This is a genomic window from Kitasatospora sp. NPDC001683 (assembly GCF_053596495.1).
In genome coordinates this window covers 1-57,010 of sequence record NZ_JBSFGK010000028.1, presented here as the reverse complement: position 1 = coordinate 57,010, position 57,010 = coordinate 1, and the positions used below count along the sequence as shown (strand labels likewise).

General features: G+C 73.0%; 48 protein-coding genes, 3 pseudogenes and 1 riboswitch (1 of these 52 cut by a window edge). Of the genes and pseudogenes, 25 read left to right on the top strand and 26 right to left on the bottom strand.

Annotated features, from left to right (window positions below; all coding sequences use genetic code 11):
* On the top strand, positions 1–828 hold the 3' portion of the coding sequence (locus tag ACWCYO_RS17465) for a substrate-binding domain-containing protein (protein WP_270151372.1). Its footprint begins 288 nt before the window's first position; the window shows 828 of its 1,116 coding nt (coding positions 289–1,116); its start codon lies beyond the left edge, outside the window; it ends in the stop codon at positions 826–828.
* Here ACWCYO_RS17465 and ACWCYO_RS17460 read toward each other — a convergent pair.
* Entirely contained in the window at positions 792–2,024 is a 1,233-nt protein-coding gene (locus ACWCYO_RS17460) for a PP2C family protein-serine/threonine phosphatase (protein WP_449784672.1), read from the bottom strand. The genes ACWCYO_RS17465 and ACWCYO_RS17460 overlap by 37 nt on opposite strands.
* Positions 2,025–2,255: 231 nt before the next feature.
* Positions 2,256–2,874 (bottom strand): annotated as a pseudogene (locus ACWCYO_RS17455) (L-threonylcarbamoyladenylate synthase).
* A 157-nt stretch (positions 2,875–3,031) separates the two neighbouring features.
* On the opposite strand from ACWCYO_RS17455, the gene ACWCYO_RS17450 reads away from it, so the two are divergent.
* Positions 3,032–3,625 carry a DUF4291 domain-containing protein gene (locus tag ACWCYO_RS17450; protein ID WP_270148673.1) on the top strand — a complete coding sequence of 198 codons (594 nt, stop codon included), beginning with the start codon at positions 3,032–3,034 and terminating at the stop codon, positions 3,623–3,625.
* A gap of 140 nt (positions 3,626–3,765) precedes the next feature.
* Here the strand turns inward: ACWCYO_RS17450 and ACWCYO_RS17445 are convergent, their stop codons facing one another.
* A complete protein-coding gene (locus ACWCYO_RS17445) occupies positions 3,766–4,179 on the bottom strand; it encodes a Fur family transcriptional regulator (RefSeq protein ID WP_270148674.1) in 414 nt (137 codons plus the stop codon).
* A 214-nt stretch (positions 4,180–4,393) separates the two neighbouring features.
* Between ACWCYO_RS17445 and katG the strand changes: the two genes are divergently transcribed.
* Positions 4,394–6,610: a catalase/peroxidase HPI gene (katG, locus tag ACWCYO_RS17440; protein WP_270148676.1), complete on the top strand. Its 2,217-nt coding sequence runs from the start codon at positions 4,394–4,396 to the stop codon at positions 6,608–6,610.
* A 124-nt stretch (positions 6,611–6,734) separates the two neighbouring features.
* On the opposite strand, the gene ACWCYO_RS17435 is transcribed toward katG, so the two are convergent.
* Entirely contained in the window at positions 6,735–7,424 is a 690-nt protein-coding gene (locus tag ACWCYO_RS17435; protein WP_449784671.1) for a response regulator, read from the bottom strand.
* On the bottom strand, positions 7,421–8,659 hold the full coding sequence (locus tag ACWCYO_RS17430; RefSeq protein WP_449784670.1) for a sensor histidine kinase: 1,239 nt from the start codon (positions 8,657–8,659) through the stop codon (positions 7,421–7,423). Before ACWCYO_RS17430 ends, ACWCYO_RS17435 begins: the two co-directional genes overlap by 4 nt.
* Before the next feature lie 208 nt (positions 8,660–8,867).
* Between ACWCYO_RS17430 and ACWCYO_RS17425 the strand changes: the two genes are divergently transcribed.
* The 6 genes from ACWCYO_RS17425 (at position 8,868) to ACWCYO_RS17400 (ending at position 19,010) form a co-directional block, all read left to right on the top strand.
* Positions 8,868–9,614, top strand: coding sequence for an ABC transporter ATP-binding protein (locus ACWCYO_RS17425; RefSeq protein ID WP_449784669.1), 747 nt, complete (start codon positions 8,868–8,870; stop codon positions 9,612–9,614).
* On the top strand, positions 9,611–12,001 hold the full coding sequence (locus ACWCYO_RS17420) for an FtsX-like permease family protein (protein ID WP_449784668.1): 2,391 nt from the start codon (positions 9,611–9,613) through the stop codon (positions 11,999–12,001). The genes ACWCYO_RS17425 and ACWCYO_RS17420 overlap by 4 nt, the downstream gene beginning before the upstream one ends.
* Before the next feature lie 464 nt (positions 12,002–12,465).
* A complete protein-coding gene (locus ACWCYO_RS17415; RefSeq protein ID WP_270148682.1) occupies positions 12,466–12,645 on the top strand; it encodes a hypothetical protein in 180 nt (59 codons plus the stop codon).
* 128 nt (positions 12,646–12,773) lie between these two features.
* Positions 12,774–15,992: a type 2 lanthipeptide synthetase LanM gene (gene lanM, locus ACWCYO_RS17410; protein ID WP_449784667.1), complete on the top strand. Its 3,219-nt coding sequence runs from the start codon at positions 12,774–12,776 to the stop codon at positions 15,990–15,992.
* Positions 15,993–16,384: 392 nt separating this feature from the next.
* Positions 16,385–18,328, top strand: coding sequence for an ATP-binding cassette domain-containing protein (locus ACWCYO_RS17405; RefSeq protein ID WP_449784666.1), 1,944 nt, complete (start codon positions 16,385–16,387; stop codon positions 18,326–18,328).
* A gap of 82 nt (positions 18,329–18,410) precedes the next feature.
* Complete coding sequence (locus tag ACWCYO_RS17400; RefSeq protein ID WP_449784665.1) at positions 18,411–19,010, top strand: DUF5990 family protein; 600 nt, start codon at positions 18,411–18,413, stop codon at positions 19,008–19,010.
* Here ACWCYO_RS17400 and ACWCYO_RS17395 read toward each other — a convergent pair.
* A pseudogene (locus ACWCYO_RS17395) lies at positions 18,999–19,330 on the bottom strand (tRNA (adenosine(37)-N6)-threonylcarbamoyltransferase complex transferase subunit TsaD); the annotation flags it as partial. The gene ACWCYO_RS17400 and the pseudogene ACWCYO_RS17395 overlap by 12 nt on opposite strands.
* Before the next feature lie 161 nt (positions 19,331–19,491).
* Between ACWCYO_RS17395 and ACWCYO_RS17390 the strand changes: the two are divergent.
* Together ACWCYO_RS17390 and ACWCYO_RS17385 are read left to right on the top strand one after the other, a co-directional pair.
* Complete coding sequence (locus ACWCYO_RS17390; protein ID WP_449784664.1) at positions 19,492–20,094, top strand: superoxide dismutase; 603 nt, start codon at positions 19,492–19,494, stop codon at positions 20,092–20,094.
* A 268-nt stretch (positions 20,095–20,362) separates the two neighbouring features.
* Complete coding sequence (locus ACWCYO_RS17385; RefSeq protein WP_449784663.1) at positions 20,363–21,412, top strand: glycosyltransferase family 2 protein; 1,050 nt, start codon at positions 20,363–20,365, stop codon at positions 21,410–21,412.
* A 33-nt stretch (positions 21,413–21,445) separates the two neighbouring features.
* On the opposite strand, the gene ACWCYO_RS17380 is transcribed toward ACWCYO_RS17385, so the two are convergent.
* The 4 genes from ACWCYO_RS17380 to ACWCYO_RS17365 form a co-directional block, all read right to left on the bottom strand.
* On the bottom strand, positions 21,446–22,306 hold the full coding sequence (locus ACWCYO_RS17380) for a 5-oxoprolinase subunit C family protein (protein ID WP_449784662.1): 861 nt from the start codon (positions 22,304–22,306) through the stop codon (positions 21,446–21,448).
* A gap of 39 nt (positions 22,307–22,345) precedes the next feature.
* Positions 22,346–22,963, bottom strand: a complete 618-nt coding sequence (locus ACWCYO_RS17375) for a 5-oxoprolinase subunit B family protein (protein ID WP_270151373.1) — start codon at positions 22,961–22,963, stop codon at positions 22,346–22,348.
* A gap of 80 nt (positions 22,964–23,043) precedes the next feature.
* Positions 23,044–23,826: a LamB/YcsF family protein gene (locus ACWCYO_RS17370; protein ID WP_270148689.1), complete on the bottom strand. Its 783-nt coding sequence runs from the start codon at positions 23,824–23,826 to the stop codon at positions 23,044–23,046.
* On the bottom strand, positions 23,823–24,587 hold the full coding sequence (locus tag ACWCYO_RS17365; RefSeq protein WP_449784661.1) for a GntR family transcriptional regulator: 765 nt from the start codon (positions 24,585–24,587) through the stop codon (positions 23,823–23,825). The genes ACWCYO_RS17370 and ACWCYO_RS17365 overlap by 4 nt, the downstream gene beginning before the upstream one ends.
* A 172-nt stretch (positions 24,588–24,759) precedes the next feature.
* Here ACWCYO_RS17365 and ACWCYO_RS17360 point away from each other — a divergent pair, with 172 nt between their 5' ends.
* The 3 genes from ACWCYO_RS17360 to pcp are packed head-to-tail and all read left to right on the top strand — an operon-like array spanning position 24,760 to position 27,144.
* On the top strand, positions 24,760–25,500 hold the full coding sequence (locus ACWCYO_RS17360; protein WP_270148692.1) for a DUF969 domain-containing protein: 741 nt from the start codon (positions 24,760–24,762) through the stop codon (positions 25,498–25,500).
* Positions 25,497–26,471 (top strand): DUF979 domain-containing protein, encoded by a 975-nt coding sequence (locus tag ACWCYO_RS17355; protein WP_449784660.1) that lies wholly within the window; start codon positions 25,497–25,499, stop codon positions 26,469–26,471. The genes ACWCYO_RS17360 and ACWCYO_RS17355 overlap by 4 nt, the downstream gene beginning before the upstream one ends.
* Positions 26,472–26,499: 28 nt before the next feature.
* A complete protein-coding gene (gene pcp / locus ACWCYO_RS17350; protein WP_449784659.1) occupies positions 26,500–27,144 on the top strand; it encodes a pyroglutamyl-peptidase I in 645 nt (214 codons plus the stop codon).
* Positions 27,145–27,505: 361 nt separating this feature from the next.
* Here pcp and ACWCYO_RS17345 read toward each other — a convergent pair whose 3' ends face one another.
* A complete protein-coding gene (locus tag ACWCYO_RS17345) occupies positions 27,506–28,171 on the bottom strand; it encodes a nitroreductase (RefSeq protein ID WP_449784658.1) in 666 nt (221 codons plus the stop codon).
* A gap of 186 nt (positions 28,172–28,357) precedes the next feature.
* Here ACWCYO_RS17345 and ACWCYO_RS17340 point away from each other — a divergent pair, with 186 nt between their 5' ends.
* A complete protein-coding gene (locus ACWCYO_RS17340; RefSeq protein ID WP_449784657.1) occupies positions 28,358–28,852 on the top strand; it encodes a class IV adenylate cyclase in 495 nt (164 codons plus the stop codon).
* Positions 28,853–28,887: 35 nt separating this feature from the next.
* Here ACWCYO_RS17340 and meaB read toward each other — a convergent pair whose 3' ends face one another.
* The 5 genes from meaB to ACWCYO_RS17315 form a co-directional block, all read right to left on the bottom strand.
* Positions 28,888–29,880, bottom strand: coding sequence for a methylmalonyl Co-A mutase-associated GTPase MeaB (gene meaB / locus ACWCYO_RS17335; RefSeq protein ID WP_270148710.1), 993 nt, complete (start codon positions 29,878–29,880; stop codon positions 28,888–28,890).
* A 12-nt stretch (positions 29,881–29,892) separates the two neighbouring features.
* Complete coding sequence (scpA, locus tag ACWCYO_RS17330; RefSeq protein ID WP_449784656.1) at positions 29,893–32,106, bottom strand: methylmalonyl-CoA mutase; 2,214 nt, start codon at positions 32,104–32,106, stop codon at positions 29,893–29,895.
* Positions 32,103–33,971 (bottom strand): methylmalonyl-CoA mutase subunit beta, encoded by a 1,869-nt coding sequence (locus tag ACWCYO_RS17325; RefSeq protein ID WP_449784655.1) that lies wholly within the window; start codon positions 33,969–33,971, stop codon positions 32,103–32,105. Before ACWCYO_RS17325 ends, scpA begins: the two co-directional genes overlap by 4 nt.
* Positions 33,972–34,314: 343 nt before the next feature.
* Complete coding sequence (locus ACWCYO_RS17320; protein ID WP_270148715.1) at positions 34,315–34,644, bottom strand: DHCW motif cupin fold protein; 330 nt, start codon at positions 34,642–34,644, stop codon at positions 34,315–34,317.
* 71 nt (positions 34,645–34,715) lie between these two features.
* Positions 34,716–35,672: an NADP-dependent oxidoreductase gene (locus ACWCYO_RS17315; RefSeq protein WP_270148716.1), complete on the bottom strand. Its 957-nt coding sequence runs from the start codon at positions 35,670–35,672 to the stop codon at positions 34,716–34,718.
* Positions 35,673–35,786: 114 nt separating this feature from the next.
* On the opposite strand from ACWCYO_RS17315, the gene ACWCYO_RS17310 reads away from it, so the two are divergent.
* A complete protein-coding gene (locus tag ACWCYO_RS17310) occupies positions 35,787–36,746 on the top strand; it encodes a GlxA family transcriptional regulator (RefSeq protein WP_449784654.1) in 960 nt (319 codons plus the stop codon).
* Between the two features lie 29 nt (positions 36,747–36,775).
* Here ACWCYO_RS17310 and ACWCYO_RS17305 read toward each other — a convergent pair whose 3' ends face one another.
* Genes ACWCYO_RS17305 through ACWCYO_RS17295 form a run of 3 tightly spaced genes read right to left on the bottom strand, consistent with a single transcriptional unit; the run spans position 36,776 to position 37,631 of the window.
* On the bottom strand, positions 36,776–37,141 hold the full coding sequence (locus ACWCYO_RS17305; protein WP_449784653.1) for a hypothetical protein: 366 nt from the start codon (positions 37,139–37,141) through the stop codon (positions 36,776–36,778).
* Positions 37,141–37,263 (bottom strand): hypothetical protein, encoded by a 123-nt coding sequence (locus ACWCYO_RS17300; protein ID WP_270148720.1) that lies wholly within the window; start codon positions 37,261–37,263, stop codon positions 37,141–37,143. Before ACWCYO_RS17300 ends, ACWCYO_RS17305 begins: the two co-directional genes overlap by 1 nt.
* Positions 37,260–37,631, bottom strand: a complete 372-nt coding sequence (locus ACWCYO_RS17295) for a BlaI/MecI/CopY family transcriptional regulator (RefSeq protein WP_449784652.1) — start codon at positions 37,629–37,631, stop codon at positions 37,260–37,262. The genes ACWCYO_RS17300 and ACWCYO_RS17295 overlap by 4 nt, the downstream gene beginning before the upstream one ends.
* Positions 37,632–37,933: 302 nt before the next feature.
* Positions 37,934–38,110: riboswitch (M-box (ykoK) riboswitch) on the top strand.
* A gap of 357 nt (positions 38,111–38,467) precedes the next feature.
* Between ACWCYO_RS17295 and ACWCYO_RS17290 the strand changes: the two genes are divergently transcribed.
* From ACWCYO_RS17290 to ACWCYO_RS17280, 3 genes are all read left to right on the top strand, one after another.
* Positions 38,468–40,123, top strand: a complete 1,656-nt coding sequence (locus ACWCYO_RS17290; RefSeq protein WP_449784651.1) for an NRAMP family divalent metal transporter — start codon at positions 38,468–38,470, stop codon at positions 40,121–40,123.
* A 126-nt stretch (positions 40,124–40,249) separates the two neighbouring features.
* Positions 40,250–40,984: an MgtC/SapB family protein gene (locus ACWCYO_RS17285; protein ID WP_449784650.1), complete on the top strand. Its 735-nt coding sequence runs from the start codon at positions 40,250–40,252 to the stop codon at positions 40,982–40,984.
* A 53-nt stretch (positions 40,985–41,037) separates the two neighbouring features.
* Positions 41,038–41,715 (top strand): DUF1275 family protein, encoded by a 678-nt coding sequence (locus ACWCYO_RS17280; protein WP_449784649.1) that lies wholly within the window; start codon positions 41,038–41,040, stop codon positions 41,713–41,715.
* A gap of 3 nt (positions 41,716–41,718) precedes the next feature.
* Here the strand turns inward: ACWCYO_RS17280 and ACWCYO_RS17275 are convergent, their stop codons facing one another.
* Entirely contained in the window at positions 41,719–42,378 is a 660-nt protein-coding gene (locus ACWCYO_RS17275) for an Rv1733c family protein (protein ID WP_270148728.1), read from the bottom strand.
* 364 nt (positions 42,379–42,742) lie between these two features.
* On the opposite strand from ACWCYO_RS17275, the gene ACWCYO_RS17270 reads away from it, so the two are divergent.
* Genes ACWCYO_RS17270 through ACWCYO_RS17260 form a run of 3 tightly spaced genes read left to right on the top strand, consistent with a single transcriptional unit; the run spans position 42,743 to position 46,181 of the window.
* Positions 42,743–43,267: a PadR family transcriptional regulator gene (locus ACWCYO_RS17270; protein ID WP_270148731.1), complete on the top strand. Its 525-nt coding sequence runs from the start codon at positions 42,743–42,745 to the stop codon at positions 43,265–43,267.
* The gene (locus tag ACWCYO_RS17265; protein ID WP_270148732.1) at positions 43,264–43,950 is read left to right on the top strand and encodes an ABC transporter ATP-binding protein; all 687 of its coding nucleotides are present in this window, start codon (positions 43,264–43,266) and stop codon (positions 43,948–43,950) included. The genes ACWCYO_RS17270 and ACWCYO_RS17265 overlap by 4 nt, the downstream gene beginning before the upstream one ends.
* On the top strand, positions 43,947–46,181 hold the full coding sequence (locus ACWCYO_RS17260) for an FtsX-like permease family protein (RefSeq protein ID WP_449784648.1): 2,235 nt from the start codon (positions 43,947–43,949) through the stop codon (positions 46,179–46,181). The genes ACWCYO_RS17265 and ACWCYO_RS17260 overlap by 4 nt, the downstream gene beginning before the upstream one ends.
* 37 nt (positions 46,182–46,218) lie before the next feature.
* Here the strand turns inward: ACWCYO_RS17260 and ACWCYO_RS17255 are convergent, their stop codons facing one another.
* Both ACWCYO_RS17255 and ACWCYO_RS17250 read right to left on the bottom strand, forming a co-directional pair.
* Entirely contained in the window at positions 46,219–46,683 is a 465-nt protein-coding gene (locus ACWCYO_RS17255; RefSeq protein ID WP_270148735.1) for a nucleotide triphosphate diphosphatase NUDT15, read from the bottom strand.
* Positions 46,684–46,704: 21 nt separating this feature from the next.
* Complete coding sequence (locus tag ACWCYO_RS17250) at positions 46,705–48,198, bottom strand: SDR family NAD(P)-dependent oxidoreductase (protein ID WP_449784696.1); 1,494 nt, start codon at positions 48,196–48,198, stop codon at positions 46,705–46,707.
* Positions 48,199–48,494: 296 nt separating this feature from the next.
* Here ACWCYO_RS17250 and ACWCYO_RS17245 point away from each other — a divergent pair, with 296 nt between their 5' ends.
* Complete coding sequence (locus ACWCYO_RS17245; protein ID WP_449784647.1) at positions 48,495–49,934, top strand: GuaB1 family IMP dehydrogenase-related protein; 1,440 nt, start codon at positions 48,495–48,497, stop codon at positions 49,932–49,934.
* On the opposite strand, the gene ACWCYO_RS17240 is transcribed toward ACWCYO_RS17245, so the two are convergent.
* Together ACWCYO_RS17240 and ACWCYO_RS17235 are read right to left on the bottom strand one after the other, a co-directional pair.
* Positions 49,895–50,758, bottom strand: coding sequence for a DUF5995 family protein (locus ACWCYO_RS17240; protein WP_333493517.1), 864 nt, complete (start codon positions 50,756–50,758; stop codon positions 49,895–49,897). The two genes, ACWCYO_RS17245 and ACWCYO_RS17240, sit on opposite strands and share 40 nt — an antisense overlap.
* 220 nt (positions 50,759–50,978) lie before the next feature.
* Positions 50,979–51,896, bottom strand: a pseudogene (locus tag ACWCYO_RS17235) (IS200/IS605 family accessory protein TnpB-related protein); the annotation flags it as partial.
* Between the two features lie 42 nt (positions 51,897–51,938).
* On the opposite strand from ACWCYO_RS17235, the gene ACWCYO_RS17230 reads away from it, so the two are divergent.
* A complete protein-coding gene (locus ACWCYO_RS17230; protein WP_449784646.1) occupies positions 51,939–52,769 on the top strand; it encodes a poly-gamma-glutamate hydrolase family protein in 831 nt (276 codons plus the stop codon).
* A gap of 93 nt (positions 52,770–52,862) precedes the next feature.
* Here the strand turns inward: ACWCYO_RS17230 and ACWCYO_RS17225 are convergent, their stop codons facing one another.
* Complete coding sequence (locus ACWCYO_RS17225) at positions 52,863–53,954, bottom strand: PP2C family protein-serine/threonine phosphatase (RefSeq protein WP_449784645.1); 1,092 nt, start codon at positions 53,952–53,954, stop codon at positions 52,863–52,865.
* 108 nt (positions 53,955–54,062) lie between these two features.
* Between ACWCYO_RS17225 and ACWCYO_RS17220 the strand changes: the two genes are divergently transcribed.
* Positions 54,063–55,013 carry a pseudouridine synthase gene (locus tag ACWCYO_RS17220; RefSeq protein ID WP_449784644.1) on the top strand — a complete coding sequence of 317 codons (951 nt, stop codon included), beginning with the start codon at positions 54,063–54,065 and terminating at the stop codon, positions 55,011–55,013.
* 36 nt (positions 55,014–55,049) lie between these two features.
* On the opposite strand, the gene ACWCYO_RS17215 is transcribed toward ACWCYO_RS17220, so the two are convergent.
* The gene (locus ACWCYO_RS17215) at positions 55,050–56,648 is read right to left on the bottom strand and encodes a multicopper oxidase family protein (protein WP_270148744.1); all 1,599 of its coding nucleotides are present in this window, start codon (positions 56,646–56,648) and stop codon (positions 55,050–55,052) included.
* Between the last annotated feature and the right edge of the window lie 362 nt (positions 56,649–57,010).

The following is a 57,010-nucleotide window of genomic DNA, read 5'->3' as shown; positions in this document are numbered from 1 at the left end:
TGGAGCGTCCGGGTGATCGACGGGCAGGGCACGCCCGCCGGCATCCAGGCGGCGCTCGGCCAGGCGGTCAACCTCGAAGCCTCGGGCATCGTCATCGGCGGCTTCGACCCGGGGCTGACCGCGCAGCAGGTCGCGCAGGCCGCCGCGGCACACATCCCGCTCATCGGCTGGCACGCGGTCGCGGCCCCCGGACCGAGCACGAACCCCCCGCTGTTCAGCAACATCACCACCAGCGTCGGGGACGTCGCACGGCTCAGCGCGGACTGGGTCATCGCGGAGTCCAACGGCAACGCCGGAGTCGTCGTCTTCACCGACGACTCCGTCCCGTTCGCCAGGAACAAGTCCCAACTGATCAAGGACGAACTCGCCACCTGCCCCGGCGTGAGGCTGCTGGCCTCCGAGAACATCCCCATCCCGGACGCGACCAGCCGCACCCCCCAGGCGGTCTCCGCCCTCCTCGCCCGCTTCCAGGGCCGGTGGACGCACTCCGTCGCCATCAACGACCTGTACTTCGCCGACGCCGCGCCCGCCCTGCGCGCGGCCGGAAGGCCGGGCGACGCCGCCCCGTACAACATCGCCGCGGGCGACGGCGACCCCTCGGCCTTCCAGCGCATCGACAGCAGGCAGTTCCAGGCCGCCACCGTCCCCGAGCCCCTCACCGAGCAGGGCTGGCAGATCGTGGACGAGTTCAACCGGGCCTTCTCCCACCAGCCCGCCAGCGGCTACGTCGCCCCGGTCCACATCACCACGGCCGCCAACAGCGGCGGAGCGACCTCCTGGGATCCGGCGGGCTACCGCCAGGCGTACCGGACGATCTGGGGCAGGTAGCGAGGGCGGCGCCGACGGTGGCGGCCGAGCGCCGCCGTCCCGCCGCGGTCGCTGCCGCCGCTCCCGCCCTTCGACCCGTCCCGGGCGCGATCGGTGTGCGGGCCCGGCTCCTCCCCGTCCGGGAGCCGCTGCGCGACGAGCACGGCGATGTCGTCGTCGAGGGCGGCACCGCTGTACGCGATCAGGTCCCGGTGCAGGTGGTTCAGAAGCTCGCGCGGCGCAAGGGCGGTCCAGTCGCGGACACGCTGGGTGAGCGGGTAGAAGGCTCCGGTACGGTCGCGGGTCTCGGTCACGCCGTCGGTGTACAGCAGCAGTCGGTCGCCCGGACGGAAGGGCTCCACGTCGACGTGGTAGTCGCCGCCGAGCAGCACACCGAGGTTGATCGGCGGTGACGGATCACCCGGGGCGAGTTCGCTGACCCGGCCCTGGTCGATGAGCAGCGGCGGGGGGTGACCGCAGTTGACGATGCGGACCACGGGCTCGTCGCCGGGAATCTCGGCGAGCACGGTGGTGATGAAACGTTCGTCGCTGCTGGGGAGCTGGGCGGCTCGGCGGCTCATGCTCCGCTCCAACCTACGCGCTATCGCGGGCAGATCGGGCTCGTCGTAGGCGGCCTCGCGGAAGGCGGCCAGCGTCGCCGCGGCCGTCTCCACCGCGAGCAGGCCCTTGCCCCGGACGTCGCCGATCAGCAGGCGCACACCGTGCGCGGTGCTCATCGCCTCGAAGAGGTCGCCGCCGATCCGGGCCTCCGCGGCTGCCGACAGGTACAGGGTTTCGATGCTGATGCGGCCCAGGAGGTGGGGGACCGGACGCAGCAGCACGCGCTGCGCCGTCTCGGCCACCGAGCGTACGGTCGCCAGGGTGCGTTCCCGGCGCGTCCGGTGGGCGGCCAGCACGGCGCCCAGCATCCCGACCAGTGCCGTGGAGAAGTAGGTGGCCACGTAGTGGCGCTCCCACAGATAACCCACGTCGCGGCCCGCACAGCACGGAGTGCCCGCCAGGACGCCTTCGAAGACCACGGCGAGGACCGTGACGGTGGCGACGAAGGCGGGACCGTGGGCGTAGGCGGCGACGACGGGCAGGGCGATGAGCAGGAAGCTCACCGGCCACTGCACGGGAGTGATCGGCTCCAGCGCCAGGATGGTCGCGACGTAGATGGCCGGCAGCCAGCGTATCCAGACCGGCTGGGCGGGCACCCGCGGCTCCGTGCCGACCGGCTCCGTCCGACGCTGCCGGTCGGCCCCGCCGCGGCGCGGGATCCTCACCGCGCGCTCCGGTGGCGGTGTGCCCTGTGATCCGCCTGTACACACATACATCAATCATCACGGCATACCAGCCGCTGCCGCCCGCCGACGGAGTCGAGCACGCGGCAGAGCTCCTCATCGCGGTCGGCCCTCCACGGGGTGTGCCCCGGCCCGCCCCGTCCGTCACTCGAAGCGTGTGGGGTCGCCGGCCCCTCGCCGGACGACCTCCGGCCCGCCGCCCGAGAAGTCGACGACCGTCGTCATTTCCGTGCCGCAGTCGCCCGAATCCACCACGGCGTCCAGCGCGTGGTCGAGCCGCTCCTTGATCTCCCACCCCTGGGTCATCGGTTCGTCCTCACCGGGGAGAACCAGGGTGCTGGAGACCAGGGGCTCACCGAGTTCGGCGAGCAGGGCCCTGGTGACGGTGTGGTCGGGGATCCTGACGCCCACCGTCTTCTTCTTCGGGTGCATCAGGCGGCGGGGAACCTCCTTGGTGGCAGGGAGGATGAAGGTGTAGCTGCGGCGTCGCCGCCTTGACCGCGCGGAAGACGTTGTTGTCGAGCTGGACGAACTGGCCCAGCTGCGCGAAGTCCTCGCACATCAGGGTGAAGTGGTGGCGCTCGTCGAGACGCCGGATCGACCGGATCCGTTCGAGGCCGTCGCGGTTGTCCAGCCGACAGCCCAGGGCGAAACAGGAGTCGGTCGGGTACGCGATGAGGGCCCCGGACCGGAGACTGTCGGCCACGGTGCTGATGGTGCGCGGCTGAGGGGACTCTGGGTGCACGTCGAAGTACTTCGCCATTGGCCGACCCTACGGGATCCCGGCCACCGACGGGCGCAGCCGCGACATCCAGCCCTCCGCAGGGCGGCCGGGGCGCCGGGGCGCGCGGCGTCCCCGCCCCGTCGGGCCCGCGAAAATCCGCTGGCGCGATGCGTGCCGAGCCTCGACCCTGGTCACCGTGGCAGAACCCAAGCATCAGATCCGCGCCCTCCATACGGCCTCCACGGTGACCGTCTACCAGGCGTACGCCCCGGAGATCGGCCTGCCCGCCGCACGGGACGGTCGCTTTCCGGCGGCGTGGAAGCGGGACCGGATGACGTGGATCAAACCGTCGTTCCTCTGGATGATGTACCGCTGCGGATGGGCCGGGAAGGAGGGACAGGAGACCGTCCTCGCGATCGAGATCACCCGCGAGGGCTTCGAATGGGCCCTTGCGAACAGCTGCCTGTCCCACTACGAACACGGCCTGCACCCCGACCGGGCGGCCTGGAAGCACCAGTTGAAGCGGTCCCCGGCCCGGGTGCAGTGGGATCCCGAACGCGATCTGCACCTACGGCCGCTTCCCCACCGCTCGCTTCAGCTCGGCCTCGCCGGCGAGGCCGCCAGGCGCTACGCGGAGGAGTGGATCGTCTCGATCGCCGACGTCACGACGCTCGCGCACACGATCCACGAGCATGTGCGGGACCGGGCTCTGGACGCCGCCCGGCAACTCCTTCCCGCCGAACGCCCCTACCCGGCAGGCGACACGCTGCTGACCCACCTGGGCGGCTGAGCCGCTCCCGCGTCGCTCCTCGGCGAACTTCTCGCCGGCGCCGTCCGGCAATCCGACGCCCCCGACGACCGCCCCGTCGAGATCCGCTCCGCCCTCGCCGGATCCGTCTCCGACCCGCGGCCAGCCTGCGCAGCCCGCGGTCAGCCCGCGCAGGTCGGGCAGAGCCCCCGGTACGTGACCTCGGCCCCCGAGACGGCGAAGCCGAAGCGCTGTTCGGCCGGGAGGTCGGCGAGCGGGTTGCCGAGGGGGTGGACGTCGCGGATCGCGCCGCAGCCGGTGCAGACCAGGTGCTGGTGCGGGTGGTGGGCGTTGGGGTCGTAGCGCTTGGCGCGCCCGTCGGTGGACACCTCGAGGACCTCGCCGAGGGTGACCAGCTCGCCGAGGGTGTTGTAGACCGTCGCGCGGGAGATCTCCGGGAGGCGCTCGGCCGCGCGGGCGTGCACCTCGTCGGCGGTCAGGTGCACGTGCTCGCCGTCCAGGACCTCGGCCACGACACGCCGCTGGGAGGTGAGGCGCCAGCCGCGCTCGCGCAGCCGCTCCAGCAGGTCACTCATAACGGTTCACCTATTCAGGTCACGGGGAAGACCGGAGTTTACCAATCGACGTCCGCTGCGGTCCGTTTCCCGATCGGATACGGGTTTGGTGTCTTTCTTGACTTGGATTCCGTCCATCGTAGGATCGGCTCCGGCGCTAGCCTTGGCAATAGCAGAGATAGGTGCCGTAGGTAGCAGCAAGACACCGTGATCCGCCTTGTAGGGAAGGATTCCCATGTCTGAGAACCACGATGCGACCGGCGTAGAGGCGAGCGCGGGCGGCTGCCCGGTCAACCACGGGCGCGCGCTCCACCCCACCCAGGGCGGCGGGAACCGCCAGTGGTGGCCGGAACGGCTGAACCTGAAGATCCTCGCCAAGAACCCCGCCGTGGCCAACCCGCTCGGCGCGGACTTCGACTACGCCGAGGCGTTCAACGCCCTCGACCTCCCGGCCGTCAAGCGGGACATCCAGGAGGTGCTCACCACCTCGCGGGACTGGTGGCCGGCCGATTACGGCAACTACGGTCCGTTCATGATCCGCATGGCCTGGCACAGCGCCGGCACCTACCGGATCAGCGACGGCCGCGGCGGCGCAGGCGGCGGCCAGCAGCGCTTCGCCCCGCTGAACAGCTGGCCGGACAACGCCAGCCTGGACAAGGCCCGCCGCCTGCTCTGGCCGGTGAAGAAGAAGTACGGCCGCAGCCTGTCCTGGGCCGACCTGATCGTCCTGGCCGGCAACGTCGCGCTGGAGGGGATGGGCTTCGAGACCTTCGGCTTCGGCGGAGGCCGGGTCGACGAGTGGGAGCCGGACGAGGACGTCTACTGGGGCCCGGAGACCACCTGGCTGGGCGACGAGCGCTACACCGGCGACCGCGAGCTGGAGAGCCCGCTGGCCGCCGTCCAGATGGGTCTGATCTACGTCAACCCCGAGGGCCCCAACGGCAACCCCGACCCGATCGCCGCCGCCCGCGACATCCGCGAGACCTTCTACCGGATGGCGATGAACGACGAGGAGACCGTCGCGCTGATCGCCGGCGGCCACACCTTCGGCAAGACCCACGGCGCCGGCCCGGCGGACAACGTCGGCCCGGACCCGGAGGACGCGCCGATGGAGCAGATGGGCCTCGGCTGGAAGAGCAGCCACGGCACCGGTGTCGGCGGCGACGCGATCACCAGCGGCCTGGAAGGCGCCTGGACGCCGACCCCGATCACCTGGGACAACAGCTTCTTCGAGACGCTGTTCGGCTACGAGTGGGAGCTCACCAAGAGCCCGGCCGGCGCCCACCAGTGGAAGCCGAAGGACGGCGCCGGCGAGGGCACCGTGCCGGACGCCCACGACCCGAGCAAGCGGCACGTGCCGATCATGCTCACCACCGACCTGTCGCTGCGCTTCGACCCGGTGTACGGACCGATCTCCCGGCGCTTCCTGGAGAACCCGGCGGAGTTCGCCGACGCCTTCGCCCGCGCCTGGTTCAAGCTGACCCACCGCGACATGGGCCCGGTGGTGCGCTACCTCGGCCCCGAGGTCCCGAGCGAGCAGCTGCTCTGGCAGGACCCGCTGCCGGCCGTCACGTACCAGCAGATCGGTGCGGCGGACGTCGCCGACCTCAAGCGGCGGATCGCCGCCACCGGCCTGTCGGTCTCCGAGCTGGTCTCCACCGCCTGGGCCGCCGCCTCCTCGTACCGCAACAGCGACAAGCGCGGCGGCGCCAACGGCGGCCGGATCCGGCTGCAGCCGCAGGCCGGCTGGGAGGTCAACGAGCCGGACCGGCTGGCCCGCGTGCTGCGCGCGCTCGAGGGCGTGCAGACGGAGTTCAACGCCCAGGCCGGCGACAGGCAGGTCTCGCTGGCCGACCTGGTGGTGCTGGCCGGTGGCGTCGGCATCGAGCAGGCGGCCAAGGCGGCCGGCCTGGCCGTCGAGGTGCCGTTCGCGCCCGGCCGGGTGGACGCCCCGCAGGAGCTGACCGACACCGAGTCCTTCGCCGCACTGGAGCCCAAGGCGGACGGCTTCCGCAACTGGGTGGGCAAGGGCAACCGGCTGCCGGCCGAGTTCCTGCTGCTCGACAAGGCGAACCTGCTGGGCCTCAGCGCGCCCGAACTGACCGTGCTGGTCGGCGGCCTGCGCGTGCTGGGCGCCAACCACCAGCAGTCCGCGCACGGGGTGTTCACCGAGACCCCGGGTGTGCTGACGAACGACTTCTTCGTCAACCTGCTGGACCTGGACACCAGTTGGAAGTCCACCTCGGAGGACGCCCACACCTTCGAGGGCCGGGACGCCTCCGGCAAGGTCAAGTGGACCGGCACCCGGGCCGACCTGGTCTTCGGCTCCAACTCCGAACTGCGCGCCGTCGCCGAGGTGTACGCGGCCGACGACGCCAAGGAGAAGTTCGTCGAGGACTTCGTCGCGGCCTGGGTCAAGGTCATGAACGCGGACCGCTTCGACCTGGTGTGACAGCTGTGAGGTAGGCGGGAGCCCGGGGGCGTCAACCCCCGGGCTCCTGTTCGTCGTTACGGCCTACCGGGTCTTACGGCGTACCGGGTCTTACGGTGTACCGGGCGTTACGGCGTTCCCGTCCTCACGGCGTCCCGGGCGTTCCCACGCTGACCAGCCCGGTCTCGTACGCCGCGACCACCACCTGGGCCCGGTCCCGCAGCCCCAACTTGCCCAGGATCCGGGCCACATGGGTCTTCACCGTCGCCTCGGACAGCTGCAGCCGGGCGGCCAGCTCGGCGTTGCTGAGGCCGCGGGCGAGCAGCGACATCACCTCCAGCTCGCGCGGGGTGAGGGTGGCCAGTTCCCGGTGCGGGGCGGCCGCGTCCGGGGCGGCCGGGCGGGCGAAGCGCTCGACCAGGCGTCGGGTGATCGCGGGGGCGAGCAGTGCGTCGCCGGTGCGGACCAGCCGGACGGCGGCGGCCAGGTGCTCCGGGGTGACGTCCTTGAGCAGGAAGCCGCTGGCCCCGGCGGCCATCGCGGCGTAGACGTAGTGATCCAGGTCGAAGGTGGTCAGCATGATGATCCGGGGCGCGTCCTCCGCACCGCCGGCGAGGATCCGCCGGGTGGCCTCCAGTCCGTCCAGGCCGGGCATCCGGATGTCCATCAGAACGACGTCCGGTCTGCTCCGCCGGACCGCGGCGACGGCCTGCTCGCCGTCCTCGGCCTCGGCGACCACCTCGATCCCCTCGGACTCCAGGATCAGCCGGAACCCGATCCGGACCAGTGCCTGGTCATCGGCGACCACCACGCGCAAGGGCCGCTGCTCGTTCAACGACTCTCCAGCGGTATCGAGGCCGTGACGCGGTAGCCGCCGCGCGGCCGGGGGCCGGTGTGCAGGGTGCCGCCGTAGACGGCGAGGCGTTCGCGCAGCCCGAGCAGGCCGCGACCGTTGCCGGTGGCGGCGGCGCCGGTGGGGCGGCCGCCGGTGTCGGTGACCTCCACCCGTAGGTGGTCGGAGGCGTAGTCGACGGTCACCGTGGCGTCGGCGCCGCCCGCGTGCTTGACGGTGTTGGTGAGCGCCTCCTGGACGACCCGGTAGGCGGCGAGTTCGACCCCGGGCGGGACGGCCCGGTGCTCGCCGCGCACGGTCAGCTCCACCGGCAGTCCGGCCCGGCGGACGCCCTCGACCAGGGCGTCGAGCCTTCCGAGGCCGGGCTGCGGGCTGAGGTCGGCGCTCGCCGCCGGATCGTCCCCGGTCTCCGAGTCGATGGTCAACAGGCCCATCACGTGCCGCAGTTCGGTCATCGCGGCGCGTCCGCCGGCCTCCACCGCCGCCATCGCCTCCCGGGCCTTTTCCGGGGAGGTGTCCAGGATCTTGCGGGCGGCGCCGGCCTGGATCGTCATCATGCTCACGTTGTGGGTCACGACGTCGTGCAACTCCCGGGCGATGCGGGCCCGTTCGTGCTCCACCGCGTGCCGCAGCGCGGCCAGCTGCTCGCGCTCCAGGGCCGACAGTCGCTCCCGGCCCTCCTCCACCCGGCGGCGCCACATCCGCAGTTCGTAGGCGACCGCGAACACCGGTACCAGGACGAACAGGGCGACCACCGCGTTCGGGAAGTGCGGCAGCAGGGCGTCGTCGAAGAGCACCACGAGCGCGCCGGTGGCGGCCGCCAGGCTCGGCAGCAGGGCCTTCGGCCGGCGCCCGTACGCGGCCGCGCTGTAGGCGGCGACGATCACCGCCACGCCCTCCCAGAACGCGATGTCCCGGTGCTGCGACCGCACCAGCAGCGCGGCCGGCAGCACCGCCCACAGCACCGTCAGCGGGTAGCGCCGACGCAGCGCCAGCGGCAGCGGGACGAGCGGCACCAGCAGCAACGGCCCGGGCCAGGCGGTGGTGTCCGGGCCGTGGGTGCGGTGCGCGACGGTGGCGTAGCGGCCGCAGGTGTAGCAGAGGAACAGCGCCAGGGCCAGGTCGAAGGCCTGGCCGCGCCGGGTCGGCCGGGGCGGCGGAGCCGGGCTGCCCGTTCCGCCGCTCAGCAGCCGTTGTACTGCGGGGTGGTTGATCACTGGGACATTCTGGCGGTCGGCCGCTCCCGGGCACAGCCCCGCGACTGGCGGCAGCCCGTACACCGGGTGACTACCTCGGAAGGATGACGCCGAGCCGGGTCCGCCGGACGCGGTACGGAAGATGCCGTCGTCGGCGGACGCGGGTGCGCGCCGCCCGTCCGTAGCTTCGTCCTCGTCACCAGGCGGGAAGCGATGAGGAGCGGGGAAGATGGACAGCGATCCGGTGATCGGGCTGAGCGGTGTGAGCCGCCACTACGAGGGTGCGCGGGCGGCGTTGGACGGGGTGACGCTGAACGTGCGGGCGGGGGAGTCGGTGGCCGTGCTCGGTCCGTCGGGCAGCGGGAAGTCCACCCTGCTGAACCTGGTCGCCGGGCTGGACCGGCCGAGCGCCGGGACGGTCACCGTCGACGGGGTCCGGGTGGACCGGCTGAACGAGTCGGGTTCGGCCCGGTACCGGCGGCGGACGATCGGCATGGTGTTCCAGTTCTTCAACCTGCTGGACGACCTCACGGTCGCCGACAACGTGGTGCTGGCCGGCGAACTGGCCGGCGTCCCGCGCGCCGAGGCCCGGCGGCGGGCCGCCGAGCTGCTGGAGGCGCTCGGCGTCGACCGGCACGTCCGCGCCCATCCGGGCCGGCTCTCCGGCGGTGAGCGCCAACGCGTGGCGGTGGCACGGGCGTTGATGAACCGGCCGGCCGTGCTGCTGGCCGACGAGCCGACCGGCGCGCTGGACTCGGCCTCCGGGGAGGACGTCAAGGAACTGTTCCGGGAGCTACACGAGGACGGCCAGACCATCCTGATCGTCACCCACGACCTGACCCTCGCCGAGGACTGCGCCACCCGCACCGTCCGGATGCGGGACGGCCGGGTCGAGTCGGACACGGCCGACACGGCGGACACGGCGGACACGGCGGGCTCGGCAGGCTCGGCTGGCTCGGCGGAGGTGGCGGCGTGAGTGCCCTCGGTCGTGTCGTCCGCGCCGGGGTGCGCAGGCGCCGGACCCAGTCGGTCGCGGTCGGGCTGGCCGCCCTGGTCGCGACCACCTGCTCCGTCCTCGGCGGTTCGCTGCTGGTCGCCTCCGAGGCTCCCTTCGACCAGGCCTTCGACGGCCAGCACGGCGCCCACCTCACCGCGCGCTTCGACGGCACCCGGGTGAGCGCCGATCAGCTCGCCGCCACCGGGCACGCCGCCGGGGTGACGGCCAGCGCCGGCCCCTTCCGCACCGTGACCGTCGACCCCGAGCCGGGCCCCGGCTCGACCGTCATGGCGGGCGTGACGATGTCGTCGATGACGGTCACCGGCCGTGCCTCGGCCGATATCGGTGTCGACAACATCTCGCTCGTTCAGGGGAGTTGGGCGACCAAGCCGGGCGACGTGGTGCTCGCCTCCGGGTACCCGAACCCGGGCGTGCCGATCGGCGGGACCCTCCGCCTGCCCGGCCTGCCGGGCGCGCCCTCGCTGACGGTCGTCGGCATCGGCCGGTCCGTCAGCCGGACCGCCGACGCCTGGGTGACGCCCGAGACCATCCCCGCCCTCACCGTGCCCGGCAGCGCACCCGGGTACGAGATGCTCTACCGCTTCGCACAGGCCGGCACCGCCGACGCGATGGCCGCCGACCGGGCCGCCGTCGCCGCCGCCACGCCCGGCGGGGCGCTCACCGGCGCCCAGTCCTGGCTCACCGCCAAGCAGGGCTCGGACCGCAACACCGCCCTGTTCCTGCCCTTCGTGGTCGCCTTCGGCCTGCTCGGCATGGCGATGTCGGTGCTGGTGGCGGGCAACGTGGTGGCCGGCGCGGTCGGCACCGCGACCCGGCGGATCGGCGTGCTCAAGGCGATCGGCTGCACCCCCGCCCAGGTGGTGCGCGCCTACGTCGCCCAGGCGCTGGTCCCGGCCACGGTCGGCACCCTGCTCGGCGTGGTGGCCGGCAATGCGCTGACCGTCCCGGTGCTCGCCACCGCCGGGAACCTCTACGGCACCCACGCCTCCGGCGTCGCGCCCTGGGTGGACGTCGCGGTGGCCGGCGGCACGCTCGCCGCCGTCGCCCTGGTCGCCTGGGTCGCCGCCGCCCGCGCCGGACGGCTGCGCACCGTGGACGCACTGGCCGTCGGCCGTACGGCGGGCGGCACCCGGCGTGACGCCGTCGCCCGCCGGGTCGCCGCGCTGGCCGCCCGGCTGCCGCTGCCCCGGCCGCTGAGCCTCGGCCTCGCCCAGCCCTTCGCCCGGCCGGCCCGGGCCGCCGGGATGTTCGCGGCCGTGCTGTTCGGCACGGCGGCGGCGGTCTTCGCGGTCGGCATGGGCGGCTCGCTGACCTGGGTGCAGGAGGCGAAGAACCACGACAGGTCGGACGTCCTCGTGCACCCGGACCGGCGCGACGTTCCAACCGAGGCCTGGTCGATCGCGGGGCGCACGCCGGCCGCCGGAGCCGACCCGGCAGCCGTCACCGCCGCCCTCACCGCCCAGCCGGGCACCGCCGCCTACTACGGCGTCGGCACCGAGGACGTCACCGTCCCCGGAGTCGCCGGGAACACCACCGTGACCGCCTTCGTCGGTGACTCCTCCTGGGGCGGGTACCGGATGGTCTCCGGCCGCTGGCACCAGGGCCCGGGCGAGGCCGTCGCCCCCAGCACCTTCCTGACCGAGGCCTCGGTGAAGCTCGGCGACCAGGTGACCTTCACCAGTCACGGGCGGGCGGTCACCGTCCGGATCGTCGGCGAGGTCTTCGACCCGCACATGCAGACCAACGAGCTGTTCACCGATGCCGCCAGCTACCCGGCCGGCACGGCCCCCAGGCCCGACAGCTGGTTCGTCAAGCTCAGGAGCGGCACCGACCGCGCCGCCTACACCACCGCCCTCGGCAGCACGCTCGCCCCGCTGCACCTGGTCACCGACACCGACGTGGCGCACGGCTCCTCCGACTCGGTCGCGGTCATGAACTCGCTCACCGCCACGTTGACCACGCTGCTGGTCGCCGTCGCCGGGCTCGGGGTGTTCAACACCGTCGTCCTGGAGATCCGCGAACGCACCCGGGACATGGGCGTCACCAAGGCACTCGGCATGACCCCGGCGCAGACCGTGGGCGTGGTGCTGGCCTCGGTGCTGCTGGTCGGAGCGGCCGGCGCCGCGATCGGCCTGCCGGCCGGACTGCTGCTGCACGGCGTGACGGTGCCCGCGATGGGCCACCGCGCCGGGCTCACCTTCCCGGCCTCCGCCCTGGACGTCTTCGGCACGCCGATGCTCGCCCTGCTCGGCTTCGGCGGTGTGCTGATCGCCCTGCTCGGCGCCCTCGCGCCTGCCGTACGGGCGGCGCGGGCGCGGACGGTGAACGCGCTGCGGGCGGAGTGACGGAGCGTCTCAGACGTACGGACATCTCAGACGAATGTCTTGCGCATTCGTCTGAGATGTCTGTCTTGTGCCTCAGGCGTGTGCATTCGTCTTGTGCATTCGTCTTGGACATGCGTCTTGGACATTTCGTCTCGTACTCCCGGCCGGGACTCCATCGTGACCCTCGGTGCGGGGCGCTGCCAAAGGAGCGAGTGGTTCAAACCGCGATGCGGTTCACCTCGGATCCACCACCTGTGTTCCGGCCAGGTGTGGGGCCGTCCGAACGATCGGACGGTCGGCCGGGGTTGCGGTCCGGGCGGGGTGCGGCCTGGGGGAACGGGGTTGGGGCGGTCCGGCGGGCGTTGATTCGATCCTGGCCGGAACGAGGACCGACCGTGCGTACGCGTCTGGTGTGCCGCCGGGGGCGCTGTCAAGATCCGGTTTCGGCACGCCCGTGCCAGACCCGAACGCTTGGAGGAGGCAGCATGCAGCCCACGGCTGAGCAGGTTCGCGCACTCAAGGACGAGGACTTCCGGCTCACCCTCGGCCAGGGACACCAGGTCCACCCGGCCGGTGAGCCGGCCGACGAGCTCTACGTCACCGCCGCGGTGATGCTCAACACCTGTGAGAGCTGGGGCAGCTGCGGACGCGTCTGCAGCTACTGAGGCCGGGTCCGGTACTGGGCCCGGGCCGGTCGTACAGTCGGACCGGGGCCAGTGCCGGACGGGGCGTCCAGCGCCCGTGTGAGAGCGCAGCCAGTACAACCGTGCATTCAGAAAGGCAGCACCGCCCCGTGGCCGACGCGTCCGAACTCCTGCGGGCCGCCGCCCGAGCCGTCCCGCTGAACGCCCGCGGCCGGGTGCCGGAGGGATCGCCCCGCTCGGAGCCCGTCCGCGCCGCCGATCGCGACGAATCCGGTGAGCGCCACGCGCGCGCCGCCCGGAAGCTGGAGCGCTGGCGGGCCCAGGCGCCGTTCGACCGGGCCGACTGGTTCGCGCGCCGGCTCGCGGCCGACGGTCTCGACCCCGACGCCCTGCGCGCCCTCCTCGCCGAGCACCCGGACGCGCTCGCCGACCGCCTCGGGGCGCATCCGTGGGCCGAGCAGCTCGCTGCGGCCTTCCACGGCGCGGCCACCCTGGACGTCCCCGAGGAGCACGAGTTCGCCGGGCTGGTCGCCCCGCTGCTCGCCGCCGCCCGCGACCGCCTGTGCGCCGGACTGGCCGCCCTGGACCTGCCGCCCGTCGGCACCCCCAGCCTCGGCACCCCCGAGGAACTGGCCGCGCTCGCCCTGCCCGCGCTCACCGCCACCGCCCACGGGATCGCCACCCGGACCGTCATCACCGAACTCCACGTCGCCCGCCTCACCGGCGAGTTGACCGGCGACACCCCCGAGCTGCGGTACCGCGAGTTCCTCGACCGGCTCACCGAACCCGAGCGGGCACTGCGGCTCCTCGCCGAGTACCCCGTCCTGGCCGTCCGCCTCACCACCCTCGCCGAGCAGTGGGCCGACACCACCCTCACCCTGTTCCACCGCCTCGCCGCCGACCTGCCCGCCCTCGCCCGCACCTTCGCCGACGGCCACCCGCTCGGCCGGCTCATCGAACTCACCACCGGCCTCGGCGACCCGCACCGCGGTGGCGCCACGGTCAGTTCGCTGACCTTCGAGCACGGCGTCCGACTCGTCTACAAGCCCCGGCCGCTCGGCGCCGAGACCCACTTCCAGCAGCTCCTGCACTGGCTCAACCCGCAACTGCGGCTGCCCCTGCGCGACCTCGCCCACCTGGCCGGCGACGGCTACGGCTGGGTCGCCCACGTCACCGCCGAACCTGCCCGGGACGAAGCCGAGTTGAGTGCCTTCTACCACCGAGCCGGCACTCTCGCCGCACTGATGTACGTCCTGGACGCGGTCGACTGCCACGCCCAGAACCTGCTCGCCGTCCGGGACCAGCCCGTGCTCATCGACCTCGAGGCGATCCTCCACCCCGACCTGCACGAGCCCGCCAAGGACCTCTCCGAATCCGAACGGCTCGCCCGCCACCGGGCCCGGCACTCGGTGCTGCGCTCCGGCCTGCTCCCCGAACGCATGTGGGACGAGGGCAACGGCGGCGCCGACATCTCCGCCCTGGGCTGGGACCCGGCCAACCTCCCACCCCGCCCCGTGCCCGTCCTGGTCAACCGGGGAACGGACGAACTCCGGCTGGAATACCGGCGGTTGCCCGTCGAAGCCCCCGGCAGCCGCCCCGTTCCGACCGGACAGCCGCTGCGGCCGGCCGACCACCTGGCGGAGCTGGAGGCGGGCTTCACCGAGGCCTATCGGCTGCTCGCCGCCGACAAGCCGCAACTCCGGTCGCTGCTCCGCGCGTTCGCGGCCGACGAGACCAGGCTGCTGCGCCGCGACACCTTCGAGTACCGCACCCTGCTCAACACCGCCTGCCACCCCGACCTGCTCCGCGACGCCCTCGACCAGGACCGCCACCTCGACCGGCTCTGGGCACTGGCCGGCTGGGAGGAGCACGCGCTCGCCTTCGTGGAACACGAGCGCGCCGACCTGTGGCGCGGCGACGTGCCCGTCTTCACCATCCGCCCCGACAGCGTCGACGCCCGCTCCTCCACCGGCGCCCTCATCCCGGGCGTCACCGACCGGCCGGCCCTCGACCTCGCCCTCGCCAAGGCGGACGGCCTCGGCGAGGAGGACCTCGCCCGCCAACTCCAGCTGCTGCGGCTCTCGGTGACGACGGCCGACGGGGCGCGCGAGCCGGGACGGGCCGTCGCCGACGCCCCGCGAGAGGTGTTCGTCGCGCCGGGCGGGGACCTGGCGTCCCGCGCCCTCGCCAAGGCCGTCGAAGCCGGCGAGCAGCTGCTCCGCGAGGCCTACCGGGGAAGCGCCGACCTGGCCTGGACCGGCCCCAACTGGACCCCGCCCGGCCGCTGGGCCCCCGCCGAGCTCGGTCCGGACCTGTACAGCGGCACCGCGGGCATCGCCCTCTTCCTCCACCAACTCTCCCTGGCCACCGGCGACCCCGCGCACCATGAAGCCGCCCAGGCGGCCGAGGTGACGCTACGTCAGCAGATCCGGCGACGCGCCGACCGGTTCGGCGGCGGCCTGTCCGGCACCGGCGGTGTGCTCTTCGTGCTCGCCCACCTCGTCGCCCATCATCCGGATCCCGCACTCGACGAGCTCGGCACCCTCGTCCTCCAGCGCGTCACCGCCACCGCCGCCGAGGACACCCAGCACGACCTCCTCGCCGGAAACGCCGGCACCATCGGAGGCCTCCTGGCCTGGGAGGCCGTCCGTCCCGGCCCCGCCGTCACCGCCGCGCTCGCCGCCTGCGCCGAACGACTCGTCCAGAGCGCCACCCCGCACCCCGAGGGCGGCGCCGGCTGGCTGCCGGCCTCCCTCGCCGAGACCGCGAGCCGCCCCCTGGCCGGCTTCGCCCACGGCGGCTCCGGCATCGCCTGGGCCCTGGCCCGGGCCGGACACCGCCTCGGCGACCCGCGCCTGCCCCAACTCGCCCTCGCCGCCGTCGAGTACGAGCACACCCTGTTCGACGCCGACGCCGCCAACTGGCGCGACGTCCGCGAGGACGACGGCCCCGACGCCCCGTCCTTCTCCGCCCTCTGGTGCCACGGCGCCGCAGGCATCGCCCTGGCCCGCACCACCCTCGCCGAACTCCTCCCCGAACAACGTGAGTTGCTCCTCGCCGAACGCGACACCGCGCTCGCCACCGTCCTCCGGGAGGGCTTCGGCCACAACTCCTCACTCTGCCACGGCGATCTCGGCAACCTGGAAGCCCTCCACCTCGCCGGCGCCCCCTGGCAGCCCGCCACCCACCAGCAGGCCCACGCCACCCTCCACACCCTGGACACCACCGGCTGGACCTGCGGCCTGCCACACGGCGTCCACAGCCCCTCACTGATGGTCGGCCTGGCCGGCATCGGCCACGGCCTCCTCCGCCTCGCCGCCCCCGGCACCACCCCGTCCGTTCTCCTCCTCGAACCGCCCACGCACTGACCCCTTCCGGGCCTCGGCTCGAGGGTGGTTGGGCGCGGGCCTGCGCCGGGCGTGCGGTCTGCCGCACGGCGTCCACAGCCGACCGGCTTGGGCGGTAGGTCTTTCCGACCGTCAGATCGCATGCCCAGCAGTATGTCCGCAATCGAACATCGCGGACCTCCGCAGTGATCGACATCCACCAACCCGCCGTCGCCGACACGGAATCGCCCGGATCGGGTGAGAGCGACCGGGACACGCCGGACGCCCCCGCCGACCGCTGCCAGGATCGGGGTCCGCACCGGCAGCCCGCCCTTCGCGGAGTGCCCACCGGCACCGCTGCCGACCCGTCACGCCCACCCGGCGCTGAGGGCTGCCCGCGTGCGGAAGCCGTGGCCGTACCAGGGAGGAATGCTGTGACAGAGCAGATCGTGAAGCCAGAGAAGCCCCAGGTCGAGGAGCGCGAGGGCGAACACGACGAGGAGCTGCGCCTGCGGTTCCCCGGGGACCGCCGCGCCGCGGCCGGCGCGTCGATGTCGGCGAGCGCGATGCTGCGCCGCCTGCCGCACCTGGTGCGCCGGGCGCTGGCGCTGGCCTGGTCGGCGGACCGCACGTCCACCGTGCTGCTGCTGGTCTGCCAGGCGTTGGCCGGCGTGTTCGGCGCGCTGGCGCTGTACGCCACCACCGGCACCCTGACCGCGCTGCTGGTCCCGGGCCCGGTGACGGGCCATCTGCGGACAGCCGCGCCGTCCCTGCTCCTGCTGACCGCCTCGGCCGGGCTGCGCGCCGTCCTGGGTATCGCGGTGGTGGGCCTGTCCGGCCGGGTGTCGCCGCGGATCACCAGGGAGGCGGAGCTGGCGCTGATCGCCGCCGGGTGCGCCGCCGAGCTGAAGGCGTACGACGAGCCCGCGTACAACGAGCAGTGGGAGGCCGCCGACCGGGGTGCCTCCACCACGCCCGACCTGCTCTCCAACGCCCAGGACGTGATCGCCTCCACCGTCTCGCTGGCCGCCGCGGCGGGCGTGCTGGCGACGCTCCACCCGTGGCTGGTGCCGCTGCTGCTGCTCGGTTCGGTGCCGACCGCCGTCGCCGCCGTCCGCACCGCGCGCATCCACTACCTGGCCGCGGTGACCACCAACGAGGACCGTGGCGCGCTGCGCGTCTACCGCTGGTTCCTGATCGACAAGACCCGGGCCGACCAGGTCCGTTCGGACCAGGTCACGCCGTTCCTGATGGCCAAGTACCGCCGCGCCGAGGCCAAGATCGTCGCCGCCACCGACCGGGCCACCCGCGAGGCGGCCAAGGTTTCGCTGCTGGCCGCGCTCGGCACCGGGGCGGGCAGCGCGCTGATCTGGGGAGCGCTGCTGTACCTGGTCGCCAGTGGCCGGATCGACCTCGCCGCAGCCGGCACGGCCACCTTCGCGCTGCGCACCGCCTCCTCCGGCCTGCAGGGCCTGGTCGGCAACGGCGCCCGGCTGTACCGGATGGGTCTCTACCTGGACGACTACTTCAGCTTCCTGGACGAGGCCGGCGGCCACCGCATCAACCGCGGCCACCTGGTGCCCGCCGCTCCGCAGCTGGTGGAGGTGTCCGAACTGTGCCACTCCTACCCGGGTGAGCAGCAGGAGCCCGCCCTGCGTGGCGTCAGCATGACCCTGCGGGCGGGGGAGATGGTCGCCGTGATCGGGCAGAACGGCAGCGGCAAGTCGACCCTGCTGAAGCTGCTGTCGGGCCTCTACCTGCCGCAGTCGGGCCGGATCACCTGGGACGGCGTGCCGGTGGAGGAACTGGACGCGGACGGCATGTGGGCACGGGTCGCCCGGGTGCCGCAGGAGTTCGCCCGCTGGCCGCTCGGCGCCGCCGAGAACGTTCACCTGGGCCACCTCACCGAGCGGCTGATGGCCGACGTGGAGGAGGCCGCGGCCCGCACCGGCTTCGACGAGATCGTCGCCCGGCTGCGCTCCGGCTGGCGCACCCTGCTCGCCCAAGGCTGGTGGGGCGGCGCCGAGTTGTCGGGCGGCGGATGGCAGCGCGCGGCCGTCGCCCGGGCCCTCTACCGCACGGTGCGCAGCCCGGGGCTGCTGATCCTGGACGAGCCCACCTCCGACCTCGACCCGCGCGCCGAGCACCGCATCCTGCACGCCCTGCGCGGCCTCGCCCCGGGCCGGATTACCCTGCTGGTCACCCACAACATCGCCAATGCGGCGGTCGCCGACCGGGTGATCGTGATGGACAAGGGGCGGATCGTCCAGGCCGGCACCTGGGCCGAACTCGCCGCCCGCCCGGACGGGTTGTTCCGCGAACTCCTCGATCTGCAGCGGGACCGCGCCGTCCCGGCCCAGCGCGCGGCAGGGGACTGACCCACCGCCTGACCCGCCGCCTGACCCGCCGGTGCGCGGAAAAGGAGGGGAAGCGCCGGGCCGGATGAACCACGATGACGGCATGCGAATCAACGAGGAGCCGGGTGAGGGTGCGGACACCGAGGAGCAGCTGCCGCAGCGCCTGGTCGGCGAAGTCTGGGCCAACGTCTGCGCTGACCCCCCCGAACGAACCGACGGGTCCAGCCTGGGATGGGGGACGATGGACGGCATGGAGCTGAGGATCGAGGCCACCGACCTGCCCGGACGCGAGTGCGGCGCCGGGCCCGGGTTCCCCGGGTACCGGGACATCCACGTCGCCGTCCAACGCCGGGGCCGCCCCGCCGAGTTGCTCGACCCGCAGCCCGGCGACGCGCCGCGGGCGCGGTGGTCGCTGGAGTGCGCGGTGAAGCGGCTGCCGGACGGCGGGGCGGACGTCACCGGTCGGTATGTCCAGGGCGGGCCGGGCGGCCGGTTCATCTACCTGAACTGGGTGACGCGGGACGGCGACGACTGGCGGCTGTTCCGCCGGGCGAAGCTGCTGCTGGCCGCGGTGGACCAGGGCACCCTCGAAAGCGCCGCCGACACCGGTCTGCTGGTCGCCCGGCTTGGCCTCACCGACGCCAAGGGCCACCCGCTGTGCGCCGCCGTCCGCCCGCCCCTGGTCACCTGGTCACCTGCTTAGTGACGGCACCGGCACCGACAGCGGCAACGGACTGAGCGCCGCGAACTCCGGCGGCGCCGACGGATCCACCGACAGCCCGGCGGGCGCCGGCTCGGCCCCGCACGGACCAGCAGGTCGCCGATCGCCGCGACCATCGCGCCGTTGTCCGTGCACAGCCGCAGCGGCGGCACCCGCAGGGCGATGCCGGCCGCCGCGCAGCGCTGCTCGGCGAGCGCCCGCACCCGGGAGTTGGCCGCGACCCCGCCGACCTCCACCAGGGTGCCGATCCCGTGGTCGGTGCAGGCCCGCACCGCCTTGCGGGTGAGCACGTCCGCATCCGCCCGGGCGGCGATCTCCGGCACCACCCCGCCGTAGCGGGCGTGCTCGTCCGGCGGTGTGAGGAATAAGCAGGAGCCTGTGCTGCGCTCCTGCAAGTCATACGCAATAGTGTTGTCCCGGCACGATCGTCAGCACTCAACCCGTCGAAAGGAGCCGTGTCCTGATGGGCACCTACACGCTTCCCGACCTGCCGTACGACTACTCCGCGCTCGAGCGGGCCATGTCCGCCGAGATCCTGGAGCTGCACCACTCCAAGCACCACGCCGCGTACGTGAAGGGCGCGAACGACACCCTGGAGCAGCTCGCCGAGGCGCGCGACAAGGAGCAGTTCGGCGGCCTGGTCGGCCTGCAGAAGACCTTCGCCTTCCACCTGTCCGGTCACGTGCTGCACTCGCTGTTCTGGCAGAACCTGTCCCCGGAGGGCGGCGATCGCCCCGAGGGCGAGCTGGCCGACGCCATCACCGAGCACTTCGGCGGCTTCGAGGCCTTCAAGAAGCAGCTCACGACCGCCACCACCGGCGTCCAGGGCTCGGGTTGGGGCATCCTCTCTTGGGAGCCGCTCGGGAAGCGCCTGATCGTCGAGCAGGTCTACGACCACCACGGCAACGTGGGCCAGGGCACCACCCCGCTGCTGGCCTTCGACGCCTGGGAGCACGCCTACTACCTGCAGTACCGCAACGTCCGCCCCGACTACGTCACCCGTCTGTGGGACGTCGTCAACTGGCAGGACGTCTCGGCCCGCTTCGCCGCCGTCAAGAGCGCCTGAGCGTCGAGCGAGCAGGAGGGCCCCGGACCGGTCGGGCGGTCCGGGCCTTCCCCCTGTGGCCCCATGGTCGTTGCCCGTCACGGCCGTTGACGCCCGTCACGGCCGTTGACACGCGGCACGGCAGTCATACCGAAACGAAGACTCGCCGCCACCCGCTGTTCGCCCGCCGTGGGCACACGATCGGTACGCTCGGACCACCGCCGGTCACCGGCGGTCGGCGGCCGACCGGCCGATCCGGCCCGCCCGCTCCTGAGCGAAAGGTCGTCCGATGGCTCCGCGCCTGTCCGTCGTGGTCCCGATCTACAACGTCGAGCGCTACCTCGGCGAATGCCTGGACTCGATCGCGGCCCAGACCTTCGAGGACTTCGAGTGCGTCATGGTCGACGACGGCTCGACCGACGACGGCCCCGTCATCGCCAAGGCGTACGCCGACAGGGACCGGCGCTTCCGGCTCGTCCAGCAGGAGAACAAGGGCCTCGGTGCCGCCCGCAACACCGGCTGGCGCCACCTCACCCCCGGCACCGAGTACCTGGCCTTCGTCGACAGCGACGACACCCTGCCGCCGCACGCCTACCAGCTGATGATCAGCACGCTCGACGAGACCGGCTCCGACTTCGCAACCGGCAACGCGATGCGCCTGCGCACCACCGGCCTCACCCCCTCGCACGCCCACCGCCGCCCCTTCGCCGAGACCCGGCTGCGCACCCACGTCAGCGAAACTCCCGCCCTGGTCACCGACCGCACCGCCTGGAACAAGGTCTACCGGCGCACCTTCTTCGACGTCGCCGGCATCCAGTACCCCGAAGGCATCCTGTACGAGGACGCGCCCGTCAGCGTCCCCCACCACTTCCTCGCCGAGCGCGTCGACGTCCTCGCCGAGCCGATCTACCACTGGCGGGTCCGCGAGGACGGCGCCCTCTCCATCACCCAGAAGAAGACCGACCCGCGCGGCCTGATCGACCGGGTCCGCTCGATGGAACTCGTCCGCGAGTGGCTGCTCGCCCGTCCCGAGCCGCAGTTCGCCTCGTACCTGGGTGCGTACGACCGCAACTGCCTGGTCGAGGAGATCCCGATGTTCTTCTGGTCCATCCCGGACGGCGACCGCAACTACTGGGAGGTCTACCAGCGGCACGTCAGCCGCCTCCTCCACGCGATCGGCCCCGACCGGGTGGCCGATCTCAACGCCCAACTACGGCTCAAGTACCGGCTCACCCTGGCCGACGCGATGAACCGCTTCATCGCCGTCCAACGCCTCCACCGCGCCGTCCGCCGCACCCGCCAGGCCGCCCAGGCCGCGGCTGCGGTGCATCGGCGCTGACCTCGCTGAGCCCGGACGCCCTGCTATCGCCGACTACCTCCGGCCCACCGGTGTGAACCGGACCGGTTTGCCCGGGGCGGCCTGGGCGACGGCGGGTAGGGCGGCGGCCGGGACGACGCCGATGACGGGGTAGCCGCCGGTGGTGGGATGGTCGGCGAGGAAGACCACCGGGCGGCCGTCCGGCGGGACCTGCACCGCGCCCAGGACCATGCCCTCGCTGGGGAGTTCGCCCTCGCGGGCGCGCTCCAGGGGCGGGCCGTCCAGCCGCAGGCCGATCCGGTTGCTGGTGGGGGAGACGCGGTAGCCGGAGCCGGTGAGGACGGCGAGGGAACGGGCGGTGAACCAGTCGTCGCGCGGGCCGAACAGTACGGGCAGGAGCAGCGGATCGGGCGGCGCGGGCGCCGGCACCACGTCCGCCCCGGCGGCCGGCCCGACCGGCTCACCGAGCGGCAGCGCGTCCCCGGGGGCCAGTGGAGCGGGGCCCAGCCCCGAGAGCAGATCGGTCGAACGGCTGCCGAGGACCGGAGCGGCGGCGATCCCACCCGCGAAGGCGACGTAGCTGCGCACACCCCGCGTCGCGGCGCCCACCTCCAGCAGTGCTCCGGCGGGCAGCCGCACCGGGGCGGCCCAGGCGGCGGGCCGCCCGTCGACCCGCACCGCGCACGGTGCGCCGGCCACGGCGACCGTCACCGCGCGATCCACCCGCACCGCGCAGCCGAGCACGGTGGTCTCCAGGGTGGCCGCCGTCGCGGGGTTGCCGACCAGGCGGTTGGCGAGCCGGTGGGCGGGCTGGTCGAGCGCGCCGGAGCGCGGCACGCCCAGGTGCGCGTGCCCGGGCCGGCCGAGGTCCTGGACGGTCGTCAGCAGGCCTGCGCTCATCACGGTTACGGTCATGCGTCCTCGATCACGCTTCCCTCGAATGCGAATCCTCGGTCAGGCTTCCTCGATCACGAACCGGACCCGGGTCCCCGGGCTGAACAGTGCGGCGCGTTCGCGGGACGGGTCCCACAGCACGGCGTCGGTGTGTCCGATCAGCTGCCAGCCGCCCGGTGAGGAGCGCGGGTAGGCGCCGGTGTAACGGCCGGCGAGGGCGATCGCCCCGGTCGGGACGGCGGGGCGCGGGACGGCCCGCCGGGGCACCCGGTAGCGCTCGGGCAGGCCGGTCAGGTAGCCGAAGCCGGGGGCGAAGCCGCTGAAGGCGACGCGGAACTCGGTCGCGGAGTGGATGCGCGCGACCTCCTCCTCGGCGACGCCCCACAGCGCGGCGACCTCCGCGACGTCGGCGCCGTCGTAGCGCACCGGGATGGTCACGGTCTCGTCGCTGGTCGCCCGCAGCGGCGGTACGTGCCAGTCGGCCAACTCGGCGGCCAGGGCCTCGGGGTCGGCCACCCCGTCGAGCAGGACGGTCCGTTCGGCGGGCACGACCTCGGTGACGGGCGGGAGTTGGGACGCCGCGCGTCGGCGCTGGAGTTCGGCGTGGAAGGCCATCGTCTCGTCGGCGTCGTCGAGCTCGACCAGGAGCGCGTCCAGGCCGACCCGCAGGACCCGGATGTTCACCCCGTTCGCCGCGTTCACCGTGTTCACCGTGTTTGCCGTGTTCGCTCCCGTCCGTCTGCCGCTCCGCTCGGCGCTCATGCGAACGCCTCGACCCGGACTCCGGCCGTCCACAGGGCAGTTCGGACCCGGCGGGCAAGGTCCGCCGCCCCGGGGGTGTCGCCGTGCACGCACAGCGAACGGGCCCGCAGCCGGATCCGGTCGCCGGTGTGCGCCGTGACCTCGCCGTCCCGGGCGATGGCGACCGAGCGGTCGACGACGGCGTCGGGGTCGTGGACGACCGCGTCGGGTTCACGACGGGGCACGAGCGTGCCGTGCGGGGTGTAGGCGCGGTCGGCGAACGCCTCGGCGACCACCGGCAGTCCGGCCCGTCCGGCGGCCTCGTGCAGCCGGGAACCGGGCAGTCCGAGGACGGGAAGACCCGGTGCGGCCAGCCGGACGCCGCCGACCACCGCCTCCGCCTGTTCCTCGTCGTGCACCGTCCGGTTGTACAGCGCGCCGTGCGGTTTGACGTACGCCACCCGCGCTCCGGCCGCCCGCGCGAACACCTGCAACGCCCCGATCTGGTAAGCGACTTCGTCGGCGAGCTGGTCGGGCGGAACGTCCATCGCCCGGCGCCCGAACCCGGCGAGGTCCCGGTAGGAGACCTGCGCGCCGATCCGCACGCCCCGCTCGGCGGCCAGCTCGCACACCCGCCGCATGGTGGTCGGGTCCCCGGCGTGGAAGCCGCAGGCGACGTTGGCGCTGGTGACCACCGACAGCAGGGCGTCGTCGTCGGTGAGCGTCCAGCGGCCGAAGCCCTCGCCGAGGTCGGCGTTGAGGTCGACGACCGTGACGGGAGGGCGCTCGGCCGGTGTCATCTCGCGCCGTCCGTCATCGCGCTCCCCGCCGTTGCGTCCCCCGCCATCGAGCCGTCGGTCATGACGCTGTGCGCCATCGCGCTCCCGGCCATCGCCCGGACGATCACCGCGCGAGCGTCGTTCAGGTAGCTGGTCAGCTCCACCTCGGCGTCGTCGATCTCGCCCGACTCCAGCAGCCCGGTGAGCGTCTGGTTGCGGCGCAGGAACGGCGCGTGCAGCCCGCGCGCCGACGGGACGGCGGCGAAGGCCAGGCGCAGCTCGGCCACCAGGCGGGCCATGCACTCGTCGATCCGCTCGCTGCCGGCGATCCCCGCGACGGCCTGGTGGAAGTGCAGGTCGGCGGTGCCGACGGTGACCCAGTCGCCGATCGCCTCGGCGGCCTCCGCGCGGTTCAGCGCGGCCCGCACCGCGGCCAGGCGCTCGGGCGCCGCGCAGCGCAGGGAGCGCACACCGGCCGTCTCCAGGGCGAGGCGCAGGGTGTAGATGTCGGCGACGTCGGCCGGTTCGAGGATCCGGACGAACACGCCGCGATTCAGCTCGTGCACGACCAGCCGCTCGTCGGCCAGCAGCCGGAACGCCTCGCGGAGCGTGTTGCGCGAGACAGTGAGCGCCTCGCCGAGCGCTTCCTCCGACAGTCGGGTGCCGGGGGCGAGCAGGCCCTCGGTGATGTGGTCGCGCAGCACCTCGGCCACCCGTTGGGCGGCGCTGGCACGTTCGAGCCGGCCCCGGTCGGCCGCGAGCGCGTCGAAAACCCCGGTCACGTTCCACCTCCTGAACTCTTGTCGGATTGTTCCACAATCCCCTAGCCTCGCGGCAACCCCCGCAGGGTCGCGGCCCACCCAGCCGTGACCTCCTCCGTCCGTGGTGCCGCAGACCGTGGTGCCGCGGACGGCCATCCTCGGGGCGCAGGCCCTCTGAAAGGCGGTCAGGAACATGATCGTGCTCGTCGGCATCCTCGTCGTGGTGGCCGGGTTCGCCACCCGGCGAAATCCGCTCCTCGTCGTCGGCGCCGCCGGCGTCCTCACCGGACTGCTGGGCGGGATGAGCCCGCTGAAGGTCCTGGACGCCTTCGGCACCGGCTTCGCCTCCAGCCGCTCGGTGACCGTCTTCGCCGTCACCCTGCCGGTGATCGGCCTGCTGGAACGCCACGGCCTGCAGGAACAGGCCCGCACCCTGATGAACAAGCTCGCCAGGGCCAGCGCCGGACGCGTGCTCGCGGTCTACCTGGTGCTCCGCCAACTCACCGCCGCCTTCGGCCTCACCGGCCTCGGCGGGCCGGCCCCGGCCGTACGTCCGATGGTCGTACCGATGGCCGAGGCCGCCGCCGAACGCCGCCACGGCACCCTGACCGACAAGGCCCGCGAACGCCTGCGCTCCTTCGCCGCGAGCGCCGACAACGTCGGCCTGTTCTTCGGCGAGGACTGCTTCCTCGCCGTCGGCTCGATCCTCCTGATCACCGGTTTCGTCAACGCGACCTACCACGCCGCCCTGGAGCCGGTGCAGCTCGCCCTGTGGGCCATCCCCACCGCGGTCTGCGCCACCCTCATCCACGGCGCGCGCCTGCTGCGCCTGGACCACACCCTCGCCCGCGACCTGCCCGCCACCGGGCCGGGCCAGGCGGCCACCGCAGACCAGCCGACCACCGCCGACCGCATCGAGGAGACGAGCAAGTGATCAAGGTCGAGTGGCTGTACTGGCTGGTCGGAGCCGTCTTCCTCGCGATGGCCGCCCAGATGGCGGTGGACCGCGGCAACCCCAGGCGTTACGGCAGCGCCGCCTTCTGGGGCCTGCTCGGCGCGAGCTTCGTCTACGGCACCTGGGTCGCCGACAAGAGCGCCCCCGCCGCACCGCTCGGCGTCGCCGTCCTGGCGATGATCTGCCTGGCCGGCTTCGGCTTCACCGGTCGCGGCACCCCCACGGCCGCCGCCCCCGAACAGCGGGCCGTCTCCGCCGCCCGCCTGGGCAATCGACTGTTCATCCCCGCGCTCGCCCTCCCGCTGGTCGCGCTGGCCTGCGGCACCCTGCTCAAGGGCGTCCACCTGGGCGGCGGTGGTCCACTGCTGCTGCAGACCGGCAGCGAGACGCTACTCGGGCTCGGCATCGGCACGCTCGTCGCCCTGGGCCTGGCAATGCTGCTCACCCGCGAGCGCAACCCGGCCGTCGCCCTGCGCTCCGGCCGCGGACTGCTGGAGGCCATGGGCTGGGCGCTGCTGCTGCCCCAACTCCTCGCCGTCCTGGGCTCGATCTTCCAGAGCGCCGGCGTCGGCACCCAGGTCGGCAAGATCACCACCCACTTCCTGCCGGACGGCAGCAAGTACGCGGCGGTGGCGGTCTACTGCCTGGGCATGGCCCTGTTCACCATCATCATGGGCAACGCCTTCGCTGCTTTCCCGGTCATGACCGCCGCGATCGGCTGGCCGATCCTGATCACCCAGCTGCACGGCAACCCCGGCGTGGTCCTCGCCGTGGGCATGCTGGCCGGCTTCTGCGGCACCCTGGTCACCCCGATGGCCGCCAACTTCAACCTCGTCCCGGCCGCGCTGCTCGAACTCAAGGACCAGTACGGGCCGATCAAGGCCCAACTCCCCACAGCGGGCGCCCTGTTGGTCTGCAACATCGCCATCATGTCACTCTTCGCGTTCTGACCCGCTCCTGTTGCAGAAAGGCCACCCCATGACCAGGGTCCTGCTCACCGGCTTCGAACCCTTCGACGGCGCCGACGTCAACCCCTCCTGGGAGGTCGCCCGCCTGGTCGCCGCCAACCCGCCCGAGGGACTCCTGGTCACTGCCGCCCGGCTGAGCTGCGTTTTCGACCGAGCCGCCGAGGAACTGCAGACCGCCGTACGGGAGTTCACGCCGGACCTGGTGGTCTGCCTCGGCCTGTGGTCCGGTCGATCGGACATCTGCGTCGAACGCGTCGCCATCAACATCGACGACGCTCGCACCTTCGACAATGCGGGCCAGCAACCGGTCGACCGGCCCATCGTGCCCGACGGCCCCGCGGCCTACTTCTCGACCCTGCCCGTCAAGGAATGCGTGGCCGCCGTCAGGGAGGCAGGCGTGCCCGCCTCCGTTTCGAACAGCGCCGGAACGTTCGTCTGCAACCACGTCTTCTACGCCCTGATGCATCTGCTCGCCACCGAACACCCCACCATTCGCGGCGGCTTCGTCCACATACCCGCCCTCCCCGAGCAAGTCCTCGACGGCTCGAAGCCCTCCCTCCCCGCCGCCTCCGCCGCCCACGCCCTCCGCGCCCTCCTCACCGCCGCCGCCACCCACACCACCGACCTCCGCATCCCCGAGGGCGCGACCCACTGAACCCCGCACCGCTGCGCCGCCGTTGAGGCCGGGGCGGACGGCGCGCGAGGTCCGCCGCGGCCGGACGTGGTCGAGCTCCGGCTCACGCCCGTCCAGGTGCGCGGCCGGTGCGTCCGGCCGCCACCGCAGCCGGACCCGCTCGAGCGGCACCGGCCGCTCCGCAACCCAGTGCGGGCGGGCCAGGAGCGGTACGCCCGGGAGCGGGTGGTCGGAGGGGTTCTCGGCCAGGAGCCGGCCGGTCAGCTCGGAGCGGTGATCGTTGAGGAAGCGCCGTACCCGCCGCCACTGCTCCCGGCCGGCGGGTGGTTCCTGCTGGTCGTCTGCCACCGGCCAACCCCAAGGTCCGCCGACCTCCTCCCGGTCACCCGCCGACGAAGCTCACCGTCTCCGCCAGTTCCGCCCGCCCGGTACGAACCGGCGGCACGCCCTCCCGTTCGAACCCCACCGCGACACCGCAGACCAGCACCCGTCCGTCATCGGCTCCGACCGCTGCGCTGACGGTCTCCCGGTACATCGTCCACATCACCTGGGGGCAGCTGTGCAGCCCTTCCGCCCGCAGCAGCAGCATGATTGTCTGGAGATACATCCCCGCGTCCGCCCACTGCCCGGGCCCCATCGTCCGGTCGAGATAGCAGAACAGGACGACCGGCGCCCCGAACGCCTCCGAGTTCAACGCGGCGATCTTCCTCGGCCGGTCGAGATCGTCCCGCTCGATCCCCAGGGCCCGGTAGCGCTGGGCGGCCGCGGCGGAAAACCGGTCCAGATACGGCGGAACCAACTCGGCCGGGTACATCGGATACTCCCGCTCATCACCCGGATCCCCAGCGAGCGCGCGGGCCGTCGCGAGCCTCTTCAACTCCGCCAACGGCTCGCCGCTCACGACGTACACGTGCCACGGCTGCAGGTTCCCACTCGACGGAGCCCGCTGCGCCGCACCCAGCACCCGCTCGAGCACCTCCCGCGACACCGGCTCCCCGCTGAACGCCCGCACCGCCCGCCGGCTGTCCACGGCCTCGTACACGTCCATGCCGCCCCGTCCTCCCGTCCTCCCGCTCGACTGACGACCACCTCTCTACCGGATCCGACGGGGAACCGCGCCGCCGGGTGGCTACCGCAAGGGCCAGGATCCCCTTCCCCTTGAACCGGGGCTGGTGCCGGCAGTTCGATGTCACGATGGACGGCGCCGAGCGTGTCTTCTGACCGAGGGAGCAGGATGGCGATCGAAGCGGAACTCAAGGCGGTCGTGCGCGATCCGGAAGGCGTGCTCAAGCGGTTGGACGAGCAGCACGGTCCCGGCCGCGCCGAGGTCTACCGCGACACGTACTACGACACGGCCGACGGCAGCCTGATGGACGCCGACCGCGAGCTGCGGATCCGCACCGTGCACGGCCCGGACGACACCCGCACCCTGCTCACGTACAAGGGCGCGAGAGTGGACGAGGCGTCCGGGTCGAAGCCGGAGGCCGAGACCCGGGTCGAGGACGCCGCCGCGATGCATGAGATCGTCCGTGGCGCTCGACCGAGGTGGGCAAGGTGGTGTGGTTCGAATGCCTGGAGAACGTCGAAGCGCCGTGCCCCACGCATGGGTGGGGCACGGCGCATGGCCTCCGCGTTCTGCGCGAGGTGGCGTAGTGGGAACCGTCGTTCGCCTCGCGTGGTGGGTGCTGTTCTCGGCGGCGGTGGTGGCGGGGTTCGCCGCCGGGTGTGACCGCTGGAGAGTTTCCAGGGTCTTCGCTGCTCCCGTCAGGACGTACCGAAGAAGCTGTCCAGGATCTGCTGTGCGGCCAGACCCGCTGGGAGGCTACCCGCGCGGACCCCGGCCTCCAGCTCCGGGGCGAGCCGCCGCACTTCCGGGTGCTCGTGCAGCCGCGCATACAGCTGGTCGTGGACCATCGCCCACGTCCACTCGACCTGCTGCTCCCGCCGCTTGGCCGCCAGCGCACCCGTCGCGTCGAGCACCTTGCGGTGCTGCTGCAGCCGCTCCCACAGTACGTCCAGCCCGGCCCCGTCGAGCCCACTGCACGTGAGCACGGGCGGCGTCCACGCTGCGTCCGGTGCCTGCAACAGCCGCAGCGCGCCCGCGAGTTCACGGGCCGCCGCCTTCGCGTCCCGCTCGTGCGGCCCGTCCGCCTTGTTGACGGCGATGACGTCCGCCAGCTCCAGCACGCCCTTCTTGATGCCCTGGAGCTGGTCGCCCGTCCGCGCCAGGCTGAGCAGCAGGAAGGTGTCCACCATCCCCGCCACCGCCGTCTCGGACTGCCCGACGCCCACCGTCTCGATGAGAACGACGTCGTACCCCGCCGCCTCCATGACCACCATCGACTCCCGGGTGGCCTTGGCGACCCCGCCCAGCGTCCCCGAGGTCGGCGACGGCCGGACGAAGGCGGCAGGATCGACGGCCAGCCGCTCCATCCGGGTCTTGTCGCCGAGGATGGACCCGCCCGTCCGGCTGGACGTCGGGTCGACGGCGAGCACCGCGACCCGGTGGCCGAGCCCGGTCAGCATCGTCCCGAAGGAGTCGATGAAGGTCGATTTGCCGACACCGGGCACCCCGGTGATGCCCACCCGGACCGCCCCGCCCGCGTGCGGCAGCAGCCGCTGGAGCAACTGCTGCGCGAGCGCGCGGTGGTCGGGCCGGGTGGACTCGACGAGGGTGACGGCGCGCGCGATCCAGGCGCGCGAGCCGTCCAGGACACCCGTCACGTAGCTGTCGAGGTCGATCGTCCGCGGAGGCATACGATCAGGCAATCACAGCTCGTGGCCGAGATCGGCCGCCAGCGCCGTCAGCAGGTCGTACGCCGCGTCCGGGATCACCGTGCCCGGGCCGAACACGGCCGCCGCGCCCGCCTCGTACAGCGCGTCGAAGTCCTGCGGCGGGATGACCCCACCCACCACGATGGTGATGTCCTCGCGCCCCGCCTCCGCCAACTCGGCGCGCAGCGCGGGCACCAGGGTCAGGTGACCGGCGGCCAGCGACGAGACACCCACGATGTGGACGTCCGCCTCGACGGCCTGGCGGGCGACCTCGGCCGGGGTCTGGAACAGCGGGCCGACGTCGACCGTGAAGCCGAGGTCCGCGAACGCGGTGGCGATCACCTTCTGGCCGCGGTCGTGGCCGTCCTGGCCCATCTTGGCGACCAGGATGCGCGGGCGCCGACCCTCGGCCTGCTCGAACCGCTCGACCAGGTCACGGGTGCGCTGGAGGGGAGCCGACGGGCCCGCTTCGTCTCGGTACACACCGGAGATGGTACGGATCTGGCCGGCGTGGCGGCCGTACACCTTCTCCAGGGCGTCCGAGATCTCGCCCACCGTCGCCTTCGCCCGGGCCGCGTTGACGGCCAGGTGCAGCAGGTTGCCGTCCAGCGAGCCGCCGCGCTGCGGGCCGGCCTCGGCGGCCGCCGTCAGCGCGCGCAGGGCGTCCTGGCAGACGGCCTCGTCGCGCTCCGCGCGCAGCCGGCGCAGCTTCTCGATCTGCCGGGCCCGCACCGCGGAGTTGTCGACCTTGAGGACGTCGATCTGCTCGTCGCTCTCGACCCGGTACTTGTTGACGCCGATCACCGGCTGGCGGCCGGAGTCGATGCGGGCCTGGGTGCGGGCGGCGGCCTCCTCGACGCGCATCTTGGGGATGCCCGCGTCGATCGCCTTGGCCATGCCGCCGGCCGCCTCGACCTCCTGGATGTGCTGCCAGGCCCTGGACGCCAGGTCGTGGGTCAGCTTCTCGACGTACGCCGAGCCGCCCCACGGGTCGATCACCCGGCAGGTGCCCGACTCCTGTTGCAGCAGCAGCTGGGTGTTGCGGGCGATGCGGGCGGAGAAGTCGGTGGGCAGGGCCAGCGCCTCGTCGAGGGCGTTGGTGTGCAGCGACTGGGTGTGGCCCTGGGTGGCGGCCATCGCCTCGACGCACGTCCGGGTGACGTTGTTGAACACGTCCTGGGCGGTCAGCGACCACCCCGAGGTCTGCGAATGGGTGCGCAGCGAAAGGGACTTGGCGTTCTTCGGGTCGAACTGCTTGACCAGCTTGGCCCACAGCAGCCGGGCCGCGCGCAGCTTGGCGACCTCCATGAAGAAGTTCATGCCGATCGCCCAGAAGAACGACAGCCGCGGCGCGAAGGCGTCCACGTCCAGGCCCACGTCCAGGCCCGCGCGCAGGTACTCCACCCCGTCGGCCAGGGTGTAGGCCAGCTCCAGGTCGGCCGTGGCTCCGGCCTCCTGGATGTGGTAGCCGGAGATGGAGATCGAGTTGTACCGGGGCATCTTCTGCGAGGTGTACGCGAAGATGTCCGAGATGATCCGCATCGACGGCTGCGGCGGGTAGATGTAGGTGTTGCGGACCATGAACTCCTTGAGGATGTCGTTCTGGATGGTCCCCGCGAGCTTCTCGGGCGGTACGCCCTGCTCCTCGGCCGCGACGATGTACAGCGCCAGCACGGGCAGCACCGCGCCGTTCATCGTCATCGACACCGACATCTTGTCCAGCGGGATGCCGTCGAACAGCTGGCGCATGTCGTAGATCGAGTCGATGGCGACGCCCGCCATGCCGACGTCGCCGGTGACGCGCGGGTGGTCGCTGTCGTAGCCGCGGTGGGTGGGCAGGTCGAAGGCGACCGAGAGGCCCTTCTGGCCGGCGGCCAGGTTGCGGCGGTAGAAGGCGTTGGACTCCTCGGCGGTGGAGAAGCCCGCGTACTGGCGGACGGTCCACGGCTGGTTGACGTACATGGTCGGGTACGGCCCGCGCAGGTAGGGGGCGATGCCGGGGTACGTGTCCAGGAAGTCCAGGCCGGCCAGGTCGGCCGCGGTGTACAGCGGCTTGACGCCGATGCCCTCGGGGGTGTCCCAGACCTGCTCGTCGAAGTTCGTGCCGGTGGACCGGCGCCAGGCGGCCTGCCACTGGGCATCGGAAACCCCGCCGGTGTTCCCGTCGGCGCCGCCGTCCAGCCCGATTCCGGTGAAGTCGGGGATCATCGAGCCACTCCGATCTGGTCCAGCAGGGAGGTCAGGACGGCGATGGCGTCCCCGCCCGCGTAGATGAACTCGTCCACTCCGGCGGGCACTTCGCCGAGCCGCCCGGCCAGCAGCACCCGCTGGGCGCCGGCCGCCTTCAGGGCGCCCGCGACCGCTGCGGCGTGCTCGCCGTACAGGGCGTCGCTGGAGCACAGGCAGGCGACGGTGGCACCGGACTCGGCGAAGGCCGACGCGAACGCGGCCGGGTCGACGGACTCGACCGACGAAGTCGCGATGCCGCCCGCCTGGAACAGGTTGGCCGCGAAGGTGGTGCGCGCGGTGTGCGCGGCGGCGGTGCCGATCGAGGCCAGGAACAGCTTCGGACGGGCGCCGGTCTCCGCGAGGAACGCGTCCGAGCGGTCCCGCAGCGCTTCGTACGCCTCGGCGCGGCGCACCCGCGGCAGGCCGCCGCTCAGCGGAGCCGGGGCCGGCTCGCGGACCAGCGGCTGCTCGTCCAGGTGCGGGAACTCGCTGACGCCGGTGACCGGTTCGCGCCGCTTGGCGAGCTTGCCGGACCGCTCCGCCCAGGTCGCGGCGGTCCGCTCGCCGACCAGACCCCCGGTGAGGGCGGCCTGCTGGCCACCGGCCCGCTCGATCTCCTGGAACCAGGCCCAGGCGGCCTGCGCCAGCTCCTCGCCCAGCTGCTCGACGTACCAGGAGCCGCCGGCCGGGTCGATCACCCGGGCCAGGTGGGACTCCTCCAGCAGGATCGACTGGGTGTTGCGGGCGATCCGGCGGGCGAAGGCGTCGGGCAGGCCGAGCGCGCTGTCGAAGGGCAGCACGGTGACGGCGTCGGCGCCGCCGACCCCGGCGGCCAGGCAGGCCACGGTGGTGCGCAGCATGTTCACCCACGGGTCGCGGGCGGTCATCATCACTCGGGAGGTGACGGCGTGCTGACGCTGCGCCGAGGCCTCGGCGGAGGCGCCGGACACCTCGGCGACGCGGGCCCAGAGGCGGCGCGCGGCACGGAACTTGGCGATGGTGAGGAACTGGTCGGCGTCCGCGGCGAAGCGGAACTCCAGCTGGCCGAGCGCGGCGTCCACCGACAGTCCGGCGGCGGTCAGCGCGCGCAGGTAGGCGACGCCGGTGGCCAGCGCGCAGCCCAGCTCCTGGGCGGGGGAGGCGCCGGCCTCGTGGTACGGCAGGGCGTCCACCGTGAGCGCCCTGACGTTCGGGTACTCGGCGGCGCAGCGGGCGGCCAGCGCGGTGGCCTCGGCGAGCAGGGCGCCGGTGCGCTCGGCGGAGCCGGTGCGGGCCTGGAGGCCGAGCGGGTCGGCGCCGAGGTTGCCGGCGGCGGAGCCGGGGGAGACCTCGCGCCCCTCGTACAGCTTGAACAACTGCTCGGCCGCCTCGGTGAATTCGGCTCCCGCGTCGAGCGCCACGGCGGCCAGGTCGAGGTACACCCCGGCGAGCGCCTCGGGCAGGGCGGCGACCGGCAGGCCCGCCCCGCCCAGCTCCAGCCAGAGCGAGCCGACGCCGTGCTCCAGGTCGGCCAGCACGGCCTCGTTGGTGCGCTGCCGGTCCGGGTCGGCGTGCCGCTGGCGTACGTCCCACCCGGCGACGGCGGAGCCCTGCGGCCGGCCGCCGCGGACGAACGGCGGGAAGCCGGGGTAGCCGGGCTCGGCCGAGGTGTCCTCGGCGGTGTACAGCGGACGGGCACGCAGCCCGTCCGGGAGCGCGGTGGTGAGCGCCTGCTCGGCGGCGGCGCCGTCCTCGGGCTGGGCACCGGACTTGCGCAGCACGCCCTCGACGAGCTGCTGCCACTGCTCACGGTGCGCGGCCGGAAACTCGGCGGCGAGGGGGAGCCTTTCGGGCGGGACCTTCATGTGCGCAGGTTAGCGCCCGTTCGCACACCCGCAGGAGGGGAGATGCGTGTGAGCTTGTTCTCGATTTGGGGCGCCGTTAGCACTCCGTCGGGCGTGGAGTGTCAAGAGGGGCGTCGAGAAAAGCCGGGACGGGTGTCAACGGGGGCTGCCGGGAGGGGGATTGCGGAACCCTGGCACTCATCTATTAAGTTACTTCGAAGAAGGCGGGCGGGGCGGCATCCCCCGACGTCGTCGAACGTCTCCTCGACATCGTCGAACGCCCCTCGAAGGAGCCCACCGCGTCCTCCCCGTCGACGCCATGCCCTACACGGGCGCCGCCCGACGCCGGCCGGCCGGCCGTCTGTCAGTCGACGATCAGCAGGCTGGCGCCGTTCGGGGCGCTGGAGCGGTGGGCCTCGGCGTCGTCGGCGACCTGGTAGCTGCCGCCCGGGCCGGTGACCACGACGCGGCCGTCGTCGAGGGTGGTGACGAGCTCGCCGGCCAGGACGTACAGCACGTGTCCCTTGCGGCACCAGTGGTCGGCGACGTACCCGGGGCTGTAGTCCACCCGGCGGACCCGGACGCCGCCGAAGTGCTGCACCCGGCTGGTCACCTCGCCGCTCTCGCCCGGCTTGCGCTCCTCGGGGACGTGACTCCAGTCGGTGGCGGTGAAGGGGAAGCCGGTGAGATGCATGGCGTCACAATACCCCGCTCGTCACCGGGCAGGCAGTCAAGTTCCGGCGTCAGCCGCTGAGTTGGCCGTGCCTACGCCCCGGCCACCGACAGCACGATCTTCCCGGTGGTGCGGCCCTGCTCGCCCAGCCGGTGGGCGTCGGCGGCCCGCTCCAGCGGCAGCACGGTGTCGACCAGGACCCGCAGCCGGCCGGACTCGACCAGCCGGGAGACCTCGAGCAGGCCCTGCCGGTCCGGCTCGACCAGCATGAAGACGGCCCGGACGCCCGCAGCCGCGGCCTCGGCGAGCGGGAAGGCATCGGTCGGCGGCTCGATGGAGACCAGGGTGCCGCCGGGGCGCAGCGACCGCAGGGAGCGGGACCAGCTGGCGCCGCCGATCGGGTCCAGTACGAGGTCGACGTCGCGGACGGACTCGGCGACGTCCTGGGTGCGGTAGTCGACCAGTTCGTCCGCGCCGAGCCCGCGCAGCAGCTCGTGCTTGGCGCTGCTCGCGGTGCCAATCACGTACGCCCCGCGGGCCTTGGCGATCTGGACGGCGAGGTGGCCGACCCCGCCCGCGGCGGCGTGGACCAGCACCCGCTGCCCGGGGCGCAGGTCGGCGGTGTCCACCAGGGCCTGCCAGGCGGTGAGGGCGGCGAGCGGCAGGGCGGCCGCCTCCAGGTGGCTCAGGCCCCGGGGGCGGGGCGCGAAGTGCCGGGCGGGGGCGGTGACGTACTCGGCGTAGCCGCCCGCGGGGTGCGGGAAGCGCGGCATCCCGTACACCTCGTCGCCGGGGCGGAAGATCGTCACGCCGTAGCCGACGGCCTCGACCACGCCCGAGACGTCCCAGCCGAGGGTGAACGGGGGCGTGCCGCCGGTGGCGAAGGTGCCGCGCGAACGGGTCTTCCAGTCGGCCGGATTGACGCCGGCGGCGTGCACCCGGACCAGGATCTCGCCCCGGCCCGGCTCGGGGCGGGCGGTCTCCACCAGCCGGAGCACCTCCGGGCCTCCGGCGGTGTCCTGCGAGATCGCGCGCATGGTGTCGGTCATGTGGGGGCTCCTCGGGTCGTCGGCCCGGCCGGCTGACCGGGCGCCTGGACAGCGTGCCGGTGCGCGGCGGTCCCTGGTGGCGGCGTGACGGCCACGGAGTGAAAGGATCCGGCCATGCACCACGTCGGCGTACTCGCCCTGGACGGCGTCTTCCCGTTCGAGCTCGGCATCCCGGCCCGGATCTTCGGCGCCGCCCGGGACGAGACGGGCAGTCCGCTCTACACCGTCACCACCTGCGGCCTGGACGGCCGACCGGTCCGCACCGCCGCCGACTTCGACCTCGCGGTCACCCGGGACGCGGGGCTGCTCGCCGACGTCGACACCGTCGTCATCCCGCCCTCGGAGTCGCTCGGCGCCGTTCGCGAACACGGCACCCTGCCCGAGCCGCTGCGCGCCGCGCTGGCCGCGATCCGCCCCGGCACCCGGGTCGTGGGCATCTGCACCGCGAGCTACGTGCTGGCCGCCGCCGGCCTGCTCGACCGGCGCCGGGCCACCACCCACTGGCGGGAGGCCGACCGGCTGCAGCGGATGTTCACCACCACCCGGATCGACCCGGACGTGCTGTTCGTCGACGACGGCGACGTCCTGACCTCGGCCGGGGTCGCCGCCGGCATCGACCTGTGCCTGCACCTGGTGCGCCGTGACCACGGCAGCCGGGTCGCCAACGAGGTGGCCCGCTCCTGCATCGTCCCGCCCTGGCGCGACGGCGGCCAGGCCCAGTACATCCGCCGCCCCGTCCCCGAACCCGCCGCCACCGGCACCGCCGCCACCCAGGCCTGGGCCCTGGAGCGCCTCGCCGAGCCGCTCACCCTCGCCGACCTGGCCGCCCACGCCCACACCAGCGTGCGCACCTTCTCCCGCCGCTTCCGCGAGGAGACCGGCACCACCCCCGCCCAGTGGCTCACCCGCCAGCGCCTCGACCTCGCCCGCCACTACCTGGAGACCACGGACTGGCCCGTCCCGCTGGTCGCCCAGCGTTCCGGCCTCGGCACCGGCGTTTCGCTGCGCCAGCACCTGCACGCCGCCATCGGCGTGGGGCCGCAGGCCTACCGGCGAACCTTCCGGCCGAGTTGACGCATCGTCTCTTCCACTTGGCGGCCGAGCTACGGGTGCGGCGCGCAGGCCAGCGGGTACGGCAGCGCCGGTAGTAGCAACAACCCGAGCCACCAGGACAGTTGACGCCGCCTGTCGCTGCCGGGACGGCTCAGCCGGCGGACCCGTACGGCGACCACGTCCAGCAGCGCCCGGTGCCGCCGCCGGGCCCGCCCGGCCCGGGCGCCGACGGCGGCCACCAGTGCGGCGAGCAGCGCCCCGGCCGTGGCCGGCAGCCACCAGTCGTGGGTGTGCGGCAGCACCGGCCCGGTCGGTTCGAGGTGGGGGAGCGGGCCGATCAGTCCGGCCGGCTCGTGCGCGGCGGGCTCGACGGCGTGGTGCGCGGCGAGCACCAGGGAGACGGTGAAGGAGGCCATCAGCGCCAGCCACAGGGCCGCGCCGAGCGCGGGGCGGCCTGGAGCCGGGCGGCGGCGGCCAGCCGGCAGGGCAGCAGCACGCCGGTCACGGCCAGGTGGAGGCCGAGCAGGGCGAGCGTCACTCGGCGTCCCGGGACTTCACCTGTTCGAGGGCGGTGAGCAGCGCCGACGCCTCGTCCCCGCTCATCCGGTCGACGAAGTGCAGCAGCGCGCCGGCCCGGTCGGGGCTGGTCTCCAGCGCCTGGTGCATCAGCCGGGCGGTGTACGCCTCCCGGCTGCAGGTCGGCTCGTACACCCAGGCGCGGCCGACCTTGCCCCGGCGCAGCCAGCCCTTGGTGTGCAGGATGTCCGCGACGGTGGTCACGGTGGTGTACGCGACCGGCCGCTGCTGCTGGAGGTCGTCGACCACCTCGCGCACTGTGGCCGGACGGCCCCAGGACCAGAGCCGGTCCATGATCTCGGCCTCGAGATCGCCGAAACCCCGTAGCACCGCCCTCGTCTCCCTCACCGAACCGAACCGAACCGAACCGACCCACCGGCCGCCGGAGCCCTTCGCCCGCCGGAACGCGGCCCATTACGGCGAGAGCGCCTCCCGGCGAGCCGTGCGGCCGGGATGCCGTCGAGTTCGCCGCCGTGAGCTGCTCAACTTTATATGTCGGTCAACTATATATGTCGCGAGCGGATGCACGGTGCCCCCCCGGGTTTGGTCAAGGTTCTACAAAGCTGTCGAAGATCAGCCGAAAAGGTGACGCCGACCGGTTACGGCGGGTCTATGCTTTTGGAGGTTTGAAAAAGGCACCTCGTTCGGTGAGGCGTCTTCACGGACACAGGCCACTGACCCGACGACGTCGAGAGACGCCCAGGTTCAGGACAGGTCTTCCCGAGTTAAGGGTTGACCCCAAGTGGCTTCCGGCCGATCCGGCTGGACACGCCGTGGAGTGCCAAAGCTCTGACGAGTTGGGGTGTACCGGTCCATCGCTGGCCGGTGTGCTCCTTGCCGTGTCGCGACGCGGCGCACAGACGGTGCGCCCCCGACCGGGAGGAGGCGAGAGACATGGACTGCAGTAGTCCGGGCCACAGTAGCCCCTACCCCCGCATGCTCTCGAACACCTCCGGCACGCGGTAACAACCTTCCCTGCGCGTTCACCCGGTGCTTCGTCCTGTGCTCAACCACGCCTGGACGCAAGTCGCCTGACGCATCGTCATGCCCGCACGGCCGCCGCCGCTCAGCGTCGCCGTACGGAGCGGATGCCGTGCGCCCGCAGGGAGGACGCTGCTGCGTGCCCCCTGTCGCCCTCTCAAGGAAGAGGGCAGGGAGGCCCCGCCATGACCAACGTGACGCTGGACCCGAAGGTTTCCACGGTCCCCGCCGCCCAGACCGCCGTGCTCGACGACGCCCACGTCGGCGACATCAAGGGCGCGCTCGGCACCATCCGGCTCGACGACACCACCCCCCGCAGCGGGCTCTCCGCCCGGCTGAAGACCCTGCTCGCGATCATCGGCCCCGGCCTGATCGTGATGGTCGGCGACAACGACGCCGGCGCCTTCTCCACCTACGGCCAGGCCGGGCAGAACTACGGCACCCAGCTGCTGTGGACGCTGCTGATGCTCGTCCCGGTGCTGTACGTCAACCAGGAGATGGTGCTGCGCCTGGGCGCCGTGACCGGCGTCGGCCACGCCCGCCTCATCCTGGAGCGGTTCGGAAAGTTCTGGGGCGCGTTCAGCGTCATCGACCTCTTCCTGCTCAACGCCCTCACCCTGGTCACGGAGTTCATCGGCGTCACGATGGCGGCCGGATACCTCGGGCTGCCGAAGGCCGCCTCGGTGGTGCTGGCGGCCGCGATCATCATCGCCTCGGCCTTCACCGGCTCCTTCCAGCGCTTCGAGCGGGTGGCCATCACGCTGTGCGTCGGCTCGCTGCTGCTGGTGCCGATCTACTTCATGGTCCACCCCAAGACCTCGCAGATGGCCCACGACTTCGTGACGCCGGTGCTGCCCGGCGGCTCCGGCCAGCTCGCGGCCGTGATGCTGGTCATCATCTCCATCGTCGGCACCACCGTCGCCCCCTGGCAGCTGTTCTTCCAGCAGTCGTACGTCATCGACAAGCGGATCACCCCGCGTTTCATGAAGTACGAGAAGGTCGACCTGTGGATCGGCATCGCGATCGTGATCGTCGGCGCCGCCGCGATGATCGGCCTCACGGCAGCGGCCTTCGCGGGCACCGACGGCTTCGGCCAGTTCTCCGACGCGGCCGCCGTGGCCAAGGGCATCGAGGACAAGGCCGGCCACCTGGCGGGCGTGCTGTTCGCCATCGCGCTGCTGGACGCCTCGATCATCGGCGCCTTCGCGGTGTCCCTCTCGACCGCCTACGCGATCGGCGACGTGTTCGGCATCAAGCACTCGCTGCACCGCGGGGTCAAGGGCGCCAAGGGCTTCTACGCGGTGTACGCGGGCCTGGTGGTGGTCGCGGCGGCGATCACCCTGCTGTCCAACGCCTACACTCAGGGCCTGATGACCCAGTTCGTCCAGGTGCTGGCCGGCGTGCTGCTGCCCTCCGCGACGGTCTTCCTGCTGCTGCTCTGCAACGACAAGGCCGTGCTCGGCCCGTGGGTCAACGGCCCCAGGACCAACGCCTTCACGGGCGCCGTGGTCGGCGTGCTGGTCACGCTGTCGCTGATCCTGACCGCCTCGGTGGTCTGGCCGGACATCAGCTCGGACGCGATCCTGTGGATCATGGCCGGCTGCGGGATCGCGGGCGTCCTGGTCGCCGGGTACTTCTTCCTCTTCGGCCGCAAGGGCACCAAGGAGGACCCGATCGACCGCACCGGCCGCGAGGACTGGCGGATGCCGCCGCTGGAGACGCTCGCGAAGCCGGTGATGTCCACCGCCCGCAAGGTCGGCATGGGCGCCCTGCGCGCCTATCTGCTGATCGCGATGATCATGGTCATCATCAAGATCGTGCAGACCGCGCTGAACCACTGAACCACCGGTCGCAGCCCGTACGGACGGGGGGTGAGCAGCGGCTCGCCACCCGTCCGTTCCGTTTGCCCGCGCTTCCCTGCCCGCTTTCGGCCGCGACCCCGCGGATCCCCTGGAGGAGGTGCCGTCGTGCACACCCTGACCACCGTCGAGTTCCTGGTCCGGCTCGCCACCGGCGTCGCCTGCGGCGCGCTGATCGGCGTCGAGCGCCAGTGGCGCGCCCGGATGGCCGGCCTGCGCACCAACGCCCTGGTCGCCGCCGGCGCCACCCTGTTCGTCCTGTACAGCGAGGCGGCCGGCGACACCGGCAGCCCCACCCGGGTCGCCTCCTACGTCGTCTCCGGCATCGGCTTCCTCGGCGGTGGCGTCATCCTGCGCGACGGCGCCGGCGTGCGCGGCCTCAACACCGCCGCCACGCTGTGGTGTTCGGCCGCCGTCGGGGTACTGGCCGCCTCCGGCAAGCTCGACCTCGCCGTCCTCGGCACCCTCGCCGTGCTCGCCGTCCACCTGGTGCTGCGCCCGGCCGGCCGGCTGCTCGACCGGGCCCCGCAGTCCGGCAGCGACCCGGACTCCACCTCCCGGGCCACCGTCCACCTCGAGTGCGACCGCAAGTCCGAGACCCACATCCGTGCCCTGCTGCTCCAGGCCCTGACCGCCTCCGGCCTCGCCCCCACCGGCCTGCGCGCCCGCCGCACCGACCAGGGCGACGCCACCAGCCTGCGGGCCACCGTGGCGATCAGCGGGCAGGTCGCCCCGGCGCTCGAGCTGGTGGTCACCCGGCTTTCGCTGGAGCCCGGCGTACGGGACCTCCACTGGCACCTGGACGACGAGTCGGAGGAGCCCGGCAACCCGGCCCTGGCCTGACAGGCCCTGGTGTAGAACGGAAGGACCGTCACGCGAACCTTCCCGGAGGCCCGATGCTGAAAGTCGACCCGGAGCACGGGCCGCTGGTGCCGATGCTGCTGGTGCTGACCGTGGTCACCGGCGTGGTGGACGCGGTCAGCTACCTGGCGCTGGGGCACGTCTTCGTCGCCAACATGACCGGCAACGTGGTCTTCCTGGGCTTCGCCCTGGCCGGTGCCCCGGGCCTGTCCGCCACCGCCTCGCTGGCCGCCCTCGCCGCCTTCCTGCTCGGCGCCCTGGCCGGCGGCCACCTCTCCCGGTACCTGCCCGGCCACCGGGGCCGGCTGCTGACCGTCGCCGTCGCCGTCCAGGCGGTGTTCGTCGCCGTGAGCGTCCTCCTGGCGGCGGCGGCCGGCCACACCTCCGGGGGCGCCCGCTACCCCCTGATCGTCGTGCTCGCCTTCGCCATGGGCGGCCAGAACGCGGTGGTCCGTGCGCTGAAGGTCCCCGACCTCACCACCACCGTGCTCACCATGACCCTCACCGCCCTCGCCGCCGACCGCACCGGACTCCGCCGCCTCGCCTCGGCCGTCTGGATGTTCGCCGGCGCCCTCCTCGGCGCCCTCCTGGTCCTCCACGCCTCCGTCCCCACCGCCCTGGCCCTGGCCCTCGCCCTGCTGGTCGCCGTCGCCGCCCTCATCCACCACGCGGCCAGGCCCACCCCGGCCCCGGCCTGGACCCAACGCCGTTGAGGGTCAGTCCTCCAGGCGGTTCTCCGCGCGGCCGCTCCAGAGTGGTTCCAGGCGGGCCCAGGCGGAGGTCCAGTCGGCTTCGGCGCGGCGGTCGAGGACGTGCAGGCGCAGGCGCAGCGCGAAGACGAGGAGGGCGAGCAGGGTGAGGAGGCCGCCGGCGCCGGTGCAGGCGGCGGAGACGGCGAGGGCGGCGCGGTTGACCGGGGGAGTCGTGGCGTTGCCGGCCGGATCGACCCAGATGGGGACGACCGTTCCGGCGGTGGCCGTGCGCGGGGCCAGCGCGGTGCCGGTGTGCCGGGTGGCTCCGGGGTAGGTCCAGGAGGCCTCGACGTCGATCCGGTTGTCGTAGCCGCCGGAGAAGCGGCTTCCGGTGACGCCACCGTGTTCGGTGGCGGCGGCGGTCACGACGGCGTCGACCCGGTGCAGCCGTGCCCGCTCGGCGTCGGCCCGGGGCGCGGTGGTGCGGTAGAGCAGCAGCGCGCCGCCGACGGCGAGGGCGGTGGCCAGCAGCCCGCCGAGGACGGTGAGCAGCCAGGCGCGGGCGCGGGCCCGGTCGAGGGGGCGGGCCAACGGTTCGTGCCGGGCACCGAAGGCCCGCCGCAGCCGGCGGCCGGTTCGCCGCGGGAGCGACGCGGGCCGTGCTGGGCGGGATGTGCTGGACACGCTGAACTCTCCTCAACGACGCGGATGCGTACGGGGGTTTCGTTACCCAATCTCCACCCGAGCGCCCCCTCCGCACAAGAGTGGTGCGGGCGCGTAGTACCGCCGGCCCCGGCCACCCGGGACGTTCGGCCCTCGGCAGCCGGTGCCGGTGCGGGCAGGGTGGAGTCCGGCCGCGCTCCCCGTGCCTGGGCGCGGTGCCGGCCCGGTCGGACCGTGGGGGTTCCGCCCGGCGCCGCGGAGCAGGGGGCGGTCGTGGGGGCCGCCTCCTGCCCGCCCAGTCCCGGGAGTTGACGTTTCGCCAGGTCAACGCCGTATTCTTCCCGGCTATACACTCGGTGTATATCCCTGGTGTATGGTCCTCCCCATGAGTGTTCCTCTGACCCTCCTCGGGCTGCTGGAGCGGGAGCCGAGTCACGGCTACGACCTCAAGCGCGACTACGACTCCCTCTTCGGCCGGGGCAAGCCCCTCCCGTACGGCCAGGTGTACGCGACCCTCGGCCGACTGGCCCGCGACGGCAAGGTGATGGCCGGTGAGGCCGAACCGGGCGACGGGCCCGAGCGCAAGCGCTACGTCATCACCGAGGCCGGGGCGACCGAGTTCGAGACCTGGCTCCAGGACCCGGTCGCGCCCGAACCCAACCTGCAGTCGGTGCTGTTCACCAAGGTGGTGCTGGCCCTGATGCTGGGCCGCGACGCCGAGACGTACCTGGACACCCAGCGCGCCGCCCACCTGCGCCGGATGCGCGAACTCACCGAACTGCGCCGCACCGGCGCCCTGGTGGACGCCCTGCTCGCCGACCACGGCCTGTTCCACCTGGAGGCCGACCTGCGCTGGATCGACCTGACCGTCGCCCGGCTCGACGCGCTCGCCACGGAGGTGCGCTCATGACCACGGTGATCGAGGCCCGCGACATCGCCCTCGCCTTCGGCGAGACCCCCGCGCTGCGCGGAGCAAGCCTGTCCGTCCAGGCCGGCGAGGTGCTCGCCGTCATGGGCCCCAGCGGCTCCGGCAAGTCGACGCTGCTGCACTGTCTGGCGGGCATTCTGGTGCCCGACGCGGGCGAGGTGCTGTTCGACGGGCAGCGGGTGGACCGCATGGGCGAGGCCCAGCGCAGCGCCCTGCGCCGCGACAGGTTCGGCTTCGTCTTCCAGTTCGGCCAGCTGGTGCCGGAGTTGACGGCCGAGGAGAACGTGGCCCTGCCGCTGCTGCTGAACGGCGTGCGCCGCGGCTCCGCGCTGGCCCAGGCCCGCCCCTGGTTCGCCCGGCTCGGCCTGGACGGCCTGGAGCGGCGCCGCTCCGGCGAGTTGTCCGGTGGTCAGGCCCAACGCGTCGCCCTCGCCCGCGGGTTGGTGGCCCGTCCGCAGGTGCTGTTCGCCGACGAGCCGACGGGTGCGCTGGACTCGCTGACCGGTGAGCAGGTGATGGAGCTGATGGTCACCTCGGCCCGGGAGCAGGGCACCACCGTCATCCTGGTCACCCACGAGCCGAGGGTCGCCTCGTACGCCGACCGCGAGGCGATCGTCCGCGACGGCCAGGCCCGTACGCTCTCCGCCGGATCGGTGGCCCCGTGATCCCCTTCTCGCTCCGGCTGGCCGTCAGCGGCGGCCGCGAGGCCGTGGCCCGGCTGCTGATGATCGCGGCGGCGGTCGCGATCGGGGTCGGACTGCTGCTGTCCACCTTCTCCAGCCTCAACGCGATCGACCGCGCCAACGAGCGGCAGCTCTGGATGAACACGGGCGCCAAGGGCGCGACCGCGGCCGCCGCGGCGGATCCGCTGTGGTGGGGCGCCCGGATGGACTACTACCGGGGGAAGACCGTCTTCCGGGCCGACCTCGCCCCGACCGGTCCCACCTCTCCCGTGCTGCCCGGCCTGAGCCGGCTGCCCGCGCCCGGCGAGTACTACGCCTCGCCCGCGCTGCAGGAGCTGCTGCGCGACTCCCCGGCCGTCGAGCTGGGGGACCGCTTCCCGGGGCGCCTGGCCGGCACCCTCGGTGACGACGCGCTCCCCTCCCCGGACACCCTGGCGCTGGTCGTCGGCCGCACCGCCGACGAGGTCAAGGCCCTGCCGAGGGCCCACACCGTCACCAGCCTCGCCACCGCGATGCCCGACGACTGCGAACAGGACTGCTACGGCGGGGGCGTGCACGGGGACCGGATGGTCCTGGTGCTCACCGTGGTGGCCGCCGCGCTGATCTTCCCGGTGCTGATCTTCATCGGCACCGCGACCCGGCTGTCCGCCGCCACCCGGGAGCAGCGCTACGCCGCGATGCGCCTGGTCGGCGCGACCCCCGGACAGGTGACGGTGATGTCGGCGGTGGAGTCCACCGTGGCCGCGGTGATCGGCACGGCCGTCGGCTTCGGCCTGTACTTCGTGCTGAAGCCGGTGGTTGCCGAAGTGCCGTTCACCGGCGACCGCTTCTTCGCCGCCGATCTGAGCCTGACCCTGCCGCAGATCGCCGGGACGCTGCTGGGCGTGCCGGTGGCGGCCGCGCTCGCCGCCCGGTTCGCGCTGCGCCGGGTCACCGTCTCGCCGCTCGGAGTCTCCCGCCGGGTCACCCCGAAGCCGCCGAGCGCCTGGCGGGTGACGCCGCTGGTGGCCGGCCTCGTCGAGCTCGGCTACTTCGTCGGCGGCAAGCCGGCGACCACCAACGGGCAGTCCGCGGCGTACCTGACCGGCTTCGTGCTGGTGATGCTCGGCCTGGTGGTCGCCGGTCCGTGGCTCACCATGGTGACCGCCCAGGCGGTGGCCCGGCGGACCAGCCGGCCAGCCTCGCTGATCGCGATGCGCCGCCTGTCGGACGACCCGAGGGCGGGCTTCCGTTCGGTCGCCGGCCTGGTGCTGGCGCTGTTCGTGACCACCGGGACCCTGGCCATCATGGGCACCATCAACGCGAACCAGGCCACGCTGAACGGCGCTCCCGAGGTGCGCAAGGCGATCGTGGACACCCCGTTCGGCAACAAGGAGGACGCGGCCCTGCTACCGGCGGTGCCCGACCGGGTGTTGGCACAGGCCCACGCCGTCCCCGGATTCCAGGGGATCGCCCTGGTGCACGACAACCCGGCCGGGATCGGCGCGCACCAGCTGGGCGAGCGGCGGTTCGTGCCCAGCCTGGTGAGCTGCGCGGAACTCGCGCAGATCCCCGTGGTCGGCCACTGCGCCCCCGGCGCCACCGTCGCGGCGGTCGATCCCTACCAGCTGCTCGACCTGACGGACGGTAGCGGGCACGAGTGGCCGGCCGCACCGATCTCCGCGGCGGAGGCGGCCGAGCTCCCGGTACGGATGCTCTACGCGACCACCGACGGCTCGGAGGAAGCCAAGGAGCAGCTGCGGACCCTGTTCATGAAGGAGTTCCCGACCTACGAGCCGCGGTTGGCCGAGGACTGGGCCTCCGAGGGGCAGAAGAAGCTCCAGGGCTGGCGGCAGCTGGCGAACGTGGTGCTGCTGACCACCCTGCCGATCGCCGGGTGCAGCCTCGCGGTGAGCGTGGTGGCCGGACTGTCCGACCGCCGACGGCCGTTCGCGATGCTGCGGCTCAGCGGCGCGCCGCTGCGGCTGCTGCGCAGGGTGGTCGGACTGGAGAGCGCGCTGCCGCTGCTGGTGGTGTCGGCGCTGGCGATCGGCACGGGCTTCGCGGCGGCGGCGATGTTCCTCAAGGCGCAGATGGACTACGGCCTGGTGTCCCCGGACCTCACCTACTACGGGCTGACCGGCTTCGGGCTGGTCGCCTCGCTGGGGATCATCGCCTCGACCCTGCCGCTGCTGGCGAGGATCACCGGGCCGGAGGCGGCCCGCAACGGCTGAGCCCCGCACCGGAGTCGGCCGCCCCGTCGCCCGTGGATCAGCGGGCGACGGGGTAGCCGTGCGTCCCGTCCCGCCGTACGCCGTCCAGCCCGGGCAGCCAGCTGCCGAGCACCAGCGCGGACGGGTAGAACATCGGCTCCGGCAGCGCGTCCACCGCGAAGCGCTCCCAGCCGGCGCAGGCGTGCGGCTCGGTGACCACCGCCTCGGCCAGGCTCGGCGGCGCCAGCACGGCGGCGGTCAGCCGGGGCCGGCCGAGCTCGTGGTCCAGGTGCACGGCGAGCACCCGCATCGCCTCGGCGGGCAGCACGATCCCGGTCTCCTCGGCGAGTTCGCGGGCCGAGGTCTGCTCGAAGGACTCGCCCGGGTCGACCTTGCCGCCGGGCAGGCTCCAGGTCGGCGGCTCACCGGCCGTGGTGCGGCGGCCGATCAGCACCCGGCCGTCCCCGGTGGGCACGATGATCCCGGCGCCGAGCAGCGGTGCGGGTGCTGATGCGGTGGTCAAGTGGCCATCTCCTTCGGGTGGTTACCAGTTGGCGCGCTCGTAGTCCTTGAGGAAGCAGCCGTACAGGTCCTCGCCGGCCTCGCCGCGCACGATCGGGTCGTACACCCGGGCCGCGCCGTCGACCAGGTCGAGCGGGGCGTGGAAGCCCTCGTCGGCGAGCCGCATCTTGTCCGGGTGCGGTCGCTCGTCGGTGATCCAGCCGGTGTCCACGGCGGTCATCAGGATGCCGTCGCTCTGGAACATCTCCTGCGCGCTGGTGCGGGTGAGCATGTTGAGCGCGGCCTTGGCCATGTTGGTGTGCGGGTGACCGGCGCCCTTGTAGCCGCGCGAGAAGACGCCCTCCATCGCGGAGACGTTGACCACGTACTTGCGGCGGGACGCGGAGGCGGCCATCGCCGGGCGCAGCCGGCTGATCAGGATGAACGGCGCGGTGGAGTTGCAGAGCTGGACCTCGAGCAGCTCGACCGGGCCGACCTCGCTCACGGTCTGCACCCAGCTGTTGGTGTCCGCGAGGTCGGGCACCAGGCCTCCGGCGTCGATCGCGGTGCCGGCCTCGATCCGGGCCGGGGTGGCGGAGCCGGTGACCAGGGCGAGCGAGGTGACGTCCTCGGCGGCCAGCCGCCGTTCGCCGCCGGTCGCCTGGTGGGGGAGGGCGGGCAGGTCGACGCTGCCGCTGTTGAAGCGGCCGATGGTGGTGGCCTGCGGCAGCTCACCGGCCGGCAGCGGGGCGGACTCGGCGTTGACCAGCTCGCGGTAGGACTCCGGCGGGCGGCGGACGGTCTGCGCGGCGTTGTTGATCAGGATGTCCAGCGGGCCGTCGGCGGCGACCTCGTCCGCCAGGGCCATCACCTGCGCGGGGTCGCGCAGGTCGATGCCGACGATCTTGAGGCGGTGGATCCACTCGGCGCTGTCCGGCATCGCCTTGAAGCGGCGGATCGCGTCGTTGGGGAAGCGGGTGGTGATGGTGGTGTGGGCGCCGTCGCGCAGCAGCATCAGCGCGATGTACATCCCGATCTTGGCCCGGCCGCCGGTCAGCAGCGCGCGCTTGCCGGTGAGGTCGGCCCGGGCGTCCCGGCGGGACCGGTTCAGGACCGCGCACTTCTGGCACAGGTTGTGGTAGAAGGCGTCGACCTCGACGTACCGGTCCTTGCAGATGTAGCAGGAGCGCGGCCGCTCCAGGATGCCGGCGATCTCGGTGGTGGTGACGGTGGTCAGACCGAAGGCGCCGGCCGTCTCGTCGTCGATCCGGCTCGGGGCGCCGGTCGCGGTGCGGGCGGTGACCGCGCGGTCGTTGGCCGTCTTGCGGGCCCGGGTCTCCTGGCGGCGGCGCTGCTTGAGGGTCCGGAATATGCCGCCGACCGCCTTGCGGACGGTGATCGCGTCCGGGTGGTCGACGTGCAGCTGGTCGAGCTCCGCGAGCACCTCCAGGCAGAGCCGCAGCCGCTCGGCGTCGAGGCCGGGACCGTAGTCGATCTCCTCCCCGCTCAGACCCTGCTCGATGTCGATCTGCTCGATGCTCACGCCCGCTGCCGCTTTCCCAGTCGCCTCGCCGTTACCGCGTGAATGCTACGGGAGCGGTACCGGCCGGGGCGAAAAGTTGATCTGGGGCCGGGTGTTTGGAGGATCCTCCATGTCTACGCGCGGAGCATTGATCATGCTTTGTGCACAGCACCAGCAATGCTCCTCGAACTGGCTTTTGACCCCGCGCTCACGGAGAATCGAATGCTGGGTGCAGGGCGCCCGAGTGCGCCCCGGCGGCCCTGCCGCACCCGCACCCGAGGTGTAATTTCTCCCAGCCAGAGAGCCCATTCATGCGTTTCCTGAACGACCTCAAGCCCTCGTACGACCTGACGTACGACGACGTCTTCATGGTCCCGAGCCGTTCCGCCGTGGGCTCCCGGCAGGGCGTCGACCTCTCCTCGAACGACGGCACCGGCACCACCATCCCGCTCGTCGTCGCCAACATGACCGCCATCGCCGGCCGCCGGATGGCCGAGACCGTCGCCCGTCGCGGCGGCCTGGTCGCCATCCCGCAGGACATCCCGACCGAGGTCATCGCCGACGTCATCTCCTGGGTCAAGCAGCGCCACCTGGTGGTCGACACCGCGATCACCCTGACCCCCGGCGCCACCGTCGCCGAGGCGCTCTCGTTGCTGCACAAGCGCGCCCACGGCGCCCTCGTGGTGGTCGAGGACGGCAAGCCGGTCGGCGTGGTCACCGAGTCCGACTGCCAGGGCGTCGACCGCTTCACCGGCCTCGCCGACATCATGTCCCGCGACCTGCTGGTGCTGGAAGAGGACATCGACCCGCGCGCGGCCTTCGACAAGCTCACCGAGGCCCACCGCAAGCTCGCCCCGGTCGTCGACCGCGACGGCAAGCTGGTCGGCATCCTCACCCGCAAGGGCGCGCTGCGCGCCACCCTGTACACCCCGGCCGTGGACGCGAACGGCAAGCTGCGGATCGCCGCCACCGTCGGCATCAACGGCGACGTCGCGGGCAAGGCCAAGGCGCTGATCGAGGCCGGCGCTGACGTGCTGGTGGTCGACACCGCGCACGGCCACCAGGAGAGCATGATCAGCGCGCTGCGCGCGGTGCGCGGCCTGGACCCGCAGATCCCGATCGTGGCCGGCAACGTGGTCTCCGCCGCCGGTGTCCGCGACCTGGTCGAGGCGGGCGCCGACATCCTGAAGGTCGGCGTCGGCCCGGGCGCCATGTGCACCACCCGGATGATGACCGGCGTCGGCCGCCCCCAGTTCTCCGCCGTCCTGGAGTGCGCCGCCGAGGCCCGCCGGCTCGGCAAGCACGTCTGGGCCGACGGCGGCGTGCGCCATCCGCGCGACGTCGCCATGGCGCTGGCCGCCGGTGCCTCCAACGTGATGATCGGCTCCTGGTTCGCCGGGACCTACGAGTCCCCGGGCGACCTGCAGACCACCGCCGACGGCCGCCAGTACAAGGAGAGCTTCGGCATGGCCTCGGCCCGCGCCGTGAGCAACCGCACCGCCCAGGACTCCTCGTACGACCGGGCCCGCAAGGCGCTGTTCGAGGAGGGCATCTCGCACTCCCGGATGTTCCTCGACCCGGCCCGCCCGGGCGTGGAGGACCTGATCGACTCGATCGTGGCCGGCGTGCGCAGCTCCTGCACCTACGCGGGCGCCAACACCCTGGAGGAGTTCCACGAGAAGGCGATCGTGGGCGTCCAGAGCGCGGCGGGCTACGCCGAGGGCAAGCCGCTGCACTCCAGCTGGGCCTGACCGCCCGGGTCCGTTCCGTCGGGCGCTCCGCTGAGCGGGGCGCCCAGGCTCTCGTCGGCCGTCCGGTTCCTCGCTTCGGGGGGCCGGGCGGCCGTGGCCGTGCCGGGGGCGTCCGGGTGCCTGGTACCGGTTGCGGTGTCGGCGTGCCCGCCGCAGCCGTCGGACGCCGGCAGCGGCAGCAGCAGGGCGTGGCCGAGCAGCCCGACCGAGCCGTCCAGTGCCGCGGCGAACGCCCGGGCCGCGGCCGGGAGCCGGCGCAGCTCCCACAGCGCCTGGACGGCGGACCAGGCCCCTTCGCGGGCGGCCTCGACCGACCAGGCGCCGAGCAGGTGGGTCAGCGGCTCGGCGCACCCCGGCAGCTCGGGCGTGGGCAGCAGCTGCTCCCGGACGGCCGACTCCACCCCGGCGAGCACCCCGTTGATCCGGTGGTAGTCCTGCTCGACGTCGGCCGGCTCGCAGCCCCGGCGACGGCACAGGTCCACCACCGCCAGCGGCAGGTCGTGCTGGATGTGGGCGTTCATCCCGGCCAGCGCGAACTGCAGCGGGTGCACACCCGGGTGGGCGCGCAGCGCGAACAGCGGCCGCCAGCAGGCGGGCGGTTCCTGGCCGGCCGCGTCGGCGGCCACGGCCAGCAGGTACCGTCCGGCGAACACCGCGTCCAGCTCGGCCATCGCCGGCGGGTCGGCGAAGTACCCGTCCGCGAGCCGGTCGCGGACCGCCTCCGTGACGGTGAGGTAGAGCCGGTTGAAGACCGCCACCCCGTCGGCGAGGGGCAGGGCCGCCGAGATCTCCCGCAGCCGGCCGACCACCTCCTCGACGGTCACCGGTGTACGGGCCGTCGCCGGTGTAGCGGCCGTTCCCGCACGGGCCGTCGCCGCTTGGGCCGTCGCCGCTTGGGCCGTCACCGTGCGGGTCGTTGCTGAACCGGGCATGCGCCACCCTCCGATCGTGCACTGATCGCATCATCGTGGCAGCGTGGAGATGTGCCCGGTGGGCGCGGCGCGCGTCCGTCGAGCCGGTGTCACACGATCAGGCCGACCGTTCCTAATCAGTGAGCAGGAGTGAGTCTTGGACCCACGTCCCGGCACTGCGCGCATCCCGAACGGTTTTGGGTGCGCTGGTCGCCCGCGTTCTCGTTGTCCCCGTTCGGGCGCGCAGCTCGCGGCTACGGTCCGTGACGGGGCGGCGGGTTTCCTCACGCCCCCAGACGCCCGGTCCGGCCTGGACGGTCCGATGCCCACGACGATCACTCCGGTCGTCGTGGGGCGGTGCCGTCCGTCGCCGGATCGGGTGCCCGAGGGCGCGTCGCCCGATCGCGATGCTCGCGGCATCGTGCCGGGTGGTCCTACGAGTGGGCGTCGCAAGCGGCCGCTGCCAGTGCTGCGCCCCCCATTGAGAGGTGTAGGCCGGGTCCACCGCGACGATGACCATGTCCAACTCGGCGGCCATAGACACGAGCCGGGCGCGGAGTCTGCCAGTGGGGACGCCCGAGACGATCTGCCGGACCCTCTTCTTGCGGCCGTGTTTCTCGCGAGTGGTATCGGCGGTGAAGTCCAGGTTCTCCAGGCCGATCGCCCTCACACCGCACCGCTTCGCCCAGTTCAGGAGCCGGGTGATGGCGTGGCGGATCTGCGCGTCGCGGTGGCTTGCGGCGCCGGAGAGGTCGTAGTGGAACCGGCGGGGCTCGCCGACCGGGTTGCCATGGCGGTCGAGGTGCCAGGCCGCGAAGTGGTCGGCGGTGGTGTCCACCCCGACCATCCCGGCCGCCCGGGCCGCCTCCAGCGGCATCGTCCGCACCACCGGCCGGGTCCAGGAGGCATCCAGGTACCACCGCCCCCGCCGCACGTCCAGATGGATCCGGTACGCCACCGCCCGATTGCCCTCGATCCGGTCGGCCCACTCGGTGTGCCGGGCAGTTCGCAACCCCTGCGCGAACGGGAGCGGACCGTGACGTGACTCCGCCCCGGCTTTGTCGATGTCCCACCTCCTGACTGGCCTCTGACCGTGATCGACCGTCGCACCCTGATCACCGGCTTCGCCGCGGCCCCCGCCCTCGGCGCCCTCGGCGCCGCCGTGGGGAGCACCACCGCGAGCGCCGTCGACCGCTACCCCTCCAACACGGCCCTCTACGCCGACCCGACCCTGGTCGAGGGCGTGGACCACCGCCGCCGCCACCGCCGGCACCTGATCGACGACCAGGGCCCACGGGACCGTACGGCGTTCATCCGGACCACCGTCATCGCCCCGCACGGCGGCGACATCGAGGGCGGCACCTCCGAGCTGTGCCTGGCCGTCGCCGGTCACCACCCCGCCGACCTCGCCCCGACCCCGGCCGCCGGGCCGGTGCACGACTTCTGGATGTTCGAGGGCCTGCGCCCCTCCGGCAACCGCGCACTGCACGTCACCTCGACCCACTGCGACGACACCGTGGCCCGCGCGATGTGCGCCGGCAGCCTCAACGTGCTGTCGCTGCACGGCTGCACCACCGCCACGGCCGGTCTGGAGCCCGGTGCCCGAGCCGTCGTGATCGGTGGCCTGAACTCCACCCTCCGCCGGTATCTGATGGAGGAGTTCGCCGCAGCGGGCATCCGGGCCGTGAACGTGTCCGATGAGCACGAGCTCTCCGGTCTCGACCCGGCGAACATCTGCAACCGCAGCCTGCTCGGCACGGGCGCCCAGCTGGAGCTGACCACCGAGCTGCGCGCCGCGATGTTCACCCCGGGCAGGAACACCCGGACCGACCGGGCGGCCAACACCCTGCTGCTGTTCTGGAGCTTCACGACCGCGGTCCGGTCCGCGATCCAGCGGCTGGAGGCGACCCAGCCCATCCGGTGACGGACGGCCCGCCGGCCGCGCGGCCGACAGGCCCCGTCCGTGCGTGAAGCCCTTGCACACACACCACTGAAATCAGTCGGCCCTGCGTCGACTTCAGTACTCCCAGCGCAGCGCCAGCACCGCCGCGTCGTCGGCCAGCCCGGTGGCCCCGACCCAGCCGCGGACGTCCGCGAGCAGGGCGTCCAGCAGGTCCTCCGGGTTCCCCGCAGGCAGGCGGGGCAGACGTTCCGCCAGCGGGTAGAACCGCCCCTCGGCGTCCCGGGCCTCGGACACGCCGTCAGTGTGCAGGAGCAGCAGGTCGCCGAGCCGCGGCTCGAAGCGGCCCGCCGGGTAGCCGCCGTCGGTCAGCCCGAGCAGGCCCAGCGGCGGCGCCGGGAACGGCGGCTCCAGGTCGCTCACCACGCCCGCGCGGCGCAGCAGCGGGTGCGGATGGCCGCAGTTCACGATCGTCACCGGCCCGCGGTCCGGCGCCACGTCCAGCAGCAGCGCGGTGGTGAACCGCCCGTCCTCCGACCGCGCGGTGAGCGCCGCGTCCAGTCGCTCCGCCAGTCGGGTGAGGTCGGGTTCGGTCCGCGCCGCCTCCCGGAACGCGCCCAGCACGTCCGTCGCCGTCTCCACCGCCGGCAGCCCGTGCCCCTGCACGTCGGCGAGCAGGATCCGCACGCCGACGGGGGTCTCGACGACGGCGTACAGGTCCCCGCCGATCCGTGCCTCGGCCGCCGCCGCCACGTACCGCACGGCCACCCGCAGCCGCCCGATCCGCTCCGGCGGCGGGCGCAGCAGGGCCCGCTGCGCCGCCTCGGCCACCGTCCGGACCCGGAACAGCTCCCGTTCCCGGGCCGCCACCAGGACGACGTTGGCTGCACTGGCCAGCGTCGCGGCGAGCACCGTGATCAGCGCGGTCATGTGCACTTCGGTCGGCAGATCGGTGTTGGTGGTCTCCAGCAGCCCGACCGCGAGGACGGCGATCGCCCCGGCGATCAGCGGCACCCGGGCCGTCCGGGTGGCCGCCCCGGCCAGCACCGGCGCCACCGCGAGGACGGGGGAGAGCGTCGTGCCGGGGCCGGTCACCAGGTCGGCCACGACGGCGCCGACCAGCAGCGCGAAGGCGCCGTACAGGAGCAGCCGGGTGCGTCGCGGCAGGTGCAGCGGCGGCACACCGGCGAGGCCGTCGTCGGCGGTCACAGATCCTCCAGGGCTGAGCGGGCCTACGGTCCACTCTGCTCCGCACCCCCCGCGGGCGGCACCTCGGACGAAGGCGGCCGGGCGTACCCGACTAGGCTGGGCCGCGAGATGAGACGCAAGAGCCGCCGCCCGGCCTCCCCCCTCCCGCAGCGCAACGGCGTGGACCCGGTGCACCTGCGGCTCCCGGCCGAGGGTCCCTGGCCGACCGTTCGCGCCCACCTGGTGGAGCGGCTGCCCACCGTGGCGGCCGAGCGGATCGACGCGGCGTTGCACGGGCGGGAGATCGTCGGCGAGGACGGGCCGGTCGCGCCCGACGCGCCGTTCCGGCCCGGCGCGCACCTGTGGTTCCACCGGGACCTGCCGGACGAGGTCCGCGTCCCGTTCGAGCTGGAGGTGCTGCACCGGGACGAGCACCTGGTCGTCGTGGACAAGCCGCACTTCCTGGCCACCACCCCGCGCGGCAGGCACGTGGTCGAGACGGCGCTCTCCCGGCTGCGGCACACCCTCGACCTGCCCGCGCTCAGCCCCGCCCACCGGCTCGACCGGCTCACCGCCGGCCTGGCCATGTTCGTGGTCCGGCCGGAGGACCGAGGCGCCTACCAGACCCTCTTCCGCGACCGGCTGGTCCGCAAGGAGTACCAGGCCGTCGCCCCCTACGACCCGGCGCTGAGCCTGCCCCGCACCGTCCGCAGCCACATCGTCAAGGAACGGGGCGTGATCGCCGCCCGCGAGGTCGACGCCCCGCCGAACAGCGAGAGCGGGATCGACCTGATCGACCACCGCGACGGCCTCGCCCGCTACCACCTCCGCCCGCACAGCGGACGCACCCACCAGCTGCGGCTGCACATGTGCGGGCTCGGCGTGCCGATCCTCGGCGACCCGGTCTACCCGGTGGTGCTGCCCGAACCGGCCCCGGACGACTTCCGCCGGCCGCTCCAACTGCTTTCCTCCGTCCTCGAGTTCACCGACCCGCTGACCGGCCGCGAGCGCCGCTTCGAGAGCCGCCGCACGCTGGCCGCCTGGACCGACCCCGAGGGCTGGGCCCTCGGCGCGTCCTAGGGTTCTCGGCGCGTCCTGGGTTCGTCCCGGACAGAGTCAGGCCCAGACGCCGACGCGGTGCCTGCGGTGGCGCCTCCCATGCCGCCGTCGCCGGAGCCGACCGGTTCCGGACGCCGACGATCCGGACCGGTTGGCTCCGGACACCGAGGCTTCCGAGGACGGGGGTGAGTCGGCCAGGGCCTCGTCCGACTCCTTGGCGCGGCCTTCCGGGGCTGCGGGCAGCACGTCGATCCGGCCCATCTGGCCGTGCGAGGAGTGCACCATGTGGTGGCAGTGATAGACGTACTCGCCCGGGTAGTCGCCCCAGGTCATGGCGATCCGGACGGTCTCGCCCGGATGGATCGGGATGGTGTCCTTCAGCCCGGCCTCGGCCGGGCCGACCGGCTTCCCGTCACGGTCCAGCACGCGGAACCGCACCAGATGGGTGTGGAAGGAGTGGGGGGCGTGGAAGACCCCGGCCGGTCGGCGGGTGAGGTGGTTGTGGATCGTCCAGATCTCGCTGGTGCCGACGGTCGTCCGCACGTCGGTTCGGTCCGGGTCGTACTTGCGCCCGTTGATCCTGGTGTCCGGGAAGGTCGTCAGCCAGAACTCCCGGTGCACCGTCGCCTTCGGGATCGGCGGCAGGGTGGCCAGGACGTCCGGTATCCGGCTACGGTCCTCGGCCGTCCGGGTGATGTCGAAGCGCAGCACCTCGGGCCGCTCCGTCTTCAGCGCGGCCGTGTTCTCCAGCACCACCGATTCGCCGACGGGGTAGCGGGCGAAGTCGACGACGATCTCGGCGCGTTCCGCGCCGGCCAGGGTCAGCTCGTCCAACTCCACCGGCCCGGCGAGCAGCCCGCCGTCGGAGGCTATCTGGGTGAACGGCTTGCCGTCGGCGAAGCGCAGCGATATGTGGCGGTTGGGCGAGACGTTGAAGACCCGCAGACGGTACTTGCGCGCCGCCACCTCGAAGTAGGGCCGTTCCTTGCCGTTGACCAGCATGTGCGGGCACTCGTACGGGTCGGTGTAGACCAGCCTGCCGTCCGTCTCGATCCGGGCGTCCCGGATCAGCAGCGGGATGTCGAACTCGCCGTCCGGCAGCGGCAGGCCGCTCTCGTGCGGGTCGCTGAGCAGGTAGGCGCCGGCCAGGCCGCGGTAGACGTTCTCGGCCTCCAGCTGGTGCGCGTGGTCGTGGTACCAGAGAGAGGCGGCCTCCTGTTCGTTGGGGTAGCGGTACTCGCGGGTCTCGCCGGGCTTGATGAGGGCCATCGGCAGGCCGTCGTACCGCGACCGGACATGGCCGCCGTGCAGGTGGACGGAAGTGTGCACGCGCAGGTCGTTGGTCTGCTGGACCACCACCTCCCGGCCCTTGACCGCCCGGATGGTCGGACCGGGGAAGCAGTCGCCGTAGGCCCGGACGGTGGTCAGCAGCCCCTTGACGATCTCCACCTCGGTCTCGGCCATCCGCAGCCGGTACAGGTCCGAGGAATCCGTCCGCGACACCGGACTCAGCACCGGGGGCACCCGCATGGCGTGCGCGAAGGGGACGATCCGGGCGGCGCGCCCGCTGGGCCCCGACCTGGCCTGAGCGGCCGGCAGAGCGGCTGGCTCGGTCTGGGCCAGGCTCGGCGTGAGGCCCCATGGGAGGAGGGCCACCGGGCCGCCTATGGTCGCGGCCCTGAGGAGGTCTCGTCGGTTCAGCATCCTCGGTCTCTCTGTCCGGGACCCGGCGGTCGGTGTGCCGCCGGGCAGATGGTCGCCGGCCGTGGTCGCCGGCCGCCCCGCCCAGCGGCTGCCGCGCACATGACGGCGCGGGCCTGGCGGTGGCTGAGTGTGCGGCTCGCGCCGCGCTTGGTAACCGCCCCGCTGGCTCAGTATCAGCGGGCTTCGCGCGCTCTGCATCCTGCTGGTGTCCGGCTGTGCCCGTCGTGCAAACAAGATGACAGGTCAGTGTCTTAACTATCCAATCAAGGGTACTGACTATGTATCGATGGGTAGCTGCGACGCCGGCTTGGGGC

Coding starts and splice junctions, on each gene's coding strand:
- ACWCYO_RS17445 (WP_270148674.1), bottom strand. CDS start 4,179: ATGAGTGACCTGCTGGAGCGGCTGCGCGAGCGCGGCTGGCGCCTCACC.
- ACWCYO_RS17400 (WP_449784665.1), top strand. CDS start 18,411: ATGCGAATCAACGAGGAGCCGGGTGAGGGTGCGGACACCGAGGAGCAG.
- ACWCYO_RS17370 (WP_270148689.1), bottom strand. CDS start 23,826: ATGACACCGGCCGAGCGCCCTCCCGTCACGGTCGTCGACCTCAACGCC.
- ACWCYO_RS17345 (WP_449784658.1), bottom strand. CDS start 28,171: ATGGACGTGTACGAGGCCGTGGACAGCCGGCGGGCGGTGCGGGCGTTC.
- ACWCYO_RS17415 (WP_270148682.1), top strand. CDS start 12,466: ATGCAGCCCACGGCTGAGCAGGTTCGCGCACTCAAGGACGAGGACTTC.
- ACWCYO_RS17315 (WP_270148716.1), bottom strand. CDS start 35,672: ATGACCGACACCATGCGCGCGATCTCGCAGGACACCGCCGGAGGCCCG.
- scpA (WP_449784656.1), bottom strand. CDS start 32,106: ATGATCCCCGACTTCACCGGAATCGGGCTGGACGGCGGCGCCGACGGG.
- ACWCYO_RS17245 (WP_449784647.1), top strand. CDS start 48,495: ATGCGTTTCCTGAACGACCTCAAGCCCTCGTACGACCTGACGTACGAC.
- ACWCYO_RS17290 (WP_449784651.1), top strand. CDS start 38,468: ATGACCAACGTGACGCTGGACCCGAAGGTTTCCACGGTCCCCGCCGCC.
- ACWCYO_RS17220 (WP_449784644.1), top strand. CDS start 54,063: ATGAGACGCAAGAGCCGCCGCCCGGCCTCCCCCCTCCCGCAGCGCAAC.
- ACWCYO_RS17425 (WP_449784669.1), top strand. CDS start 8,868: ATGGACAGCGATCCGGTGATCGGGCTGAGCGGTGTGAGCCGCCACTAC.
- ACWCYO_RS17265 (WP_270148732.1), top strand. CDS start 43,264: ATGACCACGGTGATCGAGGCCCGCGACATCGCCCTCGCCTTCGGCGAG.
- ACWCYO_RS17385 (WP_449784663.1), top strand. CDS start 20,363: ATGGCTCCGCGCCTGTCCGTCGTGGTCCCGATCTACAACGTCGAGCGC.
- ACWCYO_RS17305 (WP_449784653.1), bottom strand. CDS start 37,141: ATGGCCTCCTTCACCGTCTCCCTGGTGCTCGCCGCGCACCACGCCGTC.
- ACWCYO_RS17390 (WP_449784664.1), top strand. CDS start 19,492: ATGGGCACCTACACGCTTCCCGACCTGCCGTACGACTACTCCGCGCTC.
- pcp (WP_449784659.1), top strand. CDS start 26,500: ATGACCAGGGTCCTGCTCACCGGCTTCGAACCCTTCGACGGCGCCGAC.
- ACWCYO_RS17360 (WP_270148692.1), top strand. CDS start 24,760: ATGATCGTGCTCGTCGGCATCCTCGTCGTGGTGGCCGGGTTCGCCACC.
- meaB (WP_270148710.1), bottom strand. CDS start 29,880: ATGCCTCCGCGGACGATCGACCTCGACAGCTACGTGACGGGTGTCCTG.
- ACWCYO_RS17380 (WP_449784662.1), bottom strand. CDS start 22,306: ATGACCGTAACCGTGATGAGCGCAGGCCTGCTGACGACCGTCCAGGAC.
- ACWCYO_RS17270 (WP_270148731.1), top strand. CDS start 42,743: ATGAGTGTTCCTCTGACCCTCCTCGGGCTGCTGGAGCGGGAGCCGAGT.
- katG (WP_270148676.1), top strand. CDS start 4,394: ATGTCTGAGAACCACGATGCGACCGGCGTAGAGGCGAGCGCGGGCGGC.
- ACWCYO_RS17280 (WP_449784649.1), top strand. CDS start 41,038: ATGCTGAAAGTCGACCCGGAGCACGGGCCGCTGGTGCCGATGCTGCTG.
- ACWCYO_RS17320 (WP_270148715.1), bottom strand. CDS start 34,644: ATGCATCTCACCGGCTTCCCCTTCACCGCCACCGACTGGAGTCACGTC.
- ACWCYO_RS17310 (WP_449784654.1), top strand. CDS start 35,787: ATGCACCACGTCGGCGTACTCGCCCTGGACGGCGTCTTCCCGTTCGAG.
- ACWCYO_RS17340 (WP_449784657.1), top strand. CDS start 28,358: ATGGCGATCGAAGCGGAACTCAAGGCGGTCGTGCGCGATCCGGAAGGC.
- ACWCYO_RS17325 (WP_449784655.1), bottom strand. CDS start 33,971: ATGAAGGTCCCGCCCGAAAGGCTCCCCCTCGCCGCCGAGTTTCCGGCC.